Source organism: Pseudomonas sessilinigenes, from assembly GCF_003850565.1.
Classification (GTDB): domain Bacteria; phylum Pseudomonadota; class Gammaproteobacteria; order Pseudomonadales; family Pseudomonadaceae; genus Aquipseudomonas; species Aquipseudomonas sessilinigenes.
Genome location: NZ_CP027706.1, coordinates 6811508 through 6866746, shown reverse-complemented (window position 1 = coordinate 6866746; position 55239 = coordinate 6811508). Strand labels below are relative to the sequence as shown.

Here is a 55239-nt window from a genome sequence, read left to right as displayed (position 1 = left end):
ACTCGATCCTGCCCCAGGCGTTGCATGAGGAAGAGCTGGTAGGCGGGAACGGCCTGGTGGAAATGGGCACCTTCCTGGCGATCCTTGCGGGCACCATCGGCGCGGGGATCATGATGTCCTCCACGCATTACGCCCCGATTGTCTCGGGTGCCATCATCGGGGTCGCGGTGCTGGGTTATCTGGCCAGCCGGGCAATTCCCCGGGCAGCTGCGGCCGCTCCGCAAATGCGCCTGAACTGGAACATTTTCAGCCAGTCATGGGCCACCCTGCGCCTGGGCTTGGGGCAGACTCCGGCCGTTTCGCGCTCGATTGTCGGCAACTCCTGGTTCTGGTTCGTCGGGGCGATCTACCTGACGCAGATCCCGGCTTACGCCAAGGAGTGGATGCACGGCGACGAAACGGTTGTGACACTGATTCTTACCGTGTTCTCGGTGGGCATCGCCGTGGGTTCGATGCTGTGCGAGAAGCTTTCGGGACGCAAGGTGGAGATCGGTCTGGTGCCCTTCGGTTCGCTGGGGCTCACGATATTCGGCTTGCTTCTGTGGTGGCACTCCGGCGGTATTCCTGAGAGTGCTACCGGTCACGGCTGGGTCGAAGTGCTGGGCTTCTCCCATGCCTGGTGGGTGTTGCTGGATGTGTTGGGCCTGGGGATTTTCGGTGGTTTCTACATCGTGCCGCTGTATGCCCTGATCCAGTCGCGGACCCCGGAGCACGAGCGGGCCCGGGTCATCGCAGCCAACAACATTCTCAATGCGCTGTTCATGGTGGTCTCGGCGATTGTCTCCATCGTGCTGCTGAGCATGGCCAAGCTGAGCATTCCGCACCTGTTCCTGGTGGTGTCGCTGCTCAATATCGCGGTCAACGTCTACATCTTCAAAGTGGTTCCCGAGTTCAGCATGCGTTTCATGATCTGGCTGCTCAGCCATTCCATGTACCGTGTGGAGCATCGCAACCTGGAGCAGATTCCCGATGAAGGGGCGGCATTGCTGGTCTGCAACCATGTGTCCTTCGTCGATGCCTTGTTGATTGGCGGCGCGGTACGTCGGCCGATTCGCTTCGTGATGTACTACAAGATCTACAACCTGCCGGTATTGAACTTCATTTTCCGTACCGCCGGGACTATTCCCATTGCAGGTCGCCATGAAGATATGGAGATCTATGAAAAGGCGTTCAAGAAGATTGCCGATTACCTACGCGATGGCGAGCTGGTGTGCATCTTCCCTGAGGGCAAGCTGACCGCCGATGGTGAGATCAACGAGTTCAAGGGCGGCCTGACACGGATTCTCGAGGAAACCCCGGTACCGGTGATTCCGCTGGCCTTGCAAGGCTTGTGGGGCAGTTTTTTCAGCCGCGATCCGAACAAGGGTTTCTTCCATCGGTTCTGGTCGCGGGTCACCCTGGTGGCGGGGCCTTCGGTGGCTGTGGAAGCTGCCGAGCCTGCACAATTGCAGGTCATGGTAGGGGCATTGCGCGGTACGCGCCGCTAGCCAGGGGACGGATACAAGAACGCCCGCAATGATGCGGGCGTTTTCATTCCTGCTTGCCGGGCTGTCAGGCGGCGCTGACTTTCAAGCCCACCAGGCCTGCGATGATCAGCGCCACGCTGGCCAGGCGGACCAGGGCCATGGACTCGCCAAACAGGATGATGCCGGCGATCACCGTGCCGACGGCACCGACTCCGGTCCAGATGGCATAGGCGGTGCCCAGTGGCAGCTCCTTCATGGCCAGGCCCAGCAAGCCCAGGCTGATAGCCATGGCGATGATGGTCAGGGCGGTGGGGAGCGGGCGGCTGAAGCCATCGGTGTACTTCAAGCCCACTGCCCAGCCTACTTCGAACAGGCCGGCGAAAAACAGGATGATCCAGGACATATTGACCTCATGGATGGATGGGGTCGTCCCCAGGAATTCATGACTCGACACGAGCCGCGAGGTCGTCCTCGCGTTGGGCAGTATACGGCCCGTGCCGAGTGGGGCGATCGGTTTTTTCAGGAGGCAGCCTTACTTCTCGGGCTTCTCAGGGGCAGGCTCGGCCATCCGGCGAAAACAGGTCGCGAGCAATGCCCCGGAAATGTTGTGCCAGACGCTGAACAGGGCGCTGGGAACCGCCGCCAGGGGGGAGAAGTGGGCGCTGGCCAGGGCTGCGCCCAGCCCCGAGTTCTGCATGCCAACCTCCAGGGCCAGGGACTTGCGCTGGGCCAGTGGCAGTTTGAACACGCGACCGGTGACATAGCCCAGCAGGAAGCCGAAGCTGTTGTGCAGCATTACCACGGCCATGATCAGCAGGCCGGATTCGGCAATCTTCGCCTGGCTGGCAGCCACCACCGCGGCGACGATGATGACGATGCTCAGCACCGACACCAGCGGCAGTACGTCAACGGCATGTCTAACCCGTTGGCCCAGCAGGCGTTGGGCTAGCACGCCAAGCACGATCGGCAGCAGCACCACTTGCAGGATCGACCAGAACAGCTCCATGAAGGACACCGGCAGCCAGGCCGAAGCCAGCAGCCAGATCAAGGCTGGCGTCAGCAATGGTGCGAGCAGGGTGGTCACGGCAGCGATGGCGACCGACAACGCCAGATCACCGCGGGCTAGCCAGGTCATGACGTTGGAGGCGGTGCCACTTGGGCAACAGCCGACCAGGATCACGCCTACGGCAATCTCGGGCGGCAGGTGAAATCCCTGGCAGAGTGCCCAGGCCACGCCAGGCATGATCACGAAGTGCGCCACCACACCCAGGGCCACGCGCCAGGGGTGGCGGGCGACTTCGGCGAAGTCTTCGAGCTTCAGGGTCAGGCCCATGCCGAACATCACCAGTCCCAGCAGGGGCACGATGGCGCCCTTGAGGCCGATGAACCAGGTTGGCTGGAAGAACGCCAGCACCGCGAAGATCAGTACCCAATAGGCGAAGGTGTTGCCGACGAAGCGACTCAGTGCAGCCAGTGCGCGCATGGCCTGTTCCTTATTATGTGAAAACGCCACCGGGTGGGTGGCGTCTGGTGCAGTGGGCTATCCGCTCGGGGCGTCAGATGCCCTGCGGGATCTCTTCGCCGCCCAGGGCTTCGAGCAGTGCGGGCAGGAAGTCGCCAAAGGTCAGCATCATCAGGGTGAAGCTGGCATCGAGCTGGCCCAGGGCCTCGTCGCCACCGTCTTCCTCGGCCTGGGTCTGCAGCAGGTCCTCGAACTTCAGGCGCTTGACCACCATCTTGTCGTCCAGCACGAAGGACAGCTTGTCCTGCCAGGCCAGGGACAATTGGGTGACCACCTTGCCAGTGCTCAGGTGCAGCTGGATTTCCTCGCTGGTCAGGTCCTGGCGCTTGCAGCGCACGATGCCGCCATCTTCATGGGTGTCGCGCAGTTCACATTCATCGAGAACGAAGAAGTCGTCGGCGGCCTGCTGGGTCTTGACCCAATCGGTCATGATCGCGGTCGGGGCGGTCTTCACGCTCAGCGGACGCACTGGCAGGGTGCCCAGCACTTCGCGCAGGGTGGAGAGCAGGTCTTCGGCGCGCTTGGGGCTGGCCGAGTTCACCAGGATCAGGCCTTGTTTCGGCGCGATGGCGGCGAAGGTCGAGGAGCGACGAATAAAGGCACGAGGCAGGAAGGCCTGGATGATTTCATCCTTGATCTGGTCGCGTTCCTTCTTATAGACCTTGCGCATCTGCTCGGCCTCGATCTCTTCGACCTTTTCCTTGACCGCATCACGCACGACGCTGCCTGGCAGGATGCGTTCCTCCTTGCGCGCGGCTACCAGCATGAAGTCCTGGCTGACGTGTACCAGCGGGGCATCTTCTCCTTTGCCAAAAGGCGCGACGAAACCATAAGTGGTCAACTCCTGGCTTGCACAGGGGCGCGCCAGTTTGGTCGCCAGTGCAGTTTCCAGCGCCTCAGCATCAAAAGGCAGATCTTGGGTCAGGCGATAGATCAGCAGGTTTTTGAACCACATGGGGTGAATCTCTCCTTTATACAAAGGAGGGCATTATTCTCTTCGCTGCTGCTCAGGCCAACCCTTCGCTAAGCCTTTGGAAGGGCTGAAAAAATTATTATAAAAAGTGCTTGCCAGAGTGGGGACTGCTCCGTAGAATGCGCGCCACACCGAACGAGAAGGGTGATTAGCTCAGCCGGGAGAGCGTCTGCCTTACAAGCAGAATGTCGGCGGTTCGATCCCGTCATCACCCACCATTCGTTTGATTGTGTTACGCGCAGCGGTAGTTCAGTCGGTTAGAATACCGGCCTGTCACGCCGGGGGTCGCGGGTTCGAGTCCCGTCCGCTGCGCCATATTCGGTAACCTGGAACACTGAACGCCAGGTCACCACAAAAAGCCCGCTAGCGCGGGCTTTTTGCTGTAAGAGGTTTTGCGGGTTGTGCGGCAAATCATGGAAATTCAGATTTTTTTGATAAAAATATCAATTAAATCAACACTTTAAGAATTTCTGTGGCATAATGCGCCCCGCAACGAAGGTAAAGGGTGATTAGCTCAGCTGGGAGAGCGTCTGCCTTACAAGCAGAATGTCGGCGGTTCGATCCCGTCATCACCCACCACTTACTTTCAACGCTACGCGCAGCGGTAGTTCAGTCGGTTAGAATACCGGCCTGTCACGCCGGGGGTCGCGGGTTCGAGTCCCGTCCGCTGCGCCATATTCGGTAACCTGGAACACTGAACGCCAGGTCACCACGAAAAGCCCGCTTAATGCGGGCTTTTTTATTGCCTGCATTTTAGTCAGGCACTCATTGATGAAAAAAAGCGGCCCTGAGGCCGCTTTTTTCATTTTGAGCCGTTACTCGGCGTTCCGGCTGCGCCGGTAGTCACTGACGGCTTCGTACACCGACTTGCGCAGGCGATTGATGCCGCCGATGGGGCGATGAGCTTCAAGGCCGAACCAGGGATTGAACGACTGGTTATCACAGGCCAGGTTCTGTGCCGGGGTGTCGAAATCCTGAGGCGGAATCGTTACCCGGGCCACGGTTTCAAAGGGCGCGTCGCTTTCCTTCCATTCGATGCTGGTGTCTTCGATCGGCATGAAGCGCTTGGGGTCCTGGCGCTGGATCTGCAGGACAAAGCAAGCCGGGACTCGATCGCTGGATAGTTGCTGGACCAGTGCGCTGCGCAGGAAGTTGGGCAGATCCTGGTTCTGCAGTGGCAGGTTGTAGGCCGGGCAGCTACCAGGGTCCGGCATGACCCGGAACTTGGCATTGGCCTTGCCGAACTTGTAGGGCGAAACCGAAAAGTAGGTAGTCTGGGTCGGGCTGCTTGGCGCCGGTGACAGGGTCGCCAGGGCAATAAACAGGTGGCGGACTTGCCAGCTGCGCGGGTCCCAGTGAGGGAAGAATGCCCCGACTTTCTTGCCGTCGGCCTGAGCGGTGAAGTTCTGTTGGTACTCGGCCACATCGCTGACGAAGAAGTTCGGATGATTGAACATCACGAAGTCCTGTTCACGCCTGTCCGATTCCGCGGGCATCAGTTGCTGGCCGGGAACTTCCAGCAGCTTGATCGCCATGCCGCGAGCATCACGAATGCTGTCGAACTGTGGGTAGGCGTTGCCGTTGGACAGGCGCACGATGGCCTGCCAGGTTTGCCCTGGATTGGCGAACACCCCTTGGCGCAGCTCCGGACTCAACTCACGCAGAACCTGGACTTCGGCCTTTACACAACCGTGAGCCTTGGCATGGGCGTCGCGCAGGTAGCGAGTCCCCGCACGATGCTGGTCGACGATACGCACCGCCGTTTGAATGATGTCCTGGGTGCGGGCTGCCTCATCGGCGGGAACCTGCTCCTGTACCGAGACCGGCCCGCGATGTTGCCAGGCGAACCAGGCCGTCGCCAGGGCCCAGCCCAGTAATCCGATGCCGACCAGCAGCAATAGCCCCTTGCCCAGCAAAGCGCCCAGGCGCAGCCACAGCCTGCCCAGCAGGGACGGTCGTTTTCTGGCGAGATCGAGTTTCATGGCAGTTGGGACTCCAGTGGCCCGCCCAGTACTTTCAGGTACTCCAGCAGTGCCCAGCGCTCTTCGGGTTGCAACAAGGGGCCGATGACACCGTTGCCACGCTGGCCGGCGCGGAATTCGTGGCCACTGTTATGGTTGCCGCTGGTGCGGGTGTCGAACTCAAAGCCGTTCTTGAAGGCTTCCAGGCGATAGCCCAGGTGCTTGGGGTCGTACTCGAAGGTACCGCGATAAAAGGTGGTAGAGCGTTCCGATTGCGGCGATAGCAGTTGATAGAGGTTGGGCACCGAACCGTTATGCAGGTAGGGCGGGGTCGCCCAGACCCCGGCCAGCGGGCGTGCCTTGTAGGCGCGCAACTCACGTACGCCGATCGGCAGGCCGTAGCCATCCAGTCGCGAACGCTCTTCGGGCGTGACTTTGGCGTCGCGGTAGGCGCGCTCCTCGACGAATGCGGTGATATAGGCCAATCCTTTGGCGGCCGACATTTGCCGCAGGTCCAGCGGTTCGCTCGGTGCCGGATGCAGTTCGACGTTGGACTTGGCCAGCTCGGCGGTATCCCATTGCAGGGCGCTCAAGTCATAGCGCAGGTCGGCGATGTTGCTGGCCGAGTTCGGGTCGGTGCCGATCACCGCAACCGGGAGCATCTTCAATTGCTGGACCGGGCGGCCGTTGCTCTCGCTGACCGCAGGAACATGGCAGCCGCTGCAATGGGTGGCGAACAAGGTGCGGCCCTTGGCGGCCAGCGGCTTGTCGATGTTGCCCAGCAGGGCTTCCGGCCAGGTGGGGGGCTTGAGGCGTTGCAGGGTCTCTTCGATATGGTTGAGGTCGCGTACTCGCACGCTGGAAGGATAGCGAGCCTCGCCGGTCAGCGGCTGGCCGGCGGCATCGAACAGGTTCAGGGTCGCCCCCACGCCCAGGGCCTCGCCGATATTGCGGGCCATGGGTTGCTGTGCCGAGCCGTTCCACTGGACCCAGTCGAAGGTCCAGATATCCCACAATTGGGGGTAGTCCACCGGGGCGTTGGCCACTCGGTAATTGGTAGGTGAGATCGCGTCGCCGAAGCTGGCGTTGGCGATGCGGCCAAAAGCGTCGGTGCGACCGGGGCCTTCTTCCGTGGGATACAGGCCGCGATGGGTGTCGTTCCAGGCGACCCGCAGGAACGTGTCCAGGGATTCCTTGAAGTCCTTGCGCAGCTGTTCATGGTGCAGGTCATAGCCTGTACCCAGGACCTTGCGGGCGAAGCGCTCGAATTTCCAGGGGTTGTAGTAAGTCGCGGCCAGGCTGGCAACAAGCGCCTGGCCAAAACTGCCGCCGCGCAAGGTCGGTACGCTGGAGGGCAGCACGTGCTGCGCCGAGCCGCCATCGATCCGCAAGGCCTGGTGATTGAAGCGCAGCTCGCCGGTATGGCAGGCCGAGCAGGTGATATCGAGGTACTGTTCCTGGCTGCCCGGGTTCTGGTGCCGGGCGAAGCCCACTGGCAGGTTGCCTGGGTTTTGCGCCGTGGCTTTTTGTCCCGGCTCCACCAGGAAGCCGAAGCGGGCCAGGTATTCAGGGGTGGCGAAGGCGTGCTCGGAGAACGGCAGCTCCAGGGCGACGAACCAGTCATAGCGCAGGCCTTTGACCTGGGTGCCTTGGGGGGTGAAATAGTAGGTTTGGCGATCCTTGTCATCCCACTGGTCCAGGTAGTGCACCTGTTCGGCGGGAACGTAGTCGGGAAGTTTCGGGTTGGCGGTGTAGTACAGCACTACAGCCAGGGTGATGCCGATCAGCAGGATAATCAGCAGTAATGCACGGTAGATGAGGCGCAAGATGTACGTCCTTGTCGAATTTCGTTTCCTTATGCCTGAGTGAATCTTGTGCGGCAAGTAGCCATTACTTGCGCTATGGTTATTCGCGCTTTTTTGAGTACCTCGTGATTGGACCGAGCGAGGTGTAACCCAGACCATGAAATGCGTTTGCAGACGTGAACTTATCAGCTATTTGCTGCTCCTATGCCGGTAGCCATTGGTCGTGGCGGCCTGATAAGCTCGCGGCTTTATTCGATTGCCCTTTAGGCGCATGAACAAGGAAATAGCATGAAACAGCATCGGTTGGCGGCGGCGGTGGCCCTGGTTAGCCTGGTACTTGCCGGTTGTGATTCGCAGACCAGCGTAGAGCTGAAAACCCCGGCGCAGAAAGCTTCCTACGGCATCGGCCTGAACATGGGCAAGAGCTTGGCCCAGGAAGGCATGGATGACCTGGATTCCAAAGCGGTAGCCCAGGGCATTGAAGATGCCATCGGCAAGAAAGAACAGAAGCTGAAGGACGAAGACCTGATCGAAGCCTTCGCCGCGCTGCAAAAGCGTGCTGAAGAGCGTATGGCCAAGATCAGCGAAGAGTCGGCCGCTGCTGGCAAGAAATTCCTCGAGGAAAACGGTAAGAAGGCAGGTGTGACCACCACCGCTTCCGGCCTGCAGTATGAAGTCCTGAAGAAGGCCGACGGCCCACAGCCCAAGCCAACTGATGTGGTGACCGTGCACTACACCGGCACCCTGACCAACGGCACCGTCTTCGACAGCTCCGTAGATCGTGGCAGCCCGATCGACCTGCCGGTCAGCGGAGTGATTCCAGGTTGGGTCGAAGGCCTGCAACTGATGCACGTGGGTGAGAAGTACAAGCTGTACATCCCAAGCGACCTGGCCTATGGCGCCCAGAGCCCAAGCCCGTCGATTCCAGCCAACTCGGTACTGGTTTTCGAGCTGGAGCTGCTGGGTATCAAGGATCCAGCCAAGCAGGACAAGCAGGACGCCGCCAAGTAACCTGTTTCAGCGCCTGAAGCAACGCCCCGTTCCTACGGGGCGTTGTCGTTTCTGTGGGGTGGTACTGGTAAAAAAGCTCGAACTGGCGGCATTGGCCGCAGTCTGATCAGGGAGCTGGGGTAGCTAGTCGTTGAAGGCTGCCAAGTCAATGAAATTATGGGTTTTTTTATGTGAGTAAAAAACGCCCGATCTGAGTCAAACCCTTGTGAAACGGGGCTTTCAGCCTCTAAATATGGCTCTGTTCACAAGGTTATCCACAATTTGTGTGGATAACATTTCACTGGGAGTGAACATGAAGACGCCCTGGAACTTTGCCCGCTTCCTGCCTTTGGCCGCTCGACTCTTGAGTCGTGGTCGCCTACCGACCCTGCTCTTCGCTGTGGCGAGCAAGGGGGCCTTCCAGGGCCAGCGCCTGGGCAAGGTCAAGGACGACCTGCGCCTGCTGCAAGCGTTGTGCCTGGCCTACTGGCGAGGCGAGTACCGCGCGATCAGCCCGAAAGCATTGTTGTCGGTAGTGGCGGGGCTGATGTATTTCCTCAGTCCGCTGGATGCCATTCCCGATTTCCTGCCGTTGTTCGGCATGCTCGATGATATTGCCGTACTGGCTTGGCTGATGAAGACCCTGGGTGATGAGCTCGACGCCTTTCGTGCCTGGCGCAACCGCCAGGCACCGGAGCGATTGGTGGTGCTCGAAAGGCTGCCGGACACCCCGGAGCAATTGCAACTGGAGGGGCCAGGAAAAAATCCAGGCATTTGAACCATTGCCTGATGACAATCATGCTCCCCGCGACCGCTGCCGCTGATAGGATTACACTTAAAAGGAAAAGTCCGACTCGTTAAGTGTCGTTGTCCTACGGGGTAGTAATGGATATCCAGATTATTGAACGCGATGGCGAACCCGAATATGCGGTTCTGCCGTGGGCTCAGTATCAAGCTTTACTGGCAGCCGCAGGTCTCACCGAACAAGCGCCACAGACTGCCGACGTTGCTCAGGCAGCAGCATCGACCCGGAGCCTTCCGGGTCTGGATCAGCTACGTAATCTTCGCGAAGGGAAGGGCATCGCCATTGAGGCGTTGGCTCGCAAAGTAGGCATCAGCCCGTCTTACCTGGCCCTGATTGAAAGCGGCGAGCGTCAACCCGACGCTGCGATCCGCCGCAGCCTGGCCTGGGAGTTGACGGTGCCGGGGTGGAGGGATCAACCGTGAGTGTAAGGATCAGTCGTCAGCACTGGGATGGGCTGTTGGGTGAGTTGGATCAAGCCCGGCGTCAGCGGCATCTCTTAACCTATCGCGCGTTACTGGAGCGCTTGCAATTGCCCAGCCCGGCCATGCAGACACTGACGGCCGCGCTGGAGCACCTGGCCGCGTTGGATGCGCGGGCCGAGCAGCCGTTGCGCAGCTCCCTGGTCATCAGTCAGGGGGCCAGCCGCTTGCCGCGCACGGGTTTCTTCGAGTGCGTGGAGCGCCTGGGGCGTTTTTCCGGGCCTTCCGACGGCGTTGCCGCGGCGTCCTGGCATGCCTCGGAGGTGGTGCGAGTGTTCGAGTACGAGTATCCCGAATCTGCGGAGGCCTGAATGTTCTTGCGACTCAAGGCGCGACTTGGCTACTGGCTCGCGCGTCGACTGTTCCGTTGGCCCTGGTTTATCCGTCAGCCGCGCAGCTGGCGCTGGATGGAAGGGCAGTATGCACGCATGGCCAATCTTGGCGATGTGGGTGCGCAAAGTTTCTATGGGCACATCCTGACCTTCCGGGGGCAAGGGCTTGGTGCGCGCGAGGAAGGCATCCGCCTGCTACGTCTGGCGGCACTGTCCGGTGATGGCAAGTCAGCCTATCAGCTGGGCGTCATCAGTCTTGCCGGCTCGGCCAGCAAGGCCCCCGATGCCGCCGAGGCGGCCCGTTGGTGGAAGCTTTCGGCCCAGGCAGGGCATCCTCTGGCAAGCCTCAAGCTTGAGCAACTGAATCTGCCGCATTGAGGATTGTGCTTCTCGGGCCAGCCAATGCTTCCAGGCTGTCGATCACATGCACGCTATAGCCTTGTACGTTCTTGGCATGGTGCTTGGCCTGTGAGGCCAATTCGGCCAGCTGGCTGGAGTCCAGCTGGCCACAGGCCTGCGGGTACAAGTGGACCACGCCGATGGACAGTGATAGCAAGGGAAACTCCTGGCGGACTCCCTGGCGATTGGGCGCCACGAAGCAACCGGCCTCCAGATGCTCGCTGCGATAGAAGCGCCGACATTGGCTATGGAAATCGTCCAGTAGCTGGTTGAGTCGCTTGCGCCAGTCTTCCGGTCCCAGTACCAGCAGAAAGTCATCCCCACCGATATGCCCGACGAAATCGCGGCTGGGGTCCACCCGGTCATTCAGGCACTGGGCCAGGCATAGCAACACCTCGTCGCCACGACCATAGCCATAGATATCGTTGAAGGGCTTGAAGCTGTCGATGTCCACATAACAGATCACCGACTCCCGTCCCTGCTGCAGCAAGCGGGTCAGGCACTGCTGGATCGGTACGTTGCCCGGTAGCAGCGTCAGCGGGTTGGCGTAGCGTGCCTGCTGGATCTTCAACTCGGTGATCAGCTTGAGCACATCGATCACTCGTCCCAGCCCCAGGTAGTGGCCATTGAGGGTGATGATGAAGTCCTCCTCGATACGCTGCCGGGCGCGACTGGTGATCAGGCGACTGACTTGTTGCAGGGATTGAGTCAGTTCAACGGCGAGAAAGTCGTCGTTCATCAGCCGGCTGATGGGCTTGCGGGCGAACAGGTCGGTAGCGAAGGGCTTGAGCAGCGCATCGGAAAGCGAATGTCGATGGACGATCCCGCAGGGCTGGCCGTGTTCGTCGAGAACCGCCAGGGAGTTGAGGTTGGCTTGCCGGCGGAAGGCCTCCAGCACATGGGCCGTAGGGGTATCGCGTGCCACCGCAGGTTGCTCGTTGAGCAGGGCGCTGAGGTCGCTGCCTTCATCGCTCAGGGTCACGCTGGTGCTGTCGTGCTTGGGCATCATTGCCCGGGCATCGCGTAGCGGTTGCTCCTGGGGGCGGCAGAGCAGGTAGCCCTGGACCAGGTCGACGCCCATTTCAGTCAGTACCGCAAGTTCCTCGACCAGTTCGATACCTTCGGCGATCACTTTGGCTCGGGAGGCCTTGGCTATCTGCAGGATCGAGCCGACGAACTCGCGCTTGAGTGCGTCCTGGTGGATTCCGTCGATGAAGTGCCGGTCGATCTTGACGTAATCCGGCCGCAACTCCGACCACAGGCGCAAGCTGGAGTAGCCGGCACCCAGGTCATCCAGGGCAATGGAAAAACCCATGTCACGATAGTGATGCAGAGCATTTTGCAGCAGTTGGAAATCGTCGATGGGGGTCTGCTCAGTGAGCTCGATCACCACCTGGCTGGGTGGAATACCGAAGTCTTGCAGCAGTTGCAGGGTGCGTCCGGGCTGATGAGCCGCCTCCAGCAGGGATTCGGGGGAAACGTTGAGGAACAGCTTGCCCGGGAGCACCTGTTCGCTGAAGCGTTTGCAGGCGCTTTGTCGACAGGCGATCTCCAGTTCGCTCAGGCGCCCGGCCTGGCGGGCCACGGCGAACAGGGCGACGGGGGAGTGCAAAGGGCTGTTGGAGGGGCCACGGCTCAAGGCCTCGTAGCCGAGGATACGGCGTTCCGAAAGGGAAATGATCGGTTGGAACAGGCTGTGCAAACCGCTTTGAGCCAGGATTGAACTCAATGCACTGAGCTGTTCGGTCGTGGTCATGGCGATCTCTGTCGATAAAAAAAGGACCGGGCGCACGCGGCTCCCGGTCCTTTATTTCACGACAGAATGATGACTGTTTAATGACGTTCCGAGGAGCGTTCGAATTAAATTGCCATCATCCTCAGTGCTTGGCCACCGAGGTGTTGAGCTTCAGGTAGTCCAGCAGGATACGCCCGGTCTCGCTCAAGTAGGCATCGTCTTCCGGCTTGGTCTTGTCCGGCTCGGCGGCTGCCACGGCGTCCTCGTCCTCTTTCTTCAGCTCCTTGAGCGGCTCCTCGCCCTTGGCCTTGCGGCGGGTATTTTCCAGGGCCAGTTGCTTGGCTTCGATATCGGCATGTTGTGCACGACGGTCGGCTTCGTTGAGGCTCACGGTTTTTTCCGCCATCAGCTTCTGGGCCAGGGCCAGTTTGTCGCGGATGAACACGAACTCCGGATCTTTCGCCGAGCGGGTTTCATGCTCGGCCTTGAGCTGGGCCAGGAACGGCTTGAACGGGTCCATCGCCGGCTTGATGGCTGGACGGATGGTGTCCCACGGCATCGCTTCAGGCAGGGCGCTTTCGCCGATTTCCTTGGTATCGATGATCGATGGGTAGCCAATGTCTGGAAGCACGCCCTGATGCTGGGTGCTCTGGCCGGAAACCCGGTAGAACTTGGCCAGGGTCAGCTTCAACTCGCCATGATTGAGCGGTTGGATCGTCTGGACCGTGCCTTTGCCGAAGGTCTGGCCGCCGATGATCAACGCACGATGGTAGTCCTGCATGGCGCCAGCGAAGATCTCCGAGGCCGAGGCCGAGAGGCGGTTGACCAGCAGGGCCATCGGGCCTTTGTAGAAGGCACCTGGGTTCTCGTCTTCCAGCACGTCTACCCGGCCGTCGGCGTTGCGCACCAGTACGGTGGGGCCCTTGTCGATGAACAGGCTGGTCAGCTCGGTGGCTTCCTGCAGGGAGCCACCGCCGTTGTTGCGCAGGTCGATGACCACGCCGTCGACCTTTTCCTTCTGCAGTTCGGTCAGCAGCTTCTTCACATCGCGGGTGGTGCTCTTGTAGTCCGGATCGCCAGCGCGGAAGGCCTTGAAGTCGAGGTAGAAGGCCGGGATCTCGATCACCCCGAGCTTGTAGTCCTTGCCGTCCTGCTTGAGGTTGAGGACCGACTTCTTCACCGCCTGGTCTTCGAGTTTCACCGCTTCGCGCACGATGGGCACGATCTTGCTGGTCTGGTCGTTCGGTGCATTGCTGGCCGGGATCACCTCGAGGCGCACCAGGGTGCCCTTGGGACCGCGGATCAGCTTGACCACTTCGTCCAGGCGCCAGCCCACCACGTCGACCATTTCCTTGTTGCCCTGGGCGACGCCGATGATCTTGTCCGCAGGAGCTACCTGCTTGGTCTTGTCCGCTGGGCCGGCCGGTACCAGGCGCACGACCTTGACCTGGTCGTTGTCGCTCTGCAGTACCGCGCCGATGCCTTCCAGCGACAGGCTCATATTGATGTCGAAGTTCTCCGCATTATCCGGTGACAGATAGTTGGTATGCGGGTCGTAGGACATGGCGAAGGTGTTGATGTAGGCCTGGAAGATATCCTCGGCCCGGGTCTGGTCCAGGCGCGCCAGCTGGTTCTTGTAGCGCTTGGTCAGGGTTTCCTGGATCTGCTTGGGCTCCTTGCCGGCGATCTTCATCCGCAGCACTTCATCCTTGACGCGCTTGCGCCACAGGTCATCGAGTTCGGCGGTGGTCTTGAGCCAAGGTGCGTCCTTGCGATCGATCAGCAAGGTTTCCTTGGTGGTGAAGTCGATCTTGTCCACGCCCTTGTTGAGCTCTGCCAGGGCAAAGTCCAGGCGGGACTTGACCCGGTCCAGGTAGCGTTTGTAGATGGTGAACCCGGCGTTCAGGTCGCCGCTCTTGAGGAAGTCATCGAACTGGGTCTTCCACTTGTCGAATTCCGCGATATCGCTGGCCAGGAAGTAGCTGCGCGAGGGGTCCAGCAATTTCAGGTAGCTGTCGTAGATGATCACCGAGCGAGCATCGTCCAGCGGCGGCTTGCTGTAGTGATGGCGCTTGAGCAGTTCTACGACGTTGAGGCTGGCAATTACCTCATCGCGATCGGGCTGAAGATTGTCCCAGCTGTTGGCTGCGAACGTAGTGGCCGACATCGGCAGCAGGCCGAAACCAATGAAGAGAGCGAGGGCGGTGCTGGGGAACAGATGCTTCATGCTGATTCGACGTGGGGGCAATTGATCACGCATATTAGGCCGTCTTTGAAGTCGCCGGTTCCATTAAGGCCGGTCGCATAATGCAAAAAGCCCGGCGCGAGAAGCTCCGGGCTCAGTCCAGACTCACTATGGAGGCACTGTGAAAGCATTGCAAGGCGTTGAAGGTCATGTGGAGTGGGTTGAAGAGCCAAGTCCAGCCTGTGATGTAGGGCAGGTTCGCATTCGTGTGGCGGCTGCGGGCCTGAATCGGGCCGACCTGTTGCAGCGTGCGGGGCTCTATCCGCCGCCGCCGGGCGCCAGTCATGTATTGGGCCTGGAGTGCTCAGGGGTGATCAGTGAAGTTGGCCCGGGTTCGTCCTGGAAAGTCGGTGATCGGGTCTGTGCGCTCCTGGCCGGCGGTGGCATGGCCGAGGAAGTGGTGGTCGATGCGCGCCATGTGCTGCCGGTGCCCGAAGGGTTGTCGCTGGTCGAGGCTGCGGCCTTGCCGGAAGTCTACGCCACGGCCTGGTTGAACCTGTTCCAGTTGGCCGCGCTCAAGCCCGGTGAGAAGGTGCTGCTGCACGCCGGGGCCAGCGGTGTCGGTTCGGCGGCGATCCAGCTATGCAAGGCGTTCGGCAGCCCGTGCTGGGTCAGTGTCGGCTCGGCCGAGCGCCTGGCCTATTGCGAGGACCTGGGGGCCCAGGGTGGCGTGGTGCGCACCGAAGGTGTAGAGGCGCTGCGCGATTTCGGGCCGTTCGATGTGATCCTCGACCCAGTGGGGGCCAGCTATGCGGCCAATAATCTCAAGCTCCTGGCCCTCGATGGGCGCTGGGTCCTGATCGGCCTGATGGGCGGCCGCGAGGCCCAATTGGACCTGGCCAAGGTGCTGGCCAAGCGCATCCAGCTGCTGGGCTCTACCCTGCGCAGCCGCAGCGATCAGTTCAAGGCCGACCTGCTGAGCGACCTGGGGCAGAACGTCTGGCCCCTGTTCAGTGATGGGCGACTGAGTCCGCAACTGGCCATGACCTTCCCGATCCAGGATGCCGAACTGGCCTTCGCCGAACTGGCCACCAACCAGGTATCAGGCAAGCTGGTACTGGTGATCGACCCCGCGTTGGCCTAGCCACCAGGGGAGCGGGCCGTGGCCTGTTCCCCTGGCAGTCCGGTCATTTCCAATGGTGGATCGGCCAGCCGGCCTGCTGTGCATGTTCGCGCAGCACCGGGTCTGGATTGACCACCTGGGGATGCGCTACCCGCAGCAGCAAAGGCAGGTCGTTGCGTGAGTCCGAATAGAAGCTCGCACCTTCCAGGCTCTCTTTCTCGGCCTCCAGCCATTGCAGCAGGCGAGTGATCTTGCCTTCGCGATAGGTCAGGGTGCCCACGGTGTTGCCGGTATAGACGCCGTTACGTACCTCCAGCTCTATCCCCAGTACTTCGTCGATGCCCAGGCGCTGGGCTATGGGTTTCACCAGGTGGGTGCCCGAGGCCGAGATCACCAGGATCCGGTCACCCGCCTGGCGATGGGCGGCCAGGGTCTTGCAGGCATCGCTGAAGATGATCGGCTCGATCACGTCCTCGACCCAGGGCTCCACCAGATGCGCCACTTCCTCCGGGCTGCGTCCGGCCATGGGTTCGAGGCTGAAGGCCATGAACTCTTCCATGGCCAGCTTGCCGTGGCTGTAGGCGTCCATCAGTTCGTTGTTGCGTCGCATGAACGACTCGCTGTCGACCCAACCCAGGCGCCCCATCTGCTCGCTCCAGAGGGTGGCGCAGTCGCCGTGGATCAGGGTTTCGTCCAGATCAAAAATTGCCAGGGCCATCAGTGCAGTTCTCTCCGAGAACAGCTTCAAGCTATAAGCTTCAAGCTGCAAGAATTGGATTTAGGTGCTTAGCGATCTATCTATAACTTGAAGCTCGCAGCTTGAAGCTTGTCGCTGCCGTCAAGCTACCTCACACAGGGCGCTCGGATCGATGGATAACGCCAGGCGCTGGCCATCGGCGTGCAAGTCGGCGGCCGAACGGTTGAGCACATCCACCACCAGTTCCACGCCACGGGCCTCGACCCGATAGCGGATGACGTTGCCCAGCAGGCTATGACCACGGATCAGCGCGTCCGGCTGGCCATCCTTGCGCAGCTCGATGGCCTCGGGGCGGATGGCGATGCGACCGCTGATGGGGCGTTGCAGGAGCTTGCTGGCGCTCTCGGCGTCCAGCAGGTTGTAGTTGCCGATGAAGCCGGCGGCAAATTCGTCCACTGGAGCGGTATAGAGCGTCTCGGCGTCGCCGCTCTGGACGATCTGGCCCTGGTTCATCAGGAAGATCCGGTCCGACAGGGTCAGCGCTTCTTCCTGGTCATGGGTGACGAAGATGGTGGTCAGGCCCAGTTCCCGCTGGATATTGCGGATCTGTTCGCGCAGGTGCTTGCGGATCCGCGCGTCCAGGGCCGACAACGGCTCGTCCAGCAACAGCAGGCGTGGCCGGGTTACCAGGGAACGAGCCAGGGCTACGCGCTGGCATTGGCCGCCGGACAGCTGGTGCGGGTAACGGCTGGCGAAGTCCTTGAGCTCCACCAGTTGCAAGGCTTCGCTGACCCGCTTGTGGCTGTCGTCGGCGTTGACCTTCTGCATGCGCAGGCCGAAGGCGACGTTCTGTTCCACGGTCATGTTGGGAAACAGTGCATAGCTCTGGAACACCATGCCGATCCCGCGTTTCTGCGGGCTCAGGGGCACGATGTCCTGGCCGTCGACCAGGATCTTGCCGCTGTCGACCGGGGTCAGGCCGGCGATGCAGCGCAGCAGGGTGGACTTGCCGCAGCCGGAGGGGCCCAGCAGGGTGACGAACTCGCCCTTGTGGATCTGGCAGTTGATATCGCTGAACACCGTGGTGCCCGCGTAATGCTTTTGCAGGTGTTGCACGTCGACGAAGCTCATTGGCTCTTGTCCCTGTTCAGGATGTTGGCGGCCCAGGTCAGGACCAGCACGAAGAAGAAGTAGGAGATCACCAGGGCACTGGTGAAGTGGCCGCTGCTGTTGCGCATGTTGTTCAGGTACACCTGCAGGGTTTCGTAGCGGGTGCCCACCAGGATGTTGGCGAACACGAACTCGCCGAACAGGAACGAGAAGGACAGCAGCAGCGCCACCATCAGGCCCTTGCGCAGGTTCGGCAGGACCACCAGCAGGGCCGCCTGCCAGGTGCTGGCGCCCAGGAGTTGGGCGGCGTCCATCAGGTCCCGCAGGTTGATCGCCTGCAGGTTGTTGGTGATGGCCCGGTACATGAACGGCAGGGCCACGGTGAAGTAACAGCCGATCAGGATCCACGGCGTGCCGACCATGGCCAGGGGGCCTGAGCCGTACAGCTGCAACAGGCCCACCGAGGACACCACCGGCGGTACTGCGAAGGGCAGCAGGATCAGGATGTTCATCAGCGCATCGAGCTTGGGAAAGTGGTAGTGCACCACGAACAGCAGCGGCAGGATCAGCACCACCGACAAAACCAGAGCGCCAACGCAGACCAGCAGCGACTGGCCGAAGGCCGCGAGAAAGCGCGGGTCGCTCCACAACTGCAGGTACCACTTGAAGGTGAAGCCGCTGGGCAGGATGGTCGCCGACCAGCTGCTGGCGATGGAGTAGACGAAGGTCCCCAGCAGCGGCAACAGCAGGATGGCGAACAGTAGCCAGACCACGAACCGGTGGTAGAGGGCGGCGGAGCCGGATTCAGCGCGAGACATGGTAGCTCCTCTTCAGCAGCAGCTGATGGACGATGGTCACCAGGGTCATCAGCGCCACCAGCACCACCGCCAGGGCGCTGGCCATGTTCGGATCCAGGGAGATGTCCCCGGAGACCATGGCCGCGATGCGGATCGGCAGGACGTTGAAGTTGCCGGTGGTCAGGGCGTAGACCGTGGCATAGGCGCCCAGGGCATTGGCCAGCAGGATCACGAAGGTACCCAGCAACGCCGGGGTCAGCACCGGCAGGCCGATATGCCGCCAGAATTGCCAGCCGCTGGCGCCCAACAGGGCGGCGGATTCGCGCCAGTCTTCACGCAGGGCGTCGAAAGCCGGGTACAGCAACAGCACCCCCAGGGGTATCTGGAAGTAGGTGTAGAGGATGATCAAGCCGGTCTTGGAGTACAGGTTGAAGTCCTGGATGATCCCCGACTGCTTGAGCATGATGGTGATGGCGCCGTTGAAGCCCAGCAGGATGATGAAGGCGAAGGCCAGGGGCACGCCGGCGAAGTTGCTGGTCATGTTGGCGAAGGCATTGACGAAGTTGCGCAGCCTGGAGTCGACCCGGCGCAGCGAGTAGCTACCCAGCACGGCGATGATGATGCCGAACACGCTGGACCAGAAGCTGATCTCCAGGCTGTACTGGATCGCCTGCAGGTAGAACTTCGAGCTGAAGATCTTGTTGAAGTTGGCCAGGCCCCAGCCGAACTCCTCGGACTGCAGGCTGTTGATCAGCACCCACGCCAGCGGGGCTAGTTGGAACACGATGAAGAACAGGGCGAAAGGCATCAGGCACAAGGCCGCCAGCCATTTGCCACGGGTCACTGAATTCACTTCAACAGCTCCCGGCAGAAGGGTTTGTCGTGGGGTACGCCGAGCAGTTGGCAAAGGGTGCCGCACAGTTCGGTCTGCTTCGGTGTGGCCCCGGGATCGAGGCTGAAGGCCTCGCCGATGACGAACAGCGGCACCTCCCGTTCCTCCGGCAGCAGGCCATTGTGCGAACGATCGGCGTTCATGCCGTGGTCGGCGGTCACCAGCACCTGGTAGCCGGCGTCGAGCCAGCCTTGCAGGTAGTCGGCCAGGATGATGTCGGCCGAACGCGCACTGTTGCGGTACTGGGGGCTGTCCAGGCCGTGCTTGTGGCCGGCGTCGTCGATGTTCATCGGGTGCACCAGCAACAGATTGGGAGCGTGGCGCAGGCGCAGGTCCTCGGCATCGGCGAACAGGTGGGAGTCGGGGTAGTGGTCGTTCCAGTAGAAGTGGCCGTACTGGATCGGCAACTCAGGGTCGGCGGTGTGCCGGTCCCGGGCCGCATTGAATGGCGTACGGTTGTACAGCTCGCTGATCCAGTGGTAGGCGGCAGCGGCGGTGCCCAGGCCGGCAGCGCGAGCGTAATGGAACAGGCTGCGCTGGGTGGACAGGCGCGAGACCTGGTTGTGCACGATGCCGCTGTCGATCGGCGGCACGCCGGTGAGGATGCATTCGTACAGCGGGCGGGACAGTGCCGGAAGCTCGCATTCCAGTTGGTACAGCGCTGCGCGTCCTGCGCCGACGTAGGCTTGAAGATGTCCCATGGCGTGACGGGCGACCTGGTGATTGAGGCCGTCGAGCACGACAAGGATGACGTTGTGTGACATGGGGCAAGGGCTCCGCAAGACCGAACAATCTCGTAGGAGCGCAGCTTGCCCGCGATGGTGTCGCTGCGATTTCAAGATAGACCGCAGCGTCTGGATCGCGGGCAAGCCTCGCCCCTACGGATGCAGCATTACTGCATGTTGATGATCACTTCTTCCTGCCACTTCTGCGGCAGGGCCTTGGAGGTCTTCTCCCAGGCTTCGGCATCCTTGATCGGCGTCACGTGCTTGTACTGCTCGTTGGGCAGCAGGTTGGCCTTGACGTCCGCCGGCAGGTTGACGTGTTCGGCGCGGATCGGGCGGGCATTGCCCCGAGCCAGGTTGACCTGCCCGGCGTCGCTGAAGATGTACTCGCGGGTCAGCTTGGCCGCATTCGGGTGCTTGGCGTACTTGTTGATGATGGTGGTGTAGCCGGAGATCACCGAGCCGTCGGACGGGATCAGCACTTCGTAGTCGTCCTTGTTGACCATCTTGTTGCGGTAGCTCAGGCCGTTGAAGTCCCAGACCACGCCGACTTCCACTTCACCCTTCTCCATGGTAGCGATGGTCGGGTTGGCCAGGGACAGGCGCCCCTGCTTGGCGATCTCGGCGAACATCAGCAGCGCCGGCTGGATGTTCTTCTCGTCGCCCCCCTTGGCGATGGCGGCGGCCAGGACGCCGTTGGCAGCCTGGGCGGCGGTGCTCACGTCACCGATGGACACCTTGTACTTGCCCTTTTCCAGGTCGGCCCAGCTCTTGGGTGCTTCGGAACCGTGCAGCAGCTTCTTGTTGATGATGAAGGCGATGGTGCCGGTGTAGGCCAGGGCCCAGTTGCCGTCCTTGTCCTTGGCCCAGTCCGGGACCTGCGCCCAGGTGCTTGGCTTGTAGGGCTGGACCACGCCCTGCTTGACGGCGATCGGGCCGAACGCGGCGCCAACGTCGCCGATATCGGCGCTGGCATTGTCTTTCTCGGCGGCGAACTTGGCGATTTCCTGGGCTGAGCTCATGTCGGTGTCGATGTGCTTGAGGCCGTAGGTCTTGGCCAGGTCTTCCCAGGTGCCTTTCCAGTTGGCCCAGTCATCGGGCATGCCGACGCTGTTGACGGCGCCTTCCGCCTTTGCAGCGGCTTCCAGGGTTTTCAAATCGTTGTCAGCGGCCATGGCGGCGGTGCACATGGCGATGGTCGAACCTAACAGTGATGCCAGGAAAAGCTGTTTCATCCGAAGCTCCTTTGGGCGTGTTCCACGCTGCGTTGTGATCGACAGTCTTGCGGTGGGTTGGTCTAGGTCAGCAATACCTGAGCCAATCTAAGCCTGTTGGATGACACTTTTATGTCGATGCCTGCTGCGAACGCCTGGAACCAGGCGCAGGCTCGACACTGCGAACTAAGCGTAGACCATGGCAAAACTCCCGTTTTCAAAGGCCCTGGCGGGGAAATTGCAGCCCCGGCACCAGGCCGTTCGGCAGCTTTGTCACATATCAGTCATCTGCGTTGCCTAGGCTTTGCACTCAGGAGCAGGAGGCCGCCCGGGTCGCTGCCAGGCACTGGAACAGTGCTGGTCTAGTCCAGATAGGTAACGTTGATGCGTATAGAGGCAACCAAGGCGGTGACAGCCATCGGCCAGGTGCTGCAAGAACAGATTGCCCATGGCTTGCTGGCGCCGGGGAGCAAGCTGCCGGCCGAGCGCAAGCTCAGCGAATTGTTCGCCACTACCCGGATCACCGTGCGTGAGGCTTTGCTGCAACTGGAGGCCCAGGGGCAGATCTACCGAGAGGAGCGCCGGGGCTGGTTCGTTTCGCCGCCGCGCCTGGCCTACAACCTGATGCAGCGCAGCCACTTCCACGCCATGGTCAGCGCCCAGGGCCGGGTGCCGTCCACCGAGGTGATTTCTGCGCGCTTGCAACCGGCGTCGGCAGCGGTCTGCGCCTGGCTGCAACTTCCGGCCTTGTCCAGCGTGATCCAGATCTGCCGGGCGCGACGGATCGACGAGCGTCTGGTGCTGTATGTGGAGCATTACCTGAATCCGCAGTACTTCCCGAAGATCCTCGACCTGGACCTGAACCAGTCGATCACCGAGCTGTATGCCCGGCACTACGACCTGCATTACGGGCGGGTGCGTTTCGAGATCGTGCCCACTTCCCTGCAGTTGGAAGCGGCCGCGGCGCTCAAGGTCTCGGTGGGCAGCCCGGGACTGCGCATCGCCCGGGTCAACTACGACCAGCACCAGCGGCTGATCGATTGCGACCTGGAGTTCTGGCGCCACGATGCGATCCACGTCGGCGTGGATGTGGCCTGAGCCCGCTGCACTCGCGCCAGCGGGCTGGTTCGGGAGCTTAGGGCTTGGCCCCGGCGAACAGATAGTCGGTGGTCAAGGACGCCAGGGTCCGCACGCCCACCACCAGTGCCGACTCATCGACAAAGAATCCCGGGTTGTGGTTCGGCGCGGCCTTGGCCATGTCCTGGTCCCGGGGCGTCACGCCGAGGAACACGAACAGCCCCGGCGCCTGCTTGGCATAGAAGGAAAAGTCTTCGGCGCCACTCACCAGCGGGCCTTGCACCACATCCTCCTTGGCTGCCCAGCGCAGGCTCGGCAGCATCTTCTGGGTCAGGGCCGGGTCGTTGATGGTCGGGTCGTACTTCTCGATGATGCTCACCTCGGCCTTGGCGCCGCCGCTTTCGGCGATCTTCTCCACGGTCTGGCGTACGTCGCCGTGCAGTTTCTGGCGAATGCCATAGTCGTAGGAGCGGATGGTGCCGGTCATGTCCACGGATTCGGGAATGATGTTGTAGCGCGTGCCGCCGTTGATGGTGCCGATGCTGACCACCGACGGGTACGACGAAATATCGGTTCGGCGACTGACCACGCTCTGCAGCCCGACAATGGCCTGGGCGCCGACGGTGATCGGGTCGATGCCGTCCCAGGGGCGGCCGGCGTGGGTCTGCTTGCCGAGGATGCGGATGCGCAGGTCGTCGGAGCTGGCCAGGGTCGGGCCCGGGCGATAGGCGATGCGCCCGGCGGGAATCCCGGCCCAGACATGCAGGCCGAACACCGCGTCCGGCTTGGGCGATTGCATCACGCCTTCCTGCACCATCATCTTCGCGCCCCAGACGTTCTTGCCGTCGGGAATGAAATCGCTCGGGCCTTCTTCGGCGGGCTGGAAATAGAACACCACGGTGCCTGGCAGGCGCTCGCGCATGTCGCTGAGGACTTTCGCCGTGCTCAGCAAGATTGCCGTGTGGGCGTCGTGGCCGCAGGCGTGCATGACGTCCACTTCCTTGTCCAGGTAGCGCCCCTTGGCCTTGGAGGCGAATGGCAGGTCCGCGATCTCCTTGACCGGCAGTGCGTCCATGTCGGCGCGCAAGGCCACGGTGGGGCCGGGCAGGCCGCCCTTGAGCACCGCCACCACGCCGGTGCGGGCGACGCCCGTGCGCACTTCCAGGCCCAGGGCGCGCAACTGCGTGGCTACCAACTCGGCAGTGCGGTGTTCGGTGTTGCCCAGTTCAGGGTGGGCATGGATATCGCGACGGGTTGCCAGCAGTGCCGGCTCCAGGGCCTTGGCCTGCTCGGCGATGTGCCTGCGGGCCTGGTCCATGGCGCTGTCGTCGGCGGCATGGGCGTAGTGGCCGGACAAGGCCAGGACACTGGCCAGGCAAGCGCTGGCGATGGCGGATAGCTGCATGGGGACTCTCTCCTTGATTGTTGTTGTAGTACGGGGCTGCCAGGCCCCTTGGCCGTGCCGTCCTGTCATGGACCGCCCTGACATGGAGCGCGCAGCCGTATCCGTGCCCAGGCGTGCCGCTCGCCTTACGCCTCGGCCTGGGAGCCGCCACCGGCGGTGACCACCTGGATGCTCATGCGCGGGGTCGCCAGGTCCAGTCCGGCCTCGTCGAGGTGGCGCTTGAGCGACAGGTTGAAGGCCCGAGACACTTCCCACTGCTTGATCGGTGCGGTCTTGAAGCGGGCGCGGAGGATGGCGCTGCCGGATTCGAAGCTCTCCACCCCCTGGATCTCCAGGGGCGACCAGATATTGCGGCGCTGCAGCGGGTCGGTGCGCATCTTCTGGCCGACATCGCGCATCAGCTTGATCGCATTGTCGATCTCCATGTTGTACGGGATCGCCACGCGGAAGATGGCGTAGCCGAACTCCCGGGAGTAGTTCTTGATGCTCTTGATCTCGCTGAACGGGATGGTGTGGACGATACCGTCGATGTCCCGCAGGCGCACGGTGCGGATGGTCAAGCCTTCGACGGTGCCCAGGTGGCCGCCGACATCCACGTAGTCGTCGATGGCCAGGGAGTCCTCGATGATGATGAACAGGCCGGTAATCAGGTCCGCCACCAGCGACTGGGCGCCGAAGCCGATGGCCAGGCCGATTACACCGGCACCGGCCAGCAGTGGCGTGACGTTCATGCCCATGTTGGCCAGGGCGACGATGGTGGCGATGATGAAGATCGCCACGAACAGCACGTTGCGGATCAGCGGCATCATGGTCTGGGCGCGGGCATTGGCCAGGCCCTTGCGCGAACGCGTCAGGGCGTGGTGCACCGCGGTGTCGCTGAGGATCCAGATCAGCCAGGCGAAAATCAGGGTGCCGCCAAGGCTGAACAGCTTGACGCTGACCTCATGGCCGTCGCCTTCAGTGAAGCGGATCAGCGACATGCCCCAGACCCGCAGGCCCAGCTCGATGAAGGCCAGCCAAACGGCCAGGTGGGCCAGGGTGTAGCAGAAGCCCTTCAGGCGCTCGGAATACAGCGCATGGCGCTTGTGGCCGCGATGGGGGCGTTGGGCATGGCGACGTACCAGGCCATTGATCACCATGCACAGCACCAGCAGCACGGTACACAGCAGCGACTGGCGCAGGGCGGTGTTGGTGTCGCCGGCGGAGACGAAGGTGGCGAACAGCGAGATGCCCACCAGTACCAGGGCAGGGAGGTACCAGAACGTACCGATGATCTCGATGGTATCGCTCAAGGCGCGCCGGGTCAGGCGTCGGGCCAGGGGCTGGTTGCGGATCAGATGGGCGATCGGCCGCCGGAAGCGCAGGATGAATACCCCGGTGGACAGGGCGGCCATGACATTGGCGAAGGTCGCGGCAGTATGGGCCAGGTGCTGGCCGAGGCTGGCCACCATGCGCGGGTCGCCCAGGGCCTCGCCGAAGGCGGCGAAGCTGCCGATCCACCATAGCGGGCGAAACGCCTGGCGCCGCAGGATGTACAGGGCGCGATGGCGGTGGGGGCCGTCGAGCACCGAGAACGCCACCACACAGATGGCCGAGAAACAGGTGCCGACCACCAGGGCATAAGCCAGGACCATGGCCAGGTCCTTGCCCAGGGACGAGGGCAGGGAATAGGTCATGTACACGGTGATCAGCAACGCGATCATCCAGGGGCCGAGCTTGCGCAAGGCGAAGCGCAAAAGGTCCCAGGTCTTGGGGTGCTGGGGCAGGTCCTCGGTGAGGCCGAAGCGCAGGCGTACCCGGTGACTGAGCCAGATCAGCGCCGCGGCGAGCAGGCTCCAGACCATGAGGATCAGGGCGAAGGCGAAGATGATCGGCAACCATTGGCTGGCCGGCAGCATCAGCGAGGCCAGTTCCTGCTGGGCCTGTTCGAACTCGTCGGTCCAGCGAGTCAGGGGGCTGTCGGCCCCGGAGAACTGTTTCTCCAGGGTCGACAGGGTACCGCCGATCAGCCCGAGCACACCCTCCTCCGGGGTGGGCTGGGCTTTTTTCGTGGTGTCTCGCAAGCGCTTCAGGTCTGCCAGCAGCTTGGCTCGTTGCTGGTCGTTCTCAAGGGACTTGATCACCTCGTCCAGGGATTGCCCCAAGGGCTCCTCGGCTTGTGGCTGTGCCTTGCCCTGGTTGCCCAGCAACCCAGGCAACCCCACGGCCTGGGCGCTGTTCAGGGGCAGGAAGGTCAGCAGGCAGACGAGCACATAGCAGGGCAGGGCAAAAAGACGAGCGAACACTGGGCGGTCAACCTCGGAGGAATGCAGGATCGACCGAGTGTACGAGGCCGCCAAATTCAATGCGAGGGCGAGTGCCGCATTTATTCCGCGAGCTTGGCCAGGATCTTGTAGACCACGGTGCCAAGGATCAGCAGCATGCCAGTCCACATGCTGAACACGCCGAGGTTCTTGTCGCGGAAATTGAAGCCGATGGCCAGCAGGATCATGCCAGCGAGGATCGGCACGAGCATGGAATGGAATGAAGACATCGAGATCATGGCCGTGGCCTCCTCAGAAGGAATTCTTATAAGTCTAGGTCGTTTTGTCGCGATCCGTGGTGATGTGCATCAGCAACCGGCCGCTCTGCCACCGGTTCCTGGGGCCGAGCCGGCACAGGTGACGTCCCCGTGCGGGCTCGGTTGGCGGCCTACGGCAGCTCTTGGCTGGCGTAGAAGGCGCTCAGCACCTTGACCAGGTGGACCAGGTCATGACTGCCGCACAGCTCGCGGATCGAGTGCATGGCGAAGGTCGGCAGGCCGATGTCCACGGTCCGTACCCCCAGGTGGCTGGCGGTGATCGGGCCGATGGTGGAGCCGCAGCCCATGTCGCTACGGACCACGAAGCTCTGCACCGGCACCTCTTCGGCCATGCACAGGTGACGGAAGAAACCGGCAGTCTCGCTGTTGGTGGCGTAGCGTTGGTTGCTGTTGACCTTGATCACTGGGCCGGCATTGAGCTTGGGGCCGTGATTGGCGTCGTGCTTGTCGGCGTAGTTGGGGTGTACGCCGTGGGCGTTGTCGGCAGAAATCAGCAGCGATTTCTGAATGGTACGCACGAACTCGTCACCTTCGGGCAGCAGGCGGCGCAGGGTCTGCTCGAGCATCGGGCCATCGGCGCCACAGGCCGAGCAGGAGCCGACCTCTTCATGGTCGTTGCACACCAGCACGCAGGTTTCGTCGCTGTCGGCATTGAGCAGGGCTTGCAGCCCGGCGTAGCAGGACAGCAGGTTGTCCAGGCGCGCGCCGGCGATGAAGTCGCCGTGCAGGCCGATCACCGCAGCGCTCTGGGTGTCGTAGAAACTCAATTCGTAATCCAGCACCACGTCGGCGTTCAGGCCGTGTTCGCGGGCCAGTTGGTCGGTCAACACGGCACGAAAGTCCACGCGCTCGTCACCGGCGAACTGGGCCAGGATCGGGGGCAGCTCGTTCTGTGGATTGATCGCCCAGCCCTGGTTGGCTTCACGGTTGAGGTGGATGGCCAGGTTGGGAATGATCGCGATCGGCGCCTTGAAGTCGATCAACTGGCTTTCCACCTTGCCGTCGCGGCGGAAGGTCACCCGGCCTGCCAGGGACAGGTCGCGATCGAACCAGGGGGCCAGCAGCGCCCCGCCATAGACTTCCACGCCCAGTTGCCAGAAACCCTGGCGTTGCAGCTCGGGTTGAGGCTTGACCCGCAGGCACGGGCTGTCGGTATGGGCGCCGACCATGCGAATGCCACCGTGCAGAGGGGAGTGCCGACCCAGCTTGACGGCGACGATGGAGGAATCGTTGCGCGTGACGTAGTAGCGGCCGTTGGCTTCGGTGGTCCACGGTTCGCGCTCATCGAGACGCTGGTAGCCCGCTGCTTCCAGGCGTTGAACAAGGCTGGCAGTGGCATGGAAAGGGGTAGGGGAGGCCTTGAGGAAGTCGATCAGGCCTTGGTTCAACTCTTCGCGCATAAGTAGCTCCAGACAGCAGTGGCGCGAGTTTAACGTATTGATCGGAAAAGTGGCGGCGTGGGCTCTTGGAGGCGTCAGCAGGAGCCGCTGGGGTCTCCTGCTACAAAGGCTTCAGAACGGCGCGGCGCATTCGAAGCGCAAGCGTTCGCCGGTCTGCGGATGGGTGAAAGCGAGCATGCTGGCGTGCAGGCACAGGCGCGGCCAGGCGGCCAGGGCTTGTGGATGCGCGTAGAGGCCATCGCCCAGCAGTGGGTGGCCGATCGACAGCATATGCACGCGCAATTGGTGGGAGCGGCCGGTGATGGGCGTCAGCTCGACCCGGCACCAGTCGCCACAGCGCTCCAGTACGCGCCAGAAGGTCAGGGCGTGCTTGCCCTGTTCGTGGTCCACCACGTGTCGCGGTTTGGTCGGTGGGTCATAGCGCAGGGGCAGGTCGATGCTGCCGCTGTCCAGTTCCGGCTGACCCCAGCACAGGGCGGTATAGGCCTTTTCGGTCTCGCGGTCATGGAACTGCCGGGACAGCTCGCGATGGGTATCCGGATCGCGAGCCAGCAGGATGATCCCTGAAGTTTCCCAGTCCAGTCGATGGACGATGCGGGCCTCGGGATAACCGTTCTCCTGCAAGCGGGTGATCAGGCAATCCTTGTTGTCGTCGGCGCGACCGGGAACCGAAAGCAGCAGGGTCGGTTTGTTGACCACCAGGAGGGCGGCATCCTGATGCAGGATGTGGATGTTGGACAGCGGCATTAAAACAGTCTCGTAACAAACGCCAACGGCGGCACGCCAGCCCCATGTATGCATGAGGCCCGCGAGCCGCCGTGGCTCCAGCCTGGTCGATCAGCGATCAGGCAGGGTGATATTGAGTTCCAGGATCGAGCAACTGCCCTGGTTTTCCAGGGCGACATGCACGTCGTCGGACCCGATATTGACGTACTTGCGGATCACTTCCACCAGTTCCTTCTGCAGGGCAGGCAAGTAATCCGGGGTGCTGCGCTGGCCGCGTTCGTGCGCCACGATGATCTGTAGACGCTCTTTCGCTACCGACGCGGTAGTGACCTTTTTGCTGGCACGAAAGAAGTCAAAAAGATTCATTATCTACCTCCAAACAGGCGCTCGAAGAATCCCTTCTTCTCGACATTCAGGAACCGGTGTTCTTTTTCCTTGCCCAGCAAGCGATCGACGGTGTCGCTGTAGGCCTGGCCGGCATCGCTCTGGTCGTCGAGGATGACAGGGATACCCTGGTTGGAAGCCTTGAGCACTGCCTGGGACTCCGGGATCACGCCCAGCAGGCGAACGGCGAGGATTTCCTTGACGTCTTCGACGCCAAGCATCTCGCCTTTTTCGACTCGCTCCGGGTGATAGCGGGTGATCAGCAGGTGTTCCTGGATCGGATCTTCGCCTTTCTCGGCCCGACGGGACTTGCTGGCCAGCAGGCCCAGCATGCGGTCGGAGTCGCGAACCGAAGACACTTCGGGGTTGGTCACGACAATCGCTTCGTCGGCGAAGTACATCGCCAGGTGAGCGCCTTTCTCGATGCCGGCCGGAGAGTCGCAGACCACGAAATCGAAGGTCTCCTTGAGCTCCATCAGGACTTTTTCCACGCCTTCCTGGGTCAGCGCGTCTTTGTCGCGGGTCTGGCTGGCGGCCAGTACATAGAGGTTTTCCAGGCGCTTGTCTTTGATCAGCGCCTGCTGCAGGTTGGCCTCGCCATTCACCACGTTGACGAAGTCATACACCACGCGACGCTCGCAGCCCATGATCAGGTCGAGGTTACGCAGGCCGACGTCGAAGTCGACGATGACAGTCTTGTGGCCACGCAGAGCGAGGCCGGTACCGATAGCGGCGCTGGTGGTGGTTTTACCCACACCACCCTTGCCGGATGTAACAACGAGAATCTTGGCCAAGGTGTTTCACCCCTAAGGAAAAAGGACTTTGGGTCCCTGAAAAACATCTCTTGAAAACTACTGCAGTCGGACAGCCGTGGCTGGAGCTCGGCCAGTGGCAGGATCTACCGTCGGTAGACGCTGCGGGTCGCCAATTTCCCACTTCGTTTGAGCCGTTTTCGCTACGTTTTAGAGATGTTTGGAAAATGCGGCAGTATCCGTTAAAGACGAGTGATGTTCAACACGTCTCCCGACAGGCTGACCTGGACTCCCGAGCCCCACAAAGGGTCGCGTCGCAGGTCTTCGGAGACCTTGTACTGGCCGGCGATGGAGATCAGTTCGGCGCTCAACTGCTGACAAAAAATCCGCGCCTTGGTGTCACCCTTGACGCCAGCCAGCGCCCGGCCACGCATTGGGCCGTATACATGGATATTGCCGTCGGCGAGAAGTTCCGCGCCGGGGCTGACCGAGGACACCACCACCAGGTCGCCGCCCTGGGCATAGATCTGCTGCCCACCGCGTACTGGCGAAGTGATGATGCGGGTTGGCTTGACGGTAGGCTCGGGGGGCTTTTCCGGAACCTTGCGGACTTCGCTTTCAGGTGGGTCCAGCGGTCGTTCCCTGGCTCCGGACGGTGGCAGAACCGGCAGGTCGACGGCAATCGCCGCGGCAATGTCCTCTATTCGGCTGGCGCGAATGGCCAGGGTACGCAGGCCATGTTGGCGGCACACGCGCATCAGTGCGGGCAGGTCCACCGAGCCTTCGGTGGCGGGCAGTTTGTCCAGGGCCAGGACCAGGGGGGCGTTGCTGAAGAAGTTCGGTGCCTGGGCGACCTTCGCGGCCAGTTGCCGATCCAGGCCCTCAAGGTCGTTGCGGGCCAGTTCCAGTACGGTGATGGCGAGCATGCTGCCTTTCAACTGGAAGACGGGGTCTTGGTCTAGCGATTCGGTTTGGCTCATGGTCTGCAGAAGGCGGCTTGTCACTAAAAGTGCCGAGACTTATAACGAGAACGCCCTCGGCCCGCAAGCCAGGTCGAACCGTTGTAGAATGCGCGACCCTGTTGTCTGTCCGGAATCTTTAATGGATCGCCCGCGTTTTCAAGCTGCATTCTTGTCTCCACGTTTCTGGCCGCTGTGGCTGGGGCTTGGCTTGTTATGGCTGGTCGTCCAACTGCCCTATCCCGTCCTGCTGCAAATCGGTCGTGCCCTGGGGGCGCTGATGTATCGGGTAGCGGGCGAGCGTCGGCGTATTGCCTGGCGCAATCTGGAATTGTGCTTCCCGGAAAAGTCCGTGGCAGAGCGCAAGCGCTTGCTCAAGGAGAACTTCGCCTCGACCGGGATCGCATTCTTCGAAATGGCCATGAGCTGGTGGTGGTCCAAGCCGCGCCTGGCACGCTTGGCCCACGTCGAGGGGCTGGAGTACCTCAAGCAGGCCCAGCGAGAGGGGCAGGGGGTGATCCTGATGGCCCTGCATTTCACCACCCTGGAAATCGGTGCTGCGCTGCTGGGCCAGCAGCACACCATCGACGGCATGTATCGCCAGCACAAGAATCCGGTATTCGATTTCATTCAGCGCCGCGGCCGCGAGCGGCACAATCTCGATTCCCTGGCCGTGGAGCGCGAGGACGTGCGCGGCATGCTCAAGCTACTGCGTTCCGGCCGTGCGATCTGGTATGCGCCGGACCAGGACTACGGCGCCAAGCAGAGCCTGTTCGTGCCCCTGTTCGGCATTCAGGCTGCCACGGTCACGGCTACCAGCAAGTTCGCCCGCCTGGGCAAGGCGCAGGTGGTGCCTTTCACCCAGGAGCGTCTGGCCGATGGCCGCGGGTATCGCCTGGTGATTCATGCTCCGCTGGAAGACTTTCCCGGCGCCACCGAAGAAGAGGATTGCCTGCGGATCAACCAGTGGGTCGAGGGTGCGTTGCGTGCTTGTCCCGAGCAATATCTCTGGGCACATCGACGCTTCAAGAGCCGGCCGCCGGGTGAGCCGCGCCTCTACAAGAAGCGCGGGTGATCCCCAGGCAATGACAGAACGGCCCCCGGGCGCCATGGAGGGAATGAGTTGATGAGTGCGGCAGAACCTGTCACCGGTTTGATTCTTTCCGGCGGTGGAGCCCGGGCGGCTTATCAGGTCGGGGTCTTGTCGGCGATTGCCGAACTGCTTGGGCCGGGGGCACGCAACCCCTTTCCAGTGATCGTTGGCACCTCCGCCGGGGCCATCAACGCCGTCAGCCTGGCCAGTGGCGCCACTGATTTCTCGGCGGCGATCAAGCGCCTCACAGAGTTCTGGCGCAGCTTTCGCAGTGACCAGGTGATGCGCAGCGACTGGCCGGGGGTGATTCGCCAGGCCAGCCGGTTCGTCGGCCACAGCCTGTTGGGATTGGGCGCCCAGGTGCCGGTGGCGCTGATCAACAGTTCGCCCCTGCGGGATTTACTCAACCAGCACATGCACCTTTCGGGGATCGGCGATGCCATTTCCCAGGGGCAGTTGCATGCAGTGGCGGTCACCGCCTTCGGTTACGAGTCCGGCCAGGCCGTGACCTTCTATCAAGGGGGAGGGGTGATCGACCCTTGGTTGCGACATCGGCGGATCGGGTTGCCGACCCGCTTGACCGTGGACCACCTGCTGGCGAGTTCGGCGATCCCACTGTTGTTCGCCCCAGTGAAGCTCGACCAGGAGTACTTCGGCGATGGTGCGGTACGCCAGTCGGCACCCATCAGCCCGGCGTTGCACCTGGGAGCCAGTCGGGTGCTGGTGGTGGGGGTCAGTGGCAACCCGCGGGGCAACGATCCGGAGAACGCCACGCCACGCAGCTACACCGGGCAGGAGCCGACGTTGGCGCAGATTGGTGGCCACATGCTCAACAGTACCTTCATCGACAGCCTGGAGAGCGATATCGAACTGCTGGAGCGCCTCAATCATTTCACCCGCCTGGTGCCAGGCGGTGCCACCGAGCACGGCCTGGGCATTGCCCCGGTCGAGGTACTGGTGATTGCCCCAAGCCAGCCGATCGATGAGATCGCCGCGCGCCACCGGCAGGAGTTGCCGGCAGCCCTTCGCTTGTTCCTGCGGGGGCCGGGGGCGACTCGAACCAGTGGTGCTGGGGTGTTGAGCTACCTGCTGTTCGAGGCGGCCTATTGCAGCGAACTGATCGAGCTGGGGCGCAGCGACGCACTGGCCAAGGCCCAGGAACTGGCGCGATTCCTCGGCTTGCGCAAGACCCTGGCGCCGGCCTGAGCCCTGGCCCTGGGCTTCAGTCCGTCAGGCGATCGTCGCGAAAGTCTCGCAGGGCCTGCTCGATTTCCTCCCGGGTATTCATCACGAAAGGTCCGTACTGCACCACAGGTTCAGCCAAGGGCTTGCCGGCGATCAGAAGCACTCGGGCACCGTGCAAGCTGCTTAATTGCAACTCACCGTCATCGGACAGGCGCACCAGCTTGCCGCTGGCCACGCTCTGTGGATGGCCGGGAAGCTCGAGCGCGCCTTCGTAGACGTACAGCAACGCCCGATGCCCTGCTGGCAGGCGTGGACTGACTGAGGCGCCGGCGGGCAATCGCAGGTCGAAGTACTGTGGCTCGGTATGGGGGCGCTCCACGGCTCCTGCCTGCTGGTGTTGGCCATCGTCGAAGCGTCCGGCAATCACGACCACCTCGACTCCTCCGGTGGTGGTCAGCCGGGGGATGTCCTGGGGCTGGATGTCCCGGTAGGCGGCGGGGTCGAGCTTGTGCCGGCCCGGCAGGTTCAGCCACAGCTGGAAGCCGCGCATCACGCCTTCTTCCTGCTCTGGCATCTCACTGTGGATAATGCCTTTGGCTGCGGTCATCCACTGCACGCCGCCACTGTGCAACAGGCCGACATTACCCAGGTGGTCCTCGTGGCGCATGCGCCCTTCGAGCATGTAGGTCACGGTCTCGAAACCACGATGTGGATGAGGTGGAAATCCGGCGATGTAGTCGTCCGGGTTCTGTGAACCGAATTCGTCGAGCATCAGGAACGGATCGAAGCGTTCGACACCCTGGCCACCGAAGACCCGGGTCAGTTTCACCCCGGCACCGTCAGAGGCGGGCTGGCCGCTATGGATGCTGAGTACCTTGCGCAGCTGGGTCATGGGCAACTCCTGATCAATGTGGGAATGGCGGCATGTTATGCCTGCTTCATCGATCGATGGTTGCGAAATGTGCGAAGGTTTTATCGAATTTGTAGATGTATTGTGCGCTGCCTCCAACCGGGTGGAGGCAGCGTCCGCAAGCTCTGATCAGAAGTGGTACTTGATCAGCAGGCTGGCGGTGTCCTGGTTGGTTTCGAAGCCACGGGAATCCTGGATGCCGTACTTGTTCTTCCAGTAGTCGTACTCGAAACCGACGTACAGCTGCTTGGCGCCCCAGTTCATGGCCTTGCCCAGGTCGTACTTGACCTGTGGGTTGAAGTGCAGGTTGGCGTGGTAGGTGCCCTTGGCGTTGCGGTCATTGTCCACGACCCAGTCCATGTAGCCGTCGATCAGGATGTCCGAACCGCCCACGGGAATGGTGTAGGACCACACTGGGGTGATCTGCCAGACGTTATCGCCTGGGCGGCTGCCTTCGGTGTGGCGCTGGTAGAAGTTCAGCTGGAAGTAGTCGAAACCGGGCACTGCTAGATCGAACCCGGGACCGACCAGGTAGGACTCGTTGTCGCCTTCGCCGAACTCGTAGGTAAAGGCCAGGAGCACGTCCTTGATCGGGCCGAATTCCAGCTTCTGGTCGAAGATCTTGCCGAACGACAGGCGCGGGGTGAACTCACCGTAATAGGTGTCCGGGCCGACGTTGCCGTCCTCCTTGCCGTTGTAGAAGATGCGGTCGAGGAAAAAGAAGTTATCCCCATATTTCCAGGCGTCGGCGTGTTCGAACGTCACGGTCTGTTGAATCTGTGGATTGACCTGGAAGTTCTTGCCATACAGGTAGGTCAGGCTGTTGTTCTGCCACTGCAGCAGATCGCCAGCCATGGCCTGGCTCCCGGCCAGCAGGCCGGTGGCGAGCAGCAGGTTCTTGCTCATCGGGTTCATTCGGTTGCTCCAAAAGTAGTGGTTCCATGTTTTCTTGGCATAGCGCTCTGGTTTGGCGCCTTTTCCTTGCGTTACAACTCTGCGTTCGATCAGCGTCGACGCTTTTAGCGTCTGCTGGGCCAGGTCCGAAAAAAGCAAAAAAACTCCCGTCCGGCTGTAGCGATACAGTCGAGCGAGAGTTTTTTCCCTGCACTGTTTTCGTGTGCCTGGCTACCTGCCTTGGCCGGGATAAATTGGCTCTTGGGTCAGGTTTTTCATCCGGGCTTTTTTTTAGACCGGATTCGCGCGGCCGCGGAGAATACTGGCTCCCACGGCAGGGCTCAAGTGCAGCACGGTGACGCACTTGCAGCCATTGACGGATGGGCAGGCCGGTCATTTGCGGAACCGGCTGGCGATGAGGGGCGATGCCGGGAAGATGGCTGGCGCCAGCCATGGGCTGGAGACGTGTCGACGGCTGGCGGCGAAACGCCGACAGGCCCGTCCGGTCGGTCTGCATGGTGGTTGCTCCCTGGTTGTTCTTATTGTCAAGGCGCAGCGATTGCAGGTAGCGGTCGTTCCTTGCTGGGATCGCCGCTGTGACAGGTATCAGGTCATGGGTGAGTCAAAGTCCGGGCGTCGCAATGACGTCCGGCTCACGAGCTAGTGTTGGTGCACTTGCTGGGCAGAGGCCCGCTCGGCACCGCCGAGAATGTTGAACAAAAGGTTCAGCAGCAGGGCACTCAGGGTCGCCATGGCGATGCCGCTGTGGGTAATGGGGCTCATCCACAGGGGCAGGTGGGAGAAGAACTCCGGACGCACCACCGGGATCAGGCCCATGCCGATGCTCACCGCCACCAGCAGTTGGTTGCGGCGATCGGCGATATCAGCCTCCTGGAGAATCTTGATTCCGGTGGCGGCGACCATGCCGAACATCGCGATGGCCGCACCGCCCAGTACCGCCGGGGGAATCGAAGCCACCAGGAAGGCGGCCTTGGGCAGCAGGCTGAGGACGATCAGCAGGCCACCGGCGACCATGGTCACGGAGCGGCAGCGGACCCCGGTCATCTGCACCAGGCCGATGTTCTGGGCGAAGGAGGAGTGGGTGAAGGTATTGAAGAAGCCAGCGAAGAACGAGGCCCCGGCATCGCACAACAGGCCCCGGCGCAGCATGCGCGGCGTGACTTCATGACCGGTGATCTTGCCCAGCGCGAGGAACATGCCGGTGGACTCGACGAAAATGATCACCACCACCAGGCACATGGACAGGATGGGGGCCAGGTGGAACTGCGGCATGCCGAAGTGTAGCGGCGTCACCACTTGCAGCCAGGGGGCCTGGGCCAGTCCGCCGAGGTCGACCATGCCGATCAGGCCACACAGTGCGTAGCCCAGGGCCATGCCGATCAGCACGGAGATGTTCACCCAAAAGCCGCGCATGAAGCGGTGGATCAGCAGGATCGTGCCCAGTACCAGCCCGGCGACGATCAGGTAGATGGGAGAGCCGAATTGCGCGGAAGTGCCCCCGCCAGCCCAGTTCACCGCCACGGGAAACAACGACAGTCCGATCGAGGTGATCACCGTGCCGGTGACCAAAGGCGGGAAGAAACGCACCACCTTGGACATGAAGGGCGCAATCAGCATGCCGAAGAAGCCGGCCGCGATGGTGGCGCCGAAGATGCCCTGCAAGCCGATGCCGGGCATGCCGGCCATGGCCACCATGCTGCCGACGGCGGCGAAGCTGGCGCCCATCATCACCGGCATGCGGATACCCATGGGGCCGATGCCGAACGATTGGACGATGGTGGCAATGCCGGCCACCAGCAGGTCGGCATTGATCAGGAAGGCGATTTCTTCACGACTCAGGCCAGCGGCCTGTCCGATGATCAGCGGTACCGCGATTGCACCGCCATACATCAGCAGAACGTGCTGCAAACCGACCAGGATCAGTTGCAAGAAGGGCAAGCGCTGAATGGCGGGCGCATCGGGGACGCACTGTTCGGATGAATCGGACATGCAACACCTCGGATGTTCTTATTCTTGTGATTTAGCCGCTGTGTCTTGGTGCACAGCGGTGTGCAACGGGCAAATCATGATCGGCTGATGACAAGCAAGCTCGCTTCTACAGAGAGTGCAGGTTCTGTAGAGGCGAGCTTGCCCGCAGAGCAGCCTGGCGCCAGGCGCGGATCAGTTGGTCTGGGCCCCCTGGGCAATCCAGGCACCGATCAGCTCACGCTCCTGTTGGGTCATCTGGGTGATGTTGCCCAGGGGCATGATCTGGCTGGCCACGGCCTGGGCCTGGATACGTGCTGCCTGCAGGCGGATCTGCTCCGGGGTGTCGAACATCACGCCAGCCGGTGCGGTGCTGAACAGCGAGCTGGTGGGCTTGGCCGAATGGCAGACCGCGCAACGCTCCTGGATCACGCTGTGGACCTTCTCGAAGCTCGGGCCGTTACTGGCTTGGGCCGGTGCCGTAGTGGTCGTCGCTGGAGCCTGGGCCGGTGCCTCGGTGGCCGGTTTGGCGCCGCCCCCGAGAGCGGTTTCCGGCAGGGGTTGGTAATCGATCTTGGCGGGTGCCTTGGCCACTTCAGGAGCGCTGCTCATCGGCGTTGGGCCCGTCACATAGGCCAGGCAGATCATGCCCAGTGCTGCGACTGGCAAGGTCCAGGCGAACTTGTGGCTGTCATGGCGGGTATTGAAGTAGTGACGAACCAACACGGCCGCCACGGCGATGCCGGCCAGGATCAACCAGTTGTACTGGCTGCCGTAGGTGCTGGGAAAGTGGTTGCTGATCATGATGAACAGCACCGGCAGGGTGAAGTAGTTGTTGTGCCGCGAACGCAGCAGGCCCTTTGCCGGCAGGACCGGGTCCGGGGTCTGGTTGGCCTCGATGGCCGCTACCAGCTGGCGCTGGGCCGGCATGATGATGCGGAACACGTTGCCCACCATGATGGTGCCGATGATCGCCCCGGTGTGCAGGTAGGCGCCGCGACCGCTGAACACCTGGCAGAAGCCGAAGCAGGCGGCGATGACCAGTACGAACAGCACCAGGCCCAGCAGGGCGGGGTGCTTGCCCAGCGGCGAGTCGCACAGGAAGTCGTAGATGAACCAGCCGGCGATCAGCGAGCCGACGCCGATGGCGATACCTTCACCACCGCTCAGGGTGCTGCCAGGGGCGAGCAGGTAGAGGGTCGGGTTCCAGTAGAACACCAGGCACAACAGGGCAATCCCCGACATCCAGGTGAAGTAGGCCTCCCACTTGAACCAGTGCAGGTTCTCCGGCATCGAGGGCGGTGCCAGCTTGTACTTCTCCAGGTGGTAGATGCCGCCGCCGTGGATCGCCCAGAGGTCGCCGGACAAGCCGTCCCTGGGGTTGGCGCGATTGAGGTTGTTCTCCAGCCAGACGAAATAGAACGATGCGCCGATCCAGGCCACACCGGTGATCATGTGTATCCAGCGCACGCTCAGATTGAGCCATTCCAACAGATGTGCTTCCACAGTCTCTACCTCATACCCATCACCCTTGTTGTCGGGTGATCGGGCCTTCTCTTATTGGTGGGGGGCGAGGATCAAACGCTCATCCTCTTTGAAGAAATGCTCATCGCAGTTGTTACCCGAACCACTGCGATCAACCACCAGGAAGTCATCCCGCTTTTCGATCGTCAGCACCGGGTGGTGCCAGACGCCGCGATGGTAATTGATGCCCTGCCTGCCATTGCTGACGAAGGCGCGGACCAGACCTGATACAGGTGCATCGCCAAGCGGCGCGACCACGATCAGAAAGGGGTTGCCGAGCAGCGGGATGAAAGCCTGGCTGCCCTGCGGATGGCGTTCCAGCATGCGGATGGTCAGCGGCATGTCCAGCGCATCGGCACGGAAGATGCTGATGATGGCCTGGTCCTCCGGCTGGGCGGTCTGGACCGTCGCCAGGCGGTGGAAGCGCATGGTCGAACCATTGTTGATCATGAAGTGGTCGCTGCCCTCGGTTTCGATCACGTCACCGAAAGGGGCAAAGGCTTCTTTGGTCAGGGGTTCAATCGTCAGTGTGCGCATGCTGTTCTTCTTCGTTCTCTAATGAAGTCACTGCTGACCACGCTCGGCCGTCAGGTCGGTGCGTTGCTGGCGTAGGTGGTCCTGCATCGTTCTTGTCTGTTTGTCATGCCAGTCCCTGAAGGCCCCTGGGAGTCATCGGGACTGGCACCTTGGAGGACTACAGGGCTTGCAAGCGAAACAGGGCGATCTTGTTGATCTGCTCCAGGGCGCACTTGAACTCGGTGTCCACCGAGTTGTGGATGCGGGTTTCGAACGCGGCGAGGATCTGGTGCCGGTTGCTGCCCTTCACCGCCATGATGAAGGGGAACTTGAACTTGGCCTTGTAGGCGTCGTTCAACTCGGTAAAGCGCTGGAACTCCTCGGCGGTGCACTGATGGATGCCGGCGCCAGCCTGTTCGTTGGTGCTGGCCTCGGTCAGCTCGCCCTGGATCGCGGCCTTGCCGGCGAGGTCCGGGTGAGCGTTGATCAGCGCCAGTTGGCGGGCGTGATCGGCACTGAGCAGAATGTCGCTCATGCGCTGGTGCAGGCCCTCGATCTGGTCGATGGAGGCATCCAGGCCCAGGTCATGGGCCTTTTCGGCCACCCATGGGGAATGCTCGTAGATGTCGGCGAAGGCCTCGACGAAGCCTGCGCGGTCCAGGGTCGAGGGCTTGAGGGTCTGGAAAGCGGTCATTTCGCGGCCCCCTGGTAAGGATGGACCTGGTGCCAGTGGCGGGCGATATCGACCCGGCGGCTGAACCAGACCTGCTCGTGGCCCTTGACGTACTCGAGGAAACGCTTGAGGGCGGCCAGGCGCGCGGGGCGCCCCACCAGGCGGCAATGCAGGCCGATGGAGAGCATCTTCGGTGCCTCTGCACCTTCGGCATACAGCACGTCGAAGGCATCCTTGAGGTAGTGGAAGAAGTCATCGCCCTTGTTGAAGCCCTGGACCTGGGTGAAGCGCATGTCGTTGGTATCCAGGGTGTAGGGGATCACCAGGTGCGGCTTGCCTGTGGGGTTGTTGGCTTCCCAGTAGGGCAGGTCGTCGTCGTAGGTGTCGCTGTCGTAGAGGAAACCACCTTCCTCCATCACCAGGCGTCGGGTGTTCGGGCCGGTGCGGCCGGTGTACCAGCCCAGGGGGCGTTCACCGGTGATCTCGGTGAGGATGCGGATCGCTTCGAGCATGTGCTCGCGCTCCTGGGCCTCGTCCATGTACTGGTAGTCGATCCAGCGGTAGCCGTGGCTGCAGATTTCGTGGCCAGCCTCGACCATGGCGCGGATCACATCGGGATGGCGCTGGGCAGCCATGGCGACGGCGAAGATGGTCAGCGGGATGTCGAATGCCTTGAACAGCTTGAGGATGCGCCAGACGCCGGCACGGCTGCCGTACTCGTACAGCGACTCCATGCTCATGTTGCGCTCGCCTTGCAGGGGCTGCGCGGCGACCATTTCAGACAGGAAGGCTTCCGACTCCTTGTCGCCATGAAGGATGTTGCGCTCGCCGCCTTCTTCGTAATTGAGTACGAAGGACAGGGCGACCCGGGCATTGCCTGGCCAGTGAGGGTGAGGAGGGTTGGAGCCGTAACCGATCAGGTCGCGAGGGTAGTCAGCGCTCACTGCAGTCTTCCTTCTTGTTCGTGATAACGGTGGCGTGGCGGGACCTGAAGTCGGGGGAAGCCAGGTGGGCGTCACTGCGATGGCTTGATTGTATACAACTTTATATTCAGTTTGTAAGCCCGTTTTTTTGCATTTTTCCGCTTTTATCGGTACTGGAATGCTCTGCAAGAAACTTGCCCAAGCAGTCAGGTAATGAATGGCAAGTCGTCTGTTGCTGTGGTTTTGCAGAAGATCCGCAGGCTATCGAAAGCCTGTGCGGCGAGGCGAATATTTGTGATTATTATTGTGTACAATTTTTATTGAAAATGTCTTAATTGTGCACCTGCCACAGTCTTTCTCGCTGTCGATGCTGTGGCTTCCCTTCACTCACTGACTTCGGGAGGCGCGAGCCCTGAAGCGCACGGCGCGACAGGCACGCAGAATCAATGGGACGTTTGACTACACACGTTTTGGATGCCGCACTTGGCTGCCCTGGCAGCGCCATCAAGATCGAGCTGTATCGGGTCGAAGGGGCTCAGCTGGAGCCGGTCGCCACCGCCGTCACCAACAGCGACGGTCGCTGCGATGCACCGTTGCTGCAGGGCGATGACTACCGCAGCGGCGTCTACCAGTTGCACTTCCATGCTGGTGATTACTACCGCGCCCGCGGTGTGCAGTTGCCGGAGCCGGCATTCCTCGATGTGGTGGTGCTGCGCTTCGGCATCAGCGCCGAGCAGGATCACTACCACGTGCCGCTGCTGATTTCGCCCTACAGCTATTCGACCTATCGAGGAAGCTAGGACTTTCCCCCAAGAATCCTGCGCAAATAGCTTTCTTTGGTCCTTGCCCGCCCCACACTGCGGGCTTTTTTTTGCCTGCAGCCAGGGCTTGCCGTCGTGTGGCTGGTGCTCCATGAAAAAAGCCCCATCCAACGGGACGGGGCTTGGCGGCCGGGGCCTGGGACTACAGGAATACGAACTTGGCGACGAAGATTGCGCACAGCACGTACAGGCTGATGGAGATTTCCTTGTGCTTGCCGGTGCCGGCCTTGAGCACTACGTAGGTGATGAAACCCAGGGCGATCCCGTCGGCGACGGAAAAGGTCAGGGGCATCATGATCGCGGTGACGATCGCCGGAATGCTGTCGGTGGCTTCTTCCCAATCGATATGGGCCATGCCGCCCATCATCAGCATCGCCACATAGATCAGCGCGCCGGCGGTGGCATAGGCGGGGATCATCCCCGCCAGCGGGGCGAAGAACATCGCCGCCACGAACAGCACGCCCACGGTGATGGCGGTCAGGCCGGTACGGCCACCGGCGGCTACGCCCGCGGCACTTTCCACATAGCTGGTGACGGGCGGCACGCCGACCACTGCGCCAAATACGCTGGAGGCGCTGTCGGCCTTGAGGGCCCGGGACAGGTTTTCGATCCGGCCATCGGGGTTCACCAGTCCGGCGCGCTGGGCCACGCCCATCAAGGTCCCGGCGGTATCGAACATGTGCACGAACAGGAACGCCAGGACCACGCTGATCATGCTGACGTTGAACACTCCGGCGACATCCATGGCCATCCAGGTCGGCGCCAGGCTTGGCGGCGGGGAGAGGATGCCGTTGTAGTGCACCAGGTCCAGGCCCCAGCCGGCCAGGGTCACGGCAATGATGCTGATCAGGATCGCGCCGAACACCCGACGGTAGCTGAGCACGGCGATCATCAGGAAGCACACCGCGGCCAGCAGCGGCCCGGGCTCGCGTAGGGAACCGAGCTTGATCAGGGTCGCCGGGCTGTCGACGATGATCCCGGAGGTCTTGAGGCCGATCAGGCCGAGGAACAGCCCGACTCCGGCGCCCATGGCGAAGCGCAGGCTGGCGGGAATGCTGTTGAGCAGCCATTCGCGGATCCGCGACAGGGTCAGGATCATGAACAGCACGCCGGAGATGAATACCGCACCAAGGGCGGTTTCCCAGTGGTAGCCCATGGTGCCGACCACGGTGTAGGTGAAGAAGGCGTTGAGTCCCATTCCCGGTGCCAGGCCTACCGGCCAGTTGGCATAGAGCCCCATCAGCAGGCAACCCAGGGCCGCGGAGATACAGGTGGCGACGAACGCTGCGCCATGATCGATACCGGCGTCGGCCATGATGTTCGGATTGACGAAGATGATGTAGGCCATGGTGATGAACGTCGTCACCCCGGCAATCAACTCGGTCTTCACCGTGGTGCCATGCAACCTGAGTTTGAAGATGCGCTCCAGCCAGCCGCTGTTCGGCGATGGCGAGAGGTCGAGCGGCGAGGCTTCGGATTTGCGGCTTTCCACAGCGAGTACTCCTCAAGAGTTTTATTGTTTTTTCGGAACCGGATGCGCGGGGTTGGGCAACGGTTCTTTGAGGCAGGCAGGGCTTGTGGGGTTTATTGACCTGCGGGTCAAGAACTCACACGTGGCGATTATGCTTTTGTATACAAAGAATGCAAATAATGTTTTTTGAGTTGTCTGCAAGAAAACCCAAGACGCTGCTATATCAGGAGGGGCGTGCGTAGATGGCAGCGACCGCCCCTGGGCAGGTCAGTCGTCGGCCGTTTTGCCGGCTAGCGCCTGGTTCACCGCCAACCAGCCATTGACGGCATCTTCCCCGGCTAAGCTGAAGGCCCGTTGCAGCAGCTTGACTTGCTCGCGGCGCAAGGATTGTTCGAAACGCGCACCCTCGTCGGTCAGTTCCAGCAGGCGTTTGCGTTTGTCAGAGGCGGGCGCGGCGCTATCGACCAGGTGCATTTCCATCAGTTGGCGCAAGGGGGTGTTCAAGGCCTGCTTGCTGACCCCCAGCAAGGCCAGCAGTTCTTTCACGCTCAGCCCTGGATAGCGAGCGATGAAGAACACGATGCGCTGGTGCACGCGATTCAAGCCACGGCGTTCGAGCATTTCGTCGGCTTTGGCGGTAAAGGCCTGGTAACCGAAGAAGAAGGCTTCCATGGCGGTTTGCTGCGAGGTTGGCTGGGTAAGGTCAATCATATTGACGTATCTGCAAAAGCCGGCGTAATTTTGGTCAACCAGTTTGACGTATTCCCTCCAACCTTCGCTAGCGGTGATCTTTATGGCTTTCTCCGAACGTGTGTCGCGCCTCAAAAGCTCCTTGATCCGTGAAATTCTTGCCGCGGCCCAGCGTCCGGAGGTGATGTCGTTTGCCGGTGGGTTGCCGGCCGAGGCGATGCTGCCCCATGTGCAGTGGCAGGATGCGCCCCACACGATTGGCCAGTACGGCATGAGCGAGGGCGAGCCGCAATTGCGCGAGGCCCTGGCGGAACAGGCGCGCCAACTCGGCCTGCCCTGTACGGCCAGCCAGGTTTTGGTAGTCAGTGGTTCCCAGCAGGCCCTCGACCTGGCGGCCAAGCTGTACATCGACAAGGGCACCGAGATCATGCTGGAGGCCCCGACTTACCTTGCGGCCCTGCAAATCTTCCAGCTGTTCGGCGCCCAGTGCCTGACCGTGCCGCTACAGGCCGATGGCCCCGACCTGGCGCGGATGCGGGCTTGCCTGGAGCAGCATCGTCCGGCATTCGTGTATTTGATCCCGACCTTCCAGAATCCGTCGGCGGTGCGCTACAGCGAAGCCAAGCGCGATGCCGTGGCGGCCTTGCTGGATGAGTTCGAGGTCACCCTGATCGAGGATGAGCCCTATCGTGAACTGACCTTCGACGGTGGCAGTGCCACGCCGATTGCCAGCCGCTTGAAAAAGGCCAGTTGGATCTACAGCGGGACGGTGTCCAAGACCCTGCTGCCTGGGCTGCGGGTGGGTTATCTGATCGCCAGTGCGGACCTGTTCCCACACTTGTTGCGTCTGAAACAGTCGGCCGACCTGCACACCAACCGCTTCGGTCAATGGCAGGCCATGCAATGGATCGGCAGCACCAAGTTCCAGTTGCACCTGGAGGCATTGCGCGGTTTCTATCGTCAGCGCCGTGATGCGTTCCAGGCAGCTTTGCAGGTTCATTTCGCCGACCTGGCCGATTGGCAGGTGCCCCAGGGTGGATTGTTTTTCTGGTTGAGCTTGAAACAGCCGCTGGACACCCGCACTTTGCTTGGGGCGGCGCTGGAGCGCGACGTCGCATTCATGCCCGGTGAGCCGTTCTTTTCCGATCCGGAGCAGAATCACGGGCATCTGCGGTTGAATTTCAGCCATATCGATCCAGCACGGCTGGATGAAGGCCTCAAGCGGCTGGCCACCGTGATACGTCAAGCACAGGCTGCATAGGCAGCCCAAGGGGAGGGCCATGTACAAGGTTTATGGCGATTATCGTTCGGGCAACTGCTACAAGATCAAACTGATGCTCAATCTGCTGGGGTTGCCCTATGAATGGCAGGCCGTGGATATTCTGGGTGGGGATACCCAGACCGAGGCATTCCTGGCGAAGAACCCCAATGGCAAGATCCCGGTCCTGGAACTCGAGGATGGCACCTGCTTGTGGGAGTCCAATGCAATCCTCAACTTTCTCGCCGATGGCAGCCGGTTCCTGCCCAGCGAGCCGCGGCTACGTACCCAGGTCCTGCAATGGCAGTTCTTCGAGCAGTACAGCCATGAGCCCTACATCGCCGTGGCGCGTTTCATCAAGCTCTACGAAGGACTGCCCCAGGAGCGCGAGGAGGAATACCTGAAGCTGCACAAGCGTGGCTACAAGGCGCTGGATGTGATGGAGAAGCAGTTGAGCCGTACGCCATACCTGGTGGGCGAACACTATTCCATCGCCGACATTGCCTTGTATGCCTATACCCACGTGGCCCATGAAGGCGGTTTCGACCTGGCTCGCTACCCTGGCATCCAGGCCTGGATGCAACGGGTGGCGAGCCATCCGCGGCACGTGGCGATGCTCGACTGAGCGTGGCCCGGCATCAGGCAGGTGCCGGGCTCGTCCGCCGGAGGATTCAGGCGGCGGAAAAACGCTGGTTCAGGTAGTCGATGATCACCTTGGATTCATACATCCAGGTGGTCTGGCCGTTTTCCTCGATGCGCAGGCACGGCACCTTGATCTTGCCGCCTTGCTCCAGCAAGGCCTGGCGGTCCTGCGGGTTGTTCTTGGCGTCATGCAGTGCCACCGGCACGTTCAGGCGGTGCAAGGTACGGCGGGTTTTCACGCAGAAGGGGCAGGCGTGGAACTGGTACAGGCTCAGGCCCTTGGCGGCCTGTTCGACCTGGGCCTGGGCGGCGGCGCTGCGCTTTTGCTTGCGCGGGCGGGTGATGAAGTCGATGAAAATGATGAGTTGGCCCAGGCCGACTCGCAGCGCTTTGACGATCACGGTGTTGCCTCTTGCCCATGAATGAAGGGGCGGCAGCTTACCTGATTTTTGCCAGGCGAAAAAAAACCGGCGATCAACGCCGGTCTTTTCACTCTCCGCCCGTCACTTGATCAGGCTGAGGAACTCGCTACGGGTCGCGGCATTCTCGCGGAATTCGCCGAGCATCACCGAGGTGATCATCGACGAGTTCTGCTTCTCCACACCGCGCATCATCATGCACATGTGCTTGGCTTCGATCACCACGGCCACGCCCAGGGCGCCGGTCACTTGCTGGACGGCGTCGGCGATCTGCCGGCTGAGGTTTTCCTGGATCTGCAGGCGACGAGCGTACATGTCGACGATGCGCGCGACCTTCGACAGCCCCAGGACCTTGCCGCTAGGGATGTAGGCCACATGGGCCTTGCCGATGAAAGGCAGCAGGTGGTGTTCGCACAGCGAGTAGAGCTCGATGTCCTTGACCAGCACCATTTCGCTGTTGTCGGAGCTGAACAAGGCACCGTTGGTGACTTCTTCCAGGGTTTGTGCATAACCGCGGCAAAGATACTGCATGGCTTTGGCGGCGCGCTTGGGCGTATCGAGCAGGCCCTCGCGGGAGACGTCCTCGCCCAGTTGGCCGAGGATCGCGGTGTAATTCTGTTCCAGGGACATGAAACTACCTGTGGGATTTACGCAAAGGGCAAGGGTACGGTGGCGGGCACGGCGCTGCAAGCGTGACGCAGCGCCTTTATTCGTCGCGGCCTTCCATCATGGTGCGTTTGAGCATCACGTACAGCGCTCCGGTACCGCCGTGCTTGGCCTGGCACGAGGCAAAGCCCAGTACCTGTGGATGCTGGCGCAGCCAGGTGTTGACATGGCTCTTGATCATGGGGCGCTTGCCATCCAGGCGCACGGCCTTGCCGTGGGTGACCCGTACGCAGCGAACCTCCAGCTTGGTGGCTTCGGCAAGAAACGCCCAGAGGGTTTCTCGAGCCTTTTCCACGGTCATTCCGTGTAGGTCGAGGCTACCTTCAAAGGGAATCTGGGCCAATTTCAGCTTGCGCATCTGGCTGTCCTGGACGCCGTCACGGGCCCACATCAGCTCATCTTCAGGACCCACATCGATCACGAACTGGTCGGACAGTCCGTCCACCGTGGTGGTTTCGCTACGAATGGTGGCGGCCTGGCGCAGCTTGGCGATCTGCGCCTGATCGGTCTTGGGTTTGCCTGTTTCGGCACGATCATGCTTGATCGGCTTGATGCCGCGCATCTCGTTCTTGAACAGGGAAAAGTCGTCGTCTTGCATGTCAGCCTCCGCGAAGGGCGGCTAGTTTACCCAAGTCGGCACGCAGCAAGGCGCGTAAATTGCGCCTTGGAAGTGTCAGTCGTGTTTTTTCATCAGGTGTGGAGCCATGTTCAGCGCGAGTGGCTGGCGCATGCGGCGGCGGCAGCGGCGCCATAGGCGGATGCCGATATACAGCACCACCAGGCCGAGCAGGAGGATGATCGTCGAGCCCAGAGGGCGGGCGTTGACCTCGCCCAGCGCGGGGATGCGTCCGAGCAGGCTCGCGACGCCGGCCATCGCCAGCAGGATGCCGCAGGTCGCCAGCAACGCGGAGAATGCCGCTCCCAAGCGCAGGCGCCAGTTCCGCGGGCTCTTGGGCCGCAGCCGACGTGCGTCAAAACCATCGGATATCTTCATTCCGACCTTCCTCAGTGGGTATCGGCCCTTCGACCGGAAGTTGCTCGGGTGGTTCCTGAGGCTCGGGTAATTGCTGCAAATGCGAGGCATTCATGGATGAGCGGCGATCAGCCGCTCATCAGGGACGATCAGATCAGGCTGGCCGTCAGGGCGAGGGTAGCGAAGTTGTCGGCCATGATCGCCATTTCGGTCTGCTGGACGTGTTCGGCACTGAGGATGCCGCCTTTGTGGGGCAGGTCGCGGGTGGCGCAGGCATCTTCCACCAGGGTGCAGCGAAAGCCCAGGTTCTTTGCCGCGCGCACGGTGGTGCTGACGCTGGAATGGCTCATGAAACCGGCCACGATCAGGTCCAGCGAGCCGAGATCCTGCAGGCGTTTTTCCAGTTCGGTGCCATGGAACGCGCTGGGCAGCAGCTTGCCGATGATGGTTTCGTCACCCTGGGGTTCAAGGCCTGGGATGAACTCGCCGCGTTCGCCCTGGGGGTCGAACAGGCCGCCGACGGTACCGAGATGGCGCACATGCACGATGGGCCGACCGGCGGCACGGGCCGCTGCCAGCAGTTGGCGGATGTTGGCTACCGCAGCATCCATGCCGGACAGGGCCAGGGGGCCGCTGAGGTACTCTTTCTGGGCGTCGATGATCACAAGGGTCGCGTGGCTCAAGTTGGCCGCCGCATAACCACGACCGCTGAGTTGAAACATCGTCTTTGGAACGGACATTCTGGGGCTCCTGTGAGTGGGGCTTTTGCGACATTGTCCTCTGGCGGAGCGCTTCTGTGAATCGCTACTAACGTAAGGGGCGTCGTTGCTGGCTTACAGCCATGTCAAGGGCCATCGTCGAGCGCTGTTTGGGGAAGGGCCGGGTAGTGACAGGTCGATTGTGCCGCGATGGTTTTCACGCTTAGTCGGCAACGGTTTTGGCTGTTAGAATCGCCGGTCGTTTTGTCAGGAGTCTGTTCCGTGATCACTTCCCGTCTTCGCACCTTGCGTGACCATATCCGCTGGGCCGTCAGCCGTTTTCATGGGGAGAATCTGTTCTTCGGCCATGGCACCGATAATGCCTGGGACGAAGCTCGCCAGCTGGTGCTGGGTGCCTTGCACCTGCCGTGGGAAATTGCCGATAGCTACCTGGACTGCGCGTTGGAAGACAACGAGCTGGTCCATCTGCAGCATTTGCTCAAGCGCCGTATCGAAGACCGCGTGCCCGTGGCCTACCTGCTAGGGGAAGCCTGGTTCTGTGGCTTGCCGTTCGTGGTCGACGAACGCGTGCTGATTCCCCGTTCGCCCATCGGTGAACTGATCGAGAAGCGCTTCGAGCCGTGGCTCGCCAATGAGCCGGCGCGAATCCTCGACCTGTGCACCGGCTCCGGCTGCATCGGCATCGCCTGTGCCTACGAGTTCCGCGAGGCCGAGGTGGTGCTGGCCGACCTGTCCTTCGAGGCCCTGGAAGTCGCCAACCAGAACATCGAGCGCCACGGCGTCGATGAGCGAGTCTTCACTGTGCAGGGCGACGGCTTTGCTGGCCTGCCGGGGCAGCGTTTCGACCTGATCGTCTCCAATCCGCCTTACGTCGATGCCGAGGATTTTGCCGACATGCCCGAGGAGTACCAGCATGAGCCGGAACTGGGCCTGGCCTGTGGTGACGATGGCTTGAACCTGGTGCGGCGCATGCTGGCCGAAGCCGCCGATCACCTGACCGAGAAGGGATTGATGATCGTCGAGGTGGGCAATAGCCAGGTGCACGTCGAGGCGCTGTATCCAGAGGTCGATTTCGCCTGGCTGGATTTCCAGCGCGGTGGCCATGGAGTGTTCATGCTGACCGCCGAACAATGCCGTCAGCACCAGGCGTTGTTCGCTTCGCGTCTCTGAGGGATTCGCCGGCCCGTGCAATACGGGCCATGGGCAACGTGGTCGCGACTCAGCGGTGAGTCGCGATCCAGATCAGCAGTCCGGCCTGGAACACCGCGAAGGCCACCAGGCAGGTGATGGTGAAACGCAAGCCGGTGTCTTCGCGCTTGTACTTGGTGACTTTCTCTTCCTGCTTGCGCAGCTTGCCTTCCAGCTCTTCCAGGTTCTGCTCGGCCTGCTGGAGCATCTGTGCGGCTTCGAGGATTTCCACGAACTGCAGCTTCTCGGTGTTCCACTGGCTCTGCAACTCACCGACCTGGATATCCTTGACGCTGCCCTTGAGATGCTGGGCATCGGCATACACCACATCCAGGCCCAAGGTGCGCAACACATGGTCGCGGCGCAGTCGGGTGTCTTCGTTCAGCGCATCCTTGTTGGCCAGCTCGAAACCATCGACCCGGTAGTGCGACCACTTCTTTTGCGCCCATTGCGTGGCCTGCGCCAGTAGGAAGCGACCGATACCACGATTCAGCGGTTCGATCTGCAAGCCGCTTTCGGGCTCGAAGAATACCCGGCGGGTTTCGTGCTCGACCCACACGTCCAGGTGATTCTGTTCCTTGCGGACCCGTTGGCCAGGCAGGCTGACAACCATGCGTAGCAGGCTGTAGTCCTTGTTACTGCGTTCGGCATAGCCAAACTCGATAAAGCGCAGGGGGCGTGCACCCGTAGCACGATCGGTTTGCAAGGGCGCCAGGCGTAGCATCTTGCGATGTTCGACCTGGACATCCGCCCAAGGCAGTGGAGCCCGCTCCGGGGCGGCCTCTTCCTGCTCGGCAGCAGGTGAATTCTGGGTATCAGTCATAACGCAAAGTCCTGTCCAATCGCTGTGCGCCGACAGCAATCGAACGGCCGGCAAAGGCTTATCGGCCGTTTTTTCCAGGACTGGAGGGTTAACACCTGCTAACGGGTGTGAAGTCCGTCAATAAAATCGATGACGGTGCTGCCCAACTGTGCCGCCAGCGGAAGTTGCGGGTCCTTGTAGGAGTCCAGCTGGCGCCGAAGATCGTTGGGCACGATGCGCATCACATGGTTCATGCCCTCGATCAACGTCAGTCGGGCATCCGGCTTGGCGGCCTTGAGCACCTTGGCATCGTCGACGCTGACCTGGATGTCGTTGCTGCCCTGGACGATCAGTGCCGGCATTTTCAAGCGGGCAAAGGCGGCGGCCGGATCTTCACGAAACAGCGTGATCAGGTAGGGCTGCACGCTGGGGCGGAAGATGACCTGCAGCGCCGCTGGCACGTCGCTATCGACCTTGCCGGACTTGATGCTGTCGAGCAGTTCGTTGGCCCGCACCATCAATGCCGGGGGGAGGCGATAGCTCAGTTGCTGGCGCAGGACCTGGTCCACCGGGCGGGCGGTGCCGGCGATGGAGATCACCCCGGCAGCGTCCAGTTGCGGGGCGGCGAGGCTGGCGATCAATGCGCCTTCGCTGTGTCCCAGTACGATCAGGCGTCCCAGGCGTGGATCGGCCTTGAGCTTGTTGCCCCAGGCCACGGCATCGGCCACGTAGGCATCCAGGGTCAGGTTGCGCTCATCCGGGGTGGCCGCGAGGCTGGCGGCCACGCCACGCTTGTCGTAGCGCACGCTGGCGATGTTGTGCCGGGCCAGGACCCAGGCCAGGCGCTTGAGGCTGTCGGTGCGGCCACCGTCGGGATTGTTGCCGTCGCGGTCGGTCGGCCCGGAACCGGAAATGATCAAGACCACTGGCACCGGTTGCTCTGACTTGGGCAGCAATAGCGAGCCGTACAGCTCGCCGTGCCCGGTGTCGAGGCTGATGGGGCGCTGCAGGATGGTGGCCTGGGCCAGGCCGGTGAACAGTAGAAGACTCAGCAGAAGGGCTCGCAGCATCATCACGCCATCATGGATAAGGTGCCGGTTGGACTCGGCAGGGAACAGAAGGTTCGAGGATGAACTAGTTGGGTTGCCTGCGTATACTGGCGCGCTGCTGGGAGCTGTTGCCGTAGGTCGATGGATGATCGACAAGCCGTAACAGGCCCTGGTCCAGATTGAGTCATTCCAGCTGATTTCATGGAGCATCCCGCATGTCCGGCAATACCTACGGCAAGCTGTTCACTGTCACCACCGCAGGCGAAAGTCATGGGCCGGCGTTGGTCGCCATTGTCGACGGCTGTCCGCCGGGCCTGGAGCTGTCCCTGCAGGACCTGCAGCGTGACCTCGATCGACGCAAGCCCGGCACCAGCCGCCATACCACCCAGCGCCAGGAGCCCGACGAGGTCGAGATCCTCTCCGGGGTCTTCGAAGGCAAGACCACCGGCTGCTCCATTGGCCTGCTGATCCGCAACACTGACCAGAAATCCAAGGACTACTCGGCGATCAAGGATCTGTTTCGCCCAGCCCACGCTGACTACACCTATCACCACAAGTACGGGATCCGCGACTATCGTGGCGGCGGTCGCAGCTCGGCGCGGGAAACCGCCATGCGCGTGGCAGCCGGTGCCATTGCCAAGAAGTACCTGGCCAGCCAGGGCATCGTGGTGCGTGGCTACATGAGCCAGCTGGGCCCGATCGAAATCCCCTTCAAGACCTGGGACAGCGTGGAGGACAACGCCTTCTTCAGCCCTGATCCGGACAAGGTGCCGGAGCTGGAGGCCTACATGGACCAGCTGCGCCGTGACCAGGATTCCGTGGGCGCGAAGATCACCGTCGTTGCCGAGGGCGTGATGCCTGGGTTGGGCGAGCCGATCTTCGATCGCCTGGACGCCGAGCTGGCCCATGCGCTGATGAGCATCAACGCGGTCAAGGGCGTGGAAATCGGTGCCGGTTTCGCTTCGGTGGCCCAGCGTGGCACGGAACACCGGGACGAGCTGACGCCGGAAGGTTTCCTCAGCAACAACGCCGGCGGCATCCTCGGTGGCATCTCCTCGGGCCAGCCGATCGTTGCCCACCTGGCCCTCAAGCCGACTTCCAGCATCACTACCCCGGGCCGCTCCATCGATGTCGACGGTAACCCGGTGGACGTGATCACCAAGGGCCGTCACGACCCATGCGTCGGCATCCGCGCCACACCGATCGCCGAGGCGATGATGGCCATCGTGCTGATGGATCACTTGCTGCGTCATCGCGGCCAGAACGCCGACGTACGGGTCGGTACCCCAGTGCTGGGCCAGCTGTAATGGTGGCTCTGCCAGTCGCCGCGGTCTGATGACCGTGGCGGCATTGCCGTACTGGCGGCTTTCCAGTTTCTACCTGTTCTATTTCGCGCTGCTGGGTTCGACCGCGCCATTCCTGGCGCTGTATTTCGACCACCTGGGGTTTTCCAGCGCGCGGATCGGCGAGCTGGTGGCCATCCCCATGCTCATGCGGTGCGTGGCGCCGAACCTCTGGGGCTGGCTTGGCGACTACACCGGCCGGCGCCTGGCTATCGTGCGCTTTGGCGCCGTTTGCACGCTGGCCAGCTTCTCTCTGATCTTCGTCGACAAGAGCTACGCCTGGCTGGCGATGGTCATGGCCCTGCATGCATTCTTCTGGCATGCGGTCCTGCCGCAGTTCGAGGTCATCACCCTGGCCCATTTGCAGGGCCAGGCCTCGCGCTACAGCCAGATTCGCCTTTGGGGGTCCATCGGTTTCATTCTCACGGTGGTGGCCCTGGGGCGACTGTTCGAGTGGTTGAGCCTGGATATCTACCCGGTCACGCTGGTGGTGATCATGGGCGGTATCGTGCTCAGCAGCTTGTGGGTGCCCAACGCCCAACCCCAGGCCCATGGGCAGCGCCCGGCAGGCGAGGGTTTTGTCCAGCAGCTTCTCAAGCCTGGCGTGCTGGCTTTCTATCTGTGCGTGGCACTGATGCAGATGAGCCATGGGCCTTACTACACCTTCCTGACCCTGCACCTGGAGCGACTGGGCTACAGTCGTGGCCTGATCGGCATGCTCTGGGCTCTGGGGGTGGTGGCCGAAGTGCTGATGTTCCTGGCCATGAGCCGGATCCTGGCGCGGTTTTCCGTGCGCCGGGTGCTGCTGGCCAGTTTCCTGCTGGCAGCCCTGCGCTGGTTGCTCCTGGGCAGCCTGGCGGAGTTCCTCTGGGTGCTGTTGCTGGCCCAGGTGCTGCACGCCGCGACTTTCGGCAGCTTCCATGCGGCGGCCATTCATTTCGTCCAACGCAGCTTCGGCGCACGCCAGCAAGGCCAGGGCCAGGCGCTTTACGCAGCCCTGGCGGGTACCGGGGGCGCCCTGGGGGCCTTGTATTCAGGCTATAGCTGGAATGCCCTGGGGGCGACATTGACCTTTAGTATGGCGAGCGTCGCGGCCCTGGCTGCAGCCGTTATCATTGCCATCCGCATGCCCGAGGAGAGGTCTTGAACCTGTCCTGGGGTGCATGCCTTCAAGTCACCCTAACTGCCCTGGCTTTCTTTAGTTGAAGAAGCTGCCAGCTGATGTGTAGCCCCAGGCGGCCCTTGGGGTGTTACCGAAACCGAGGAATTGCATGATGAGCAGCCTGTCCGTCTATCACGTATCCAGCCCGGACCTGCCGAACAAGGTGTTGACCCACTTCGAAGATATCGCCGCGACCCTGGTCGAGCGGGGCGTTGGTTTCGAGCGCTGGCCGGCCAGCGTTCGGGTCGAGCCGGGAACCGCCGAGCAGGAGGTACTGGCAGCCTGCCGGGAGGCGCTCGATCAGTTGTCGGTCGAACGTGGCCATGGCTCGTTCGTCGTGCTCAGCCGCAAGGGCAGTTTCGCGGATATCGATGCCAATCTTCCCGAGGAGCAGCGGCTGGATGCCGCCCAGGCACACTGGTTCGTCGCCGGACGTGGCCTGCTCTACCTGCACATCGATGACTACGTCTATGGCCTGGTGTGCGAAAGGCATGACCTGGTGTCGCTGCCAGCGGGTATCGCTCATTGGTTCGATATGGGGGAGCGCCCGAATCTGCTGGCCATCCGTTTGTCCGGCAAAGATGCAGCGCAGGCTGCGAAGGCCACTGGCGATGATATCGCCAGCCGTTTCCCGCGCCTGGAAGACTAGTAACAAACCTGTCCCCCAATGCACTCGGGCCGACGCCACGCAAGGTGGGGTCGGCCCGAGCACGTGAATCCAGCGCGGCTTACAGGGAGTGGTAAGTCGGCAGGGCGAAGCGGTTCTGGCTTTGCAGCATCGAGATCTGGGGCAATTCGCTGGCCTGTTCGGCCAAGTCACGGCGAATGGCACTGATGACCCAGGACAACTGGTCCGAGGCATGTAGCTGCGCATAGGAGATCGAGCGCTTGAATTCCTTGCCCTCGCTATTGCGCAGGGTCAGCAGGATGCCGCCATCGGGGCGGGCCAGGGTGGTCACTTCGAAGTTGGAGAACAGGGAAGAAAACTTTTCTTGGATCAGGCTCATGTCTATCAGCTCCGTGAGTGCTTGAAGGGCAACGTGAAGTGATAGGTGCAGTGATTGTGCCAGTATTGTCTTTTTAAAAAGTCTTTATAAATCAATTAGTTATATTTGTGGCAAGAAAATCAGTTCGTGCAAAATGCATGAACGGGCATCGTGCACCCTGCATTTTGCAGGTTGTCGCAAGGTCAGGCAGGGCCTTAAGGCATGGAATGCGAGCGCTGCCCAGAGGATAAATTTCAATGGGTGGAACAGGGCCGTCGAGGTCGCTGCAGAGATACAAAAGTTTGCAAAAACCTCGTGTACAGGCTCGAGATCGCTGACGTATTTTTCAGCTCGTTACCCCCTGGCAGTAGGCTCCTTGCGCAGGTGCTTGAGGGTGGGTTCCAGCGACATGGAATGTGTAGTGGCGCGATCTTGCGATCCCGCCCGACGGATAATAAGAACATAGGACGCCTCCATGAAATATCTCTGCACCGTACCGCCGGCTCTTTTCGGGGCCTGGCGCCAACCCTGCCTTTTTTCCCTCCGTGACGTGGCCCGTGATCGTGGCCTGGCGGCCTGTCGGATCGCCATCCCGGGCTGAGCCTGGTGCGATCTGTTGCCAATGCCCGGCAGCTTGCCGGGACAGACCTTCGTCGTCGAATCGGAGCAACCATGAACAAGCACAAGAGCGACATGATCACCTGGGGCATGATGCTGCGTAAGGTGCCGTCCATTGCCAGGGCACTGCCACGGGTGGTGCGCGGCATGAAGGCAGGGAACATCGAGAAACCCGACCAGCCCTGTGGCCTGGGCTGGAGCTTCGAGCAAGCAAGCAGACGCAATCCCGATGGT

The 55239-nt window shown here is 61.8% G+C and carries 56 protein-coding genes and 4 tRNA genes (2 of these 60 only partly in view); 22 read left to right on the top strand and 38 right to left on the bottom strand.

From position 1 onward, the window contains the following. Positions 1–1487, top strand: partial view of an MFS transporter gene (locus tag C4K39_RS31300; protein WP_124348289.1) — the 3' portion only. Its footprint begins 388 nt before the window's first position; only the last 1487 of its 1875 coding nucleotides appear in the window; its start codon lies beyond the left edge, outside the window; its stop codon occupies positions 1485–1487. 64 nt (positions 1488–1551) lie between these two features. Here the strand turns inward: C4K39_RS31300 and sugE are convergent, their stop codons facing one another. The 3 genes from sugE to rdgC all read right to left on the bottom strand — a co-directional run bounded on the left by sugE (position 1552) and on the right by rdgC (position 3943). Beyond that, a complete protein-coding gene (gene sugE / locus C4K39_RS31295) occupies positions 1552–1869 on the bottom strand; it encodes a quaternary ammonium compound efflux SMR transporter SugE (RefSeq protein ID WP_068587437.1) in 318 nt (105 codons plus the stop codon). A gap of 129 nt (positions 1870–1998) precedes the next feature. Then, positions 1999–2949 carry a bile acid:sodium symporter family protein gene (locus C4K39_RS31290; RefSeq protein WP_068587435.1) on the bottom strand — a complete coding sequence of 317 codons (951 nt, stop codon included), beginning with the start codon at positions 2947–2949 and terminating at the stop codon, positions 1999–2001. A 73-nt stretch (positions 2950–3022) separates the two neighbouring features. Continuing rightward, positions 3023–3943, bottom strand: coding sequence for a recombination-associated protein RdgC (gene rdgC, locus C4K39_RS31285; protein WP_124348288.1), 921 nt, complete (start codon positions 3941–3943; stop codon positions 3023–3025). Between the two features lie 160 nt (positions 3944–4103). Here rdgC and C4K39_RS31280 point away from each other — a divergent pair. The 4 genes from C4K39_RS31280 to C4K39_RS31265 all read left to right on the top strand — a co-directional run bounded on the left by C4K39_RS31280 (position 4104) and on the right by C4K39_RS31265 (position 4636). Then, a tRNA-Val gene (locus C4K39_RS31280) sits at positions 4104–4179 on the top strand. A gap of 20 nt (positions 4180–4199) precedes the next feature. Then, positions 4200–4276: transfer RNA gene (locus tag C4K39_RS31275), tRNA-Asp, on the top strand. A gap of 188 nt (positions 4277–4464) precedes the next feature. Continuing rightward, positions 4465–4540 (top strand) — tRNA-Val (locus C4K39_RS31270). 19 nt (positions 4541–4559) lie between these two features. Then, a tRNA-Asp gene (locus tag C4K39_RS31265) sits at positions 4560–4636 on the top strand. Positions 4637–4776: 140 nt separating this feature from the next. On the opposite strand, the gene C4K39_RS31260 is transcribed toward C4K39_RS31265, so the two are convergent. Both C4K39_RS31260 and C4K39_RS31255 read right to left on the bottom strand, forming a co-directional pair. Continuing rightward, positions 4777–5943: a catalase family protein gene (locus C4K39_RS31260; RefSeq protein WP_124348287.1), complete on the bottom strand. Its 1167-nt coding sequence runs from the start codon at positions 5941–5943 to the stop codon at positions 4777–4779. Then, positions 5940–7748, bottom strand: coding sequence for a di-heme-cytochrome C peroxidase (locus C4K39_RS31255; protein ID WP_164487342.1), 1809 nt, complete (start codon positions 7746–7748; stop codon positions 5940–5942). Before C4K39_RS31255 ends, C4K39_RS31260 begins: the two co-directional genes overlap by 4 nt. Before the next feature lie 267 nt (positions 7749–8015). Between C4K39_RS31255 and bamJ the strand changes: the two genes are divergently transcribed. The 5 genes from bamJ to C4K39_RS31230 all read left to right on the top strand — a co-directional run bounded on the left by bamJ (position 8016) and on the right by C4K39_RS31230 (position 10711). Next, on the top strand, positions 8016–8738 hold the full coding sequence (gene bamJ / locus C4K39_RS31250; protein ID WP_068587427.1) for a BamJ family beta-barrel-assembly machinery protein: 723 nt from the start codon (positions 8016–8018) through the stop codon (positions 8736–8738). A gap of 292 nt (positions 8739–9030) precedes the next feature. Beyond that, positions 9031–9495 carry a YkvA family protein gene (locus C4K39_RS31245; RefSeq protein WP_068587423.1) on the top strand — a complete coding sequence of 155 codons (465 nt, stop codon included), beginning with the start codon at positions 9031–9033 and terminating at the stop codon, positions 9493–9495. A gap of 107 nt (positions 9496–9602) precedes the next feature. Beyond that, positions 9603–9944, top strand: coding sequence for a helix-turn-helix domain-containing protein (locus C4K39_RS31240; protein WP_068587571.1), 342 nt, complete (start codon positions 9603–9605; stop codon positions 9942–9944). Further along, on the top strand, positions 9941–10312 hold the full coding sequence (locus tag C4K39_RS31235; RefSeq protein WP_003179080.1) for a hypothetical protein: 372 nt from the start codon (positions 9941–9943) through the stop codon (positions 10310–10312). Before C4K39_RS31240 ends, C4K39_RS31235 begins: the two co-directional genes overlap by 4 nt. After that, complete coding sequence (locus C4K39_RS31230; RefSeq protein ID WP_068587421.1) at positions 10313–10711, top strand: SEL1-like repeat protein; 399 nt, start codon at positions 10313–10315, stop codon at positions 10709–10711. On the opposite strand, the gene C4K39_RS31225 is transcribed toward C4K39_RS31230, so the two are convergent. After that, positions 10680–12488 carry a bifunctional diguanylate cyclase/phosphodiesterase gene (locus tag C4K39_RS31225; RefSeq protein ID WP_124348286.1) on the bottom strand — a complete coding sequence of 603 codons (1809 nt, stop codon included), beginning with the start codon at positions 12486–12488 and terminating at the stop codon, positions 10680–10682. The genes C4K39_RS31230 and C4K39_RS31225 overlap by 32 nt on opposite strands. A 121-nt stretch (positions 12489–12609) precedes the next feature. After that, positions 12610–14694: a carboxy terminal-processing peptidase gene (locus C4K39_RS31220; protein ID WP_164487341.1), complete on the bottom strand. Its 2085-nt coding sequence runs from the start codon at positions 14692–14694 to the stop codon at positions 12610–12612. Between the two features lie 139 nt (positions 14695–14833). Between C4K39_RS31220 and C4K39_RS31215 the strand changes: the two genes are divergently transcribed. Next, positions 14834–15796, top strand: a complete 963-nt coding sequence (locus tag C4K39_RS31215; protein WP_068587415.1) for an NAD(P)H-quinone oxidoreductase — start codon at positions 14834–14836, stop codon at positions 15794–15796. Positions 15797–15839: 43 nt separating this feature from the next. On the opposite strand, the gene C4K39_RS31210 is transcribed toward C4K39_RS31215, so the two are convergent. The 6 genes from C4K39_RS31210 to C4K39_RS31185 all read right to left on the bottom strand — a co-directional run bounded on the left by C4K39_RS31210 (position 15840) and on the right by C4K39_RS31185 (position 21231). Further along, the gene (locus C4K39_RS31210) at positions 15840–16493 is read right to left on the bottom strand and encodes an HAD family hydrolase (RefSeq protein WP_068587413.1); all 654 of its coding nucleotides are present in this window, start codon (positions 16491–16493) and stop codon (positions 15840–15842) included. Positions 16494–16613: 120 nt separating this feature from the next. Next, positions 16614–17603, bottom strand: a complete 990-nt coding sequence (locus C4K39_RS31205; RefSeq protein ID WP_124348285.1) for an ABC transporter ATP-binding protein — start codon at positions 17601–17603, stop codon at positions 16614–16616. Further along, the gene (locus tag C4K39_RS31200; protein WP_068587409.1) at positions 17600–18400 is read right to left on the bottom strand and encodes an ABC transporter permease; all 801 of its coding nucleotides are present in this window, start codon (positions 18398–18400) and stop codon (positions 17600–17602) included. The genes C4K39_RS31205 and C4K39_RS31200 overlap by 4 nt, the downstream gene beginning before the upstream one ends. Next, positions 18387–19187, bottom strand: coding sequence for an ABC transporter permease (locus C4K39_RS31195; protein WP_178083996.1), 801 nt, complete (start codon positions 19185–19187; stop codon positions 18387–18389). Before C4K39_RS31195 ends, C4K39_RS31200 begins: the two co-directional genes overlap by 14 nt. 41 nt (positions 19188–19228) lie before the next feature. Then, positions 19229–20035 carry an alkaline phosphatase family protein gene (locus C4K39_RS31190; RefSeq protein ID WP_124348283.1) on the bottom strand — a complete coding sequence of 269 codons (807 nt, stop codon included), beginning with the start codon at positions 20033–20035 and terminating at the stop codon, positions 19229–19231. 128 nt (positions 20036–20163) lie between these two features. Next, complete coding sequence (locus tag C4K39_RS31185; protein WP_124348282.1) at positions 20164–21231, bottom strand: ABC transporter substrate-binding protein; 1068 nt, start codon at positions 21229–21231, stop codon at positions 20164–20166. A 363-nt stretch (positions 21232–21594) separates the two neighbouring features. Between C4K39_RS31185 and C4K39_RS31180 the strand changes: the two genes are divergently transcribed. Further along, on the top strand, positions 21595–22308 hold the full coding sequence (locus C4K39_RS31180) for a UTRA domain-containing protein (RefSeq protein WP_124348281.1): 714 nt from the start codon (positions 21595–21597) through the stop codon (positions 22306–22308). A 37-nt stretch (positions 22309–22345) separates the two neighbouring features. Here the strand turns inward: C4K39_RS31180 and C4K39_RS31175 are convergent, their stop codons facing one another. The 8 genes from C4K39_RS31175 to minC form a co-directional block, all read right to left on the bottom strand. Further along, positions 22346–23692: an amidohydrolase gene (locus tag C4K39_RS31175; RefSeq protein ID WP_124348280.1), complete on the bottom strand. Its 1347-nt coding sequence runs from the start codon at positions 23690–23692 to the stop codon at positions 22346–22348. A 125-nt stretch (positions 23693–23817) separates the two neighbouring features. Next, complete coding sequence (locus tag C4K39_RS31170) at positions 23818–25977, bottom strand: mechanosensitive ion channel family protein (RefSeq protein ID WP_124348279.1); 2160 nt, start codon at positions 25975–25977, stop codon at positions 23818–23820. A gap of 80 nt (positions 25978–26057) precedes the next feature. Continuing rightward, a complete protein-coding gene (locus C4K39_RS31645; protein WP_164487340.1) occupies positions 26058–26234 on the bottom strand; it encodes a hypothetical protein in 177 nt (58 codons plus the stop codon). A 149-nt stretch (positions 26235–26383) separates the two neighbouring features. Then, complete coding sequence (locus C4K39_RS31165) at positions 26384–27673, bottom strand: M18 family aminopeptidase (protein WP_068587399.1); 1290 nt, start codon at positions 27671–27673, stop codon at positions 26384–26386. A gap of 111 nt (positions 27674–27784) precedes the next feature. Next, positions 27785–28420: an RluA family pseudouridine synthase gene (locus C4K39_RS31160; protein WP_124348278.1), complete on the bottom strand. Its 636-nt coding sequence runs from the start codon at positions 28418–28420 to the stop codon at positions 27785–27787. A gap of 90 nt (positions 28421–28510) precedes the next feature. Beyond that, complete coding sequence (gene minE / locus C4K39_RS31155) at positions 28511–28765, bottom strand: cell division topological specificity factor MinE (RefSeq protein WP_068587395.1); 255 nt, start codon at positions 28763–28765, stop codon at positions 28511–28513. Further along, complete coding sequence (gene minD, locus C4K39_RS31150) at positions 28765–29577, bottom strand: septum site-determining protein MinD (RefSeq protein ID WP_058433395.1); 813 nt, start codon at positions 29575–29577, stop codon at positions 28765–28767. Before minD ends, minE begins: the two co-directional genes overlap by 1 nt. Positions 29578–29777: 200 nt before the next feature. Further along, positions 29778–30515, bottom strand: a complete 738-nt coding sequence (gene minC / locus C4K39_RS31145) for a septum site-determining protein MinC (protein ID WP_068587393.1) — start codon at positions 30513–30515, stop codon at positions 29778–29780. Positions 30516–30636: 121 nt separating this feature from the next. Here minC and C4K39_RS31140 point away from each other — a divergent pair, with 121 nt between their 5' ends. Further along, positions 30637–31569: a lipid A biosynthesis lauroyl acyltransferase gene (locus C4K39_RS31140; protein WP_068587392.1), complete on the top strand. Its 933-nt coding sequence runs from the start codon at positions 30637–30639 to the stop codon at positions 31567–31569. A gap of 51 nt (positions 31570–31620) precedes the next feature. Beyond that, the gene (locus C4K39_RS31135) at positions 31621–32793 is read left to right on the top strand and encodes a patatin-like phospholipase family protein (RefSeq protein WP_068587390.1); all 1173 of its coding nucleotides are present in this window, start codon (positions 31621–31623) and stop codon (positions 32791–32793) included. Between the two features lie 16 nt (positions 32794–32809). Here C4K39_RS31135 and C4K39_RS31130 read toward each other — a convergent pair whose 3' ends face one another. From C4K39_RS31130 to puuE, 7 genes are all read right to left on the bottom strand, one after another. Next, the gene (locus C4K39_RS31130) at positions 32810–33664 is read right to left on the bottom strand and encodes a pirin family protein (RefSeq protein ID WP_068587387.1); all 855 of its coding nucleotides are present in this window, start codon (positions 33662–33664) and stop codon (positions 32810–32812) included. Positions 33665–33811: 147 nt separating this feature from the next. Then, entirely contained in the window at positions 33812–34597 is a 786-nt protein-coding gene (locus tag C4K39_RS31125; protein ID WP_068587386.1) for an outer membrane protein OmpK, read from the bottom strand. A 639-nt stretch (positions 34598–35236) separates the two neighbouring features. Then, entirely contained in the window at positions 35237–36586 is a 1350-nt protein-coding gene (locus C4K39_RS31120; protein WP_124348277.1) for a nucleobase:cation symporter-2 family protein, read from the bottom strand. A gap of 171 nt (positions 36587–36757) precedes the next feature. Continuing rightward, entirely contained in the window at positions 36758–38068 is a 1311-nt protein-coding gene (locus C4K39_RS31115) for a urate hydroxylase PuuD (protein ID WP_124348276.1), read from the bottom strand. Positions 38069–38119: 51 nt separating this feature from the next. After that, a complete protein-coding gene (locus C4K39_RS31110; protein ID WP_068587585.1) occupies positions 38120–38623 on the bottom strand; it encodes an ureidoglycolate lyase in 504 nt (167 codons plus the stop codon). A 157-nt stretch (positions 38624–38780) separates the two neighbouring features. After that, positions 38781–39296 carry a 2-oxo-4-hydroxy-4-carboxy-5-ureidoimidazoline decarboxylase gene (gene uraD / locus C4K39_RS31105; protein WP_068587587.1) on the bottom strand — a complete coding sequence of 172 codons (516 nt, stop codon included), beginning with the start codon at positions 39294–39296 and terminating at the stop codon, positions 38781–38783. Then, on the bottom strand, positions 39293–40219 hold the full coding sequence (gene puuE / locus C4K39_RS31100; protein ID WP_068587589.1) for an allantoinase PuuE: 927 nt from the start codon (positions 40217–40219) through the stop codon (positions 39293–39295). Before puuE ends, uraD begins: the two co-directional genes overlap by 4 nt. A 425-nt stretch (positions 40220–40644) precedes the next feature. On the opposite strand from puuE, the gene uraH reads away from it, so the two are divergent. Next, on the top strand, positions 40645–40998 hold the full coding sequence (uraH, locus tag C4K39_RS31090; protein WP_124348275.1) for a hydroxyisourate hydrolase: 354 nt from the start codon (positions 40645–40647) through the stop codon (positions 40996–40998). A 163-nt stretch (positions 40999–41161) separates the two neighbouring features. On the opposite strand, the gene C4K39_RS31085 is transcribed toward uraH, so the two are convergent. Together C4K39_RS31085 and C4K39_RS31080 are read right to left on the bottom strand one after the other, a co-directional pair. Beyond that, a complete protein-coding gene (locus C4K39_RS31085; protein WP_068595874.1) occupies positions 41162–42511 on the bottom strand; it encodes an NCS2 family permease in 1350 nt (449 codons plus the stop codon). A 246-nt stretch (positions 42512–42757) separates the two neighbouring features. Continuing rightward, positions 42758–43201: a MarR family transcriptional regulator gene (locus C4K39_RS31080; protein ID WP_124348274.1), complete on the bottom strand. Its 444-nt coding sequence runs from the start codon at positions 43199–43201 to the stop codon at positions 42758–42760. Between the two features lie 82 nt (positions 43202–43283). Between C4K39_RS31080 and C4K39_RS31075 the strand changes: the two genes are divergently transcribed. Together C4K39_RS31075 and C4K39_RS31070 are read left to right on the top strand one after the other, a co-directional pair. Then, positions 43284–44441 (top strand): aminotransferase-like domain-containing protein, encoded by a 1158-nt coding sequence (locus C4K39_RS31075; protein ID WP_068587599.1) that lies wholly within the window; start codon positions 43284–43286, stop codon positions 44439–44441. 19 nt (positions 44442–44460) lie between these two features. Next, entirely contained in the window at positions 44461–45063 is a 603-nt protein-coding gene (locus C4K39_RS31070; protein WP_068587600.1) for a glutathione S-transferase family protein, read from the top strand. Positions 45064–45109: 46 nt separating this feature from the next. Here the strand turns inward: C4K39_RS31070 and C4K39_RS31065 are convergent, their stop codons facing one another. The 5 genes from C4K39_RS31065 to C4K39_RS31045 all read right to left on the bottom strand — a co-directional run bounded on the left by C4K39_RS31065 (position 45110) and on the right by C4K39_RS31045 (position 47878). After that, entirely contained in the window at positions 45110–45481 is a 372-nt protein-coding gene (locus tag C4K39_RS31065; RefSeq protein WP_068587602.1) for a glutathione S-transferase N-terminal domain-containing protein, read from the bottom strand. Between the two features lie 102 nt (positions 45482–45583). After that, on the bottom strand, positions 45584–46129 hold the full coding sequence (folE, locus tag C4K39_RS31060) for a GTP cyclohydrolase I FolE (protein WP_011062625.1): 546 nt from the start codon (positions 46127–46129) through the stop codon (positions 45584–45586). 76 nt (positions 46130–46205) lie between these two features. Then, a complete protein-coding gene (locus C4K39_RS31055; protein WP_124348273.1) occupies positions 46206–46763 on the bottom strand; it encodes a Smr/MutS family protein in 558 nt (185 codons plus the stop codon). A gap of 75 nt (positions 46764–46838) precedes the next feature. Beyond that, positions 46839–47159 carry a hypothetical protein gene (locus C4K39_RS31050; protein WP_068587606.1) on the bottom strand — a complete coding sequence of 107 codons (321 nt, stop codon included), beginning with the start codon at positions 47157–47159 and terminating at the stop codon, positions 46839–46841. 128 nt (positions 47160–47287) lie between these two features. Further along, positions 47288–47878, bottom strand: coding sequence for a cysteine hydrolase family protein (locus C4K39_RS31045; protein WP_068587608.1), 591 nt, complete (start codon positions 47876–47878; stop codon positions 47288–47290). A 240-nt stretch (positions 47879–48118) separates the two neighbouring features. Here C4K39_RS31045 and prmB point away from each other — a divergent pair, with 240 nt between their 5' ends. Beyond that, positions 48119–49027, top strand: coding sequence for a 50S ribosomal protein L3 N(5)-glutamine methyltransferase (gene prmB / locus C4K39_RS31040; protein ID WP_068587610.1), 909 nt, complete (start codon positions 48119–48121; stop codon positions 49025–49027). A 49-nt stretch (positions 49028–49076) separates the two neighbouring features. Here the strand turns inward: prmB and C4K39_RS31035 are convergent, their stop codons facing one another. Both C4K39_RS31035 and C4K39_RS31030 read right to left on the bottom strand, forming a co-directional pair. Next, positions 49077–49868: a hypothetical protein gene (locus C4K39_RS31035; RefSeq protein ID WP_068587612.1), complete on the bottom strand. Its 792-nt coding sequence runs from the start codon at positions 49866–49868 to the stop codon at positions 49077–49079. Between the two features lie 98 nt (positions 49869–49966). After that, positions 49967–50920 carry an alpha/beta hydrolase gene (locus C4K39_RS31030; RefSeq protein WP_068587614.1) on the bottom strand — a complete coding sequence of 318 codons (954 nt, stop codon included), beginning with the start codon at positions 50918–50920 and terminating at the stop codon, positions 49967–49969. A 191-nt stretch (positions 50921–51111) separates the two neighbouring features. Between C4K39_RS31030 and aroC the strand changes: the two genes are divergently transcribed. The 3 genes from aroC (at position 51112) to C4K39_RS31015 (ending at position 54050) form a co-directional block, all read left to right on the top strand. Further along, the gene (gene aroC / locus C4K39_RS31025; RefSeq protein ID WP_068587617.1) at positions 51112–52203 is read left to right on the top strand and encodes a chorismate synthase; all 1092 of its coding nucleotides are present in this window, start codon (positions 51112–51114) and stop codon (positions 52201–52203) included. A gap of 28 nt (positions 52204–52231) precedes the next feature. Continuing rightward, positions 52232–53386, top strand: a complete 1155-nt coding sequence (locus tag C4K39_RS31020; RefSeq protein WP_164487339.1) for an MFS transporter — start codon at positions 52232–52234, stop codon at positions 53384–53386. A gap of 127 nt (positions 53387–53513) precedes the next feature. Next, the gene (locus C4K39_RS31015) at positions 53514–54050 is read left to right on the top strand and encodes an acireductone dioxygenase (protein ID WP_124348272.1); all 537 of its coding nucleotides are present in this window, start codon (positions 53514–53516) and stop codon (positions 54048–54050) included. Positions 54051–54129: 79 nt separating this feature from the next. Here the strand turns inward: C4K39_RS31015 and C4K39_RS31010 are convergent, their stop codons facing one another. Continuing rightward, a complete protein-coding gene (locus tag C4K39_RS31010) occupies positions 54130–54408 on the bottom strand; it encodes a DUF3509 domain-containing protein (RefSeq protein ID WP_068587622.1) in 279 nt (92 codons plus the stop codon). A 651-nt stretch (positions 54409–55059) separates the two neighbouring features. Between C4K39_RS31010 and C4K39_RS31005 the strand changes: the two genes are divergently transcribed. Next, positions 55060–55239 carry the 5' end (the start) of a long-chain-acyl-CoA synthetase gene (locus C4K39_RS31005; protein ID WP_068587624.1) on the top strand. The gene runs 1659 nt beyond the window's last position, so 180 of the gene's 1839 nt are visible here — the first part of the coding sequence; it begins with the start codon at positions 55060–55062; the stop codon falls past the right edge of the window.

Excerpts from the sequence above, each read along its gene's own strand:
- sugE (WP_068587437.1), bottom strand. The coding sequence starts at position 1,869 with ATGTCCTGGATCATCCTGTTTTTCGCCGGCCTGTTCGAAGTAGGCTGG.
- C4K39_RS31290 (WP_068587435.1), bottom strand. The coding sequence starts at position 2,949 with ATGCGCGCACTGGCTGCACTGAGTCGCTTCGTCGGCAACACCTTCGCC.
- rdgC (WP_124348288.1), bottom strand. The coding sequence starts at position 3,943 with ATGTGGTTCAAAAACCTGCTGATCTATCGCCTGACCCAAGATCTGCCT.
- C4K39_RS31260 (WP_124348287.1), bottom strand. The coding sequence starts at position 5,943 with ATGAAACTCGATCTCGCCAGAAAACGACCGTCCCTGCTGGGCAGGCTG.
- bamJ (WP_068587427.1), top strand. The coding sequence starts at position 8,016 with ATGAAACAGCATCGGTTGGCGGCGGCGGTGGCCCTGGTTAGCCTGGTA.
- C4K39_RS31245 (WP_068587423.1), top strand. The coding sequence starts at position 9,031 with ATGAAGACGCCCTGGAACTTTGCCCGCTTCCTGCCTTTGGCCGCTCGA.
- C4K39_RS31240 (WP_068587571.1), top strand. The coding sequence starts at position 9,603 with ATGGATATCCAGATTATTGAACGCGATGGCGAACCCGAATATGCGGTT.
- C4K39_RS31230 (WP_068587421.1), top strand. The coding sequence starts at position 10,313 with ATGTTCTTGCGACTCAAGGCGCGACTTGGCTACTGGCTCGCGCGTCGA.
- C4K39_RS31225 (WP_124348286.1), bottom strand. The coding sequence starts at position 12,488 with ATGACCACGACCGAACAGCTCAGTGCATTGAGTTCAATCCTGGCTCAA.
- C4K39_RS31220 (WP_164487341.1), bottom strand. The coding sequence starts at position 14,694 with ATGAAGCATCTGTTCCCCAGCACCGCCCTCGCTCTCTTCATTGGTTTC.
- C4K39_RS31210 (WP_068587413.1), bottom strand. The coding sequence starts at position 16,493 with ATGGCCCTGGCAATTTTTGATCTGGACGAAACCCTGATCCACGGCGAC.
- C4K39_RS31205 (WP_124348285.1), bottom strand. The coding sequence starts at position 17,603 with ATGAGCTTCGTCGACGTGCAACACCTGCAAAAGCATTACGCGGGCACC.
- C4K39_RS31200 (WP_068587409.1), bottom strand. The coding sequence starts at position 18,400 with ATGTCTCGCGCTGAATCCGGCTCCGCCGCCCTCTACCACCGGTTCGTG.
- C4K39_RS31195 (WP_178083996.1), bottom strand. The coding sequence starts at position 19,187 with ATGCCTTTCGCCCTGTTCTTCATCGTGTTCCAACTAGCCCCGCTGGCG.
- C4K39_RS31190 (WP_124348283.1), bottom strand. The coding sequence starts at position 20,035 with ATGTCACACAACGTCATCCTTGTCGTGCTCGACGGCCTCAATCACCAG.
- C4K39_RS31185 (WP_124348282.1), bottom strand. The coding sequence starts at position 21,231 with ATGAAACAGCTTTTCCTGGCATCACTGTTAGGTTCGACCATCGCCATG.
- C4K39_RS31180 (WP_124348281.1), top strand. The coding sequence starts at position 21,595 with ATGCGTATAGAGGCAACCAAGGCGGTGACAGCCATCGGCCAGGTGCTG.
- C4K39_RS31175 (WP_124348280.1), bottom strand. The coding sequence starts at position 23,692 with ATGCAGCTATCCGCCATCGCCAGCGCTTGCCTGGCCAGTGTCCTGGCC.
- C4K39_RS31645 (WP_164487340.1), bottom strand. The coding sequence starts at position 26,234 with ATGATCTCGATGTCTTCATTCCATTCCATGCTCGTGCCGATCCTCGCT.
- C4K39_RS31165 (WP_068587399.1), bottom strand. The coding sequence starts at position 27,673 with ATGCGCGAAGAGTTGAACCAAGGCCTGATCGACTTCCTCAAGGCCTCC.
- C4K39_RS31160 (WP_124348278.1), bottom strand. The coding sequence starts at position 28,420 with ATGCCGCTGTCCAACATCCACATCCTGCATCAGGATGCCGCCCTCCTG.
- minE (WP_068587395.1), bottom strand. The coding sequence starts at position 28,765 with ATGAATCTTTTTGACTTCTTTCGTGCCAGCAAAAAGGTCACTACCGCG.
- minC (WP_068587393.1), bottom strand. The coding sequence starts at position 30,515 with ATGAGCCAAACCGAATCGCTAGACCAAGACCCCGTCTTCCAGTTGAAA.
- C4K39_RS31140 (WP_068587392.1), top strand. The coding sequence starts at position 30,637 with ATGGATCGCCCGCGTTTTCAAGCTGCATTCTTGTCTCCACGTTTCTGG.
- C4K39_RS31135 (WP_068587390.1), top strand. The coding sequence starts at position 31,621 with ATGAGTGCGGCAGAACCTGTCACCGGTTTGATTCTTTCCGGCGGTGGA.
- C4K39_RS31130 (WP_068587387.1), bottom strand. The coding sequence starts at position 33,664 with ATGACCCAGCTGCGCAAGGTACTCAGCATCCATAGCGGCCAGCCCGCC.
- C4K39_RS31125 (WP_068587386.1), bottom strand. The coding sequence starts at position 34,597 with ATGAACCCGATGAGCAAGAACCTGCTGCTCGCCACCGGCCTGCTGGCC.
- C4K39_RS31120 (WP_124348277.1), bottom strand. The coding sequence starts at position 36,586 with ATGTCCGATTCATCCGAACAGTGCGTCCCCGATGCGCCCGCCATTCAG.
- C4K39_RS31110 (WP_068587585.1), bottom strand. The coding sequence starts at position 38,623 with ATGCGCACACTGACGATTGAACCCCTGACCAAAGAAGCCTTTGCCCCT.
- uraD (WP_068587587.1), bottom strand. The coding sequence starts at position 39,296 with ATGACCGCTTTCCAGACCCTCAAGCCCTCGACCCTGGACCGCGCAGGC.
- uraH (WP_124348275.1), top strand. The coding sequence starts at position 40,645 with ATGGGACGTTTGACTACACACGTTTTGGATGCCGCACTTGGCTGCCCT.
- C4K39_RS31080 (WP_124348274.1), bottom strand. The coding sequence starts at position 43,201 with ATGATTGACCTTACCCAGCCAACCTCGCAGCAAACCGCCATGGAAGCC.
- C4K39_RS31075 (WP_068587599.1), top strand. The coding sequence starts at position 43,284 with ATGGCTTTCTCCGAACGTGTGTCGCGCCTCAAAAGCTCCTTGATCCGT.
- C4K39_RS31070 (WP_068587600.1), top strand. The coding sequence starts at position 44,461 with ATGTACAAGGTTTATGGCGATTATCGTTCGGGCAACTGCTACAAGATC.
- folE (WP_011062625.1), bottom strand. The coding sequence starts at position 46,129 with ATGTCCCTGGAACAGAATTACACCGCGATCCTCGGCCAACTGGGCGAG.
- C4K39_RS31055 (WP_124348273.1), bottom strand. The coding sequence starts at position 46,763 with ATGCAAGACGACGACTTTTCCCTGTTCAAGAACGAGATGCGCGGCATC.
- C4K39_RS31050 (WP_068587606.1), bottom strand. The coding sequence starts at position 47,159 with ATGAAGATATCCGATGGTTTTGACGCACGTCGGCTGCGGCCCAAGAGC.
- C4K39_RS31045 (WP_068587608.1), bottom strand. The coding sequence starts at position 47,878 with ATGTCCGTTCCAAAGACGATGTTTCAACTCAGCGGTCGTGGTTATGCG.
- C4K39_RS31035 (WP_068587612.1), bottom strand. The coding sequence starts at position 49,868 with ATGACTGATACCCAGAATTCACCTGCTGCCGAGCAGGAAGAGGCCGCC.
- C4K39_RS31030 (WP_068587614.1), bottom strand. The coding sequence starts at position 50,920 with ATGATGCTGCGAGCCCTTCTGCTGAGTCTTCTACTGTTCACCGGCCTG.
- aroC (WP_068587617.1), top strand. The coding sequence starts at position 51,112 with ATGTCCGGCAATACCTACGGCAAGCTGTTCACTGTCACCACCGCAGGC.
- C4K39_RS31020 (WP_164487339.1), top strand. The coding sequence starts at position 52,232 with ATGACCGTGGCGGCATTGCCGTACTGGCGGCTTTCCAGTTTCTACCTG.
- C4K39_RS31015 (WP_124348272.1), top strand. The coding sequence starts at position 53,514 with ATGAGCAGCCTGTCCGTCTATCACGTATCCAGCCCGGACCTGCCGAAC.
- C4K39_RS31010 (WP_068587622.1), bottom strand. The coding sequence starts at position 54,408 with ATGAGCCTGATCCAAGAAAAGTTTTCTTCCCTGTTCTCCAACTTCGAA.